The sequence below is a fragment of the Delftia sp. JD2 genome (assembly GCF_001682645.1).
GTDB classification, from domain to species: domain Bacteria; phylum Pseudomonadota; class Gammaproteobacteria; order Burkholderiales; family Burkholderiaceae_C; genus Comamonas; species Comamonas acidovorans.
The window spans coordinates 1-56,863 of the sequence record NZ_LFJT01000027.1; the positions used below are offsets into that span (position 1 = coordinate 1).

Below are 56,863 nucleotides of genomic sequence, written 5' to 3' on the forward strand. Positions count from 1 at the left end.
CCGGCGCCGGGCACCTCGCTGCCGCCGGTCAAGGGCGCCAGCTACGAGGCCGGCCTCAAGGGCGAGCTGATGGACGGGCGGCTGAACGCCACCTTCAGCCTCTTCAATGTGGAGCGCACGGGCACGGCCGTGGTGGACCCGCGCTACGAGACCAGCAACAGCCGCTGGAGCGGCAACTGCTGCTACCTGGCACAGGGCAAGGTCACCAGCCGGGGCTTCGACATGGAACTGGGCGGCGAGCTGCAGCCCGGCTGGCAACTGGCAGCGGGCTACACCTTCAACAACACCCGCGACCGCAGCACCGAAAAGACCTACAGCAGCATCACGCCGCGCCACCTGTTCAAGCTGTCCACGGCCTATACGCTGCCGGGCGAGCTGTCGCGCTGGAAAGTGGGCGGCAGCGCCCAGATCCAGAGCACGCACTACGTCAGCGGCACGGCGCTGTCGGCGGCGGGCACGTCCGTGCCCTTTGACTTCACGCAGGGCGGCTACGCGCTGTGGAATGCCATGGTGCAGTACCGCATCGACCCGCGCTGGACGGTCACGCTGAACATCAACAACCTGCTCGACAAGACCTACTACCAGACCCTGGGCACAACGTTCAGCAACAACCTGTATGGCGCACCGCGCCACGCCATGCTCACGCTGCGCGGCAGCTTCTGAGGACGGCGGCGCAGGCGTTCGGGCCGCCGTTGTGCAGTCAGCGGCCTTGCGGGGGATCACACCACGCGCCGGGCCTCCACCTTCACATGGCCGGCCAGCAGGTCGGCACTGTCGCGGATGGCGCGCAGCGCATGGGCCAGGGCCTGCTGGCTGTGGTGCTCCTGCGGTGCATGCACTGCCGCCAGGGCCAGTTGCGCCAGGGCCGAGATCTCGGAGCAGTTTTCCTGCACGCTGCTGTGGATCTCGGTGATGGCGCTGGTCAACTGGTGCAGGCTGGGTGGCTGTGTCTTGGGGGTGTCTTTGTCCATGGCCATGCCTCAGCCCTGCGGGCGCACCGGCTCATGGGTGCGGCAGTCGAGCAGGTGCGCCATGGCTTTGGCGGCTGCCTCGGCCGCTTCAGCGCGGCGCATCTCGGCCGCGTCTTCGAATCCGCAGCCCATGGCCTGGGCCTCGGTGCCGGCGTAGTCGGCCAGCGTCTCGGCGCTGTCGCGGATGCTTTGCAGGGCGCGGGCCACCACATCCATGTGGCGATGGCCCTTGGGCGTCTCCAGCCATGCCAGGGCCAGCTGGGCGATGGAGGAGATCTCTGCACAGCCTTGCTGCACGAGATGGTCCACCTGGGTGAGGGCATTGGACAGCTGCCGGGTGCTGTGGCTGTCCGTGGCGGGGGTGGGCTGGGCGGGGTTCATGCCTGGGCCCTCCGTGTGGAAAGGGCGGCGCCAAAAGAGGGCGCGCAGGCGAGTGCCAGAGAAACGGCAGTCATGTTTCCGTGCTCCTTACTGAGACTGAAACCACCGACTCCGCGTTTTGAAGCACGAAACAGGTGGACGGGATGTTCAAAACACACAGCAAGATGTGCGGACGCCCTTACGGGTAGCCCCATCCCGCCCGAAACCGCAGGGGCGTGGACGAGCGTCCACAGCCCGGAATCCAGACGTGACAAGGCCTCGCTTTCGGGGAGGCAGCACCGCTTACTAAATGGGTGTTTTGAAGCACCGGCCCCGGAACAGGGGGCTGGTGCGGATGATAGCGCGTGCGGCGTGCGCAAAGTCGCTTCGCGGCCCGTTGCACCTTGCGATCGCGCCCTTTCGGGGATGGCCCAGGGACCGCTGAAAGAGCCCGGCATGCATTGCGTTTATTGAGAATGATTCTTCTTTGCGCGGTTATGATCCAGCCCCATGGATTTGTCCGCCTCCTTCACCCGCGCTCTGCTTTCCGGCTTTGACCGGGCCTATGCCGACCTGGTGCGTGCCGCCACGCGCAGCACGGGCAGCCGCGAGGAGGCGGGCGACCTGGTGCACGACACCTGGCTGCGGCTGGCGGAACACGCGCGCAGCGCCCCGGCCGAGGCCGCAGACCTGGCCGGGGCCGCGAATCCGGCCCAGATGCCGCGCGACGCCACGGCCTATCTGGCCGTGATGGCCCAGCACATGGCGCTGGATGCGCACCGCCGCCGCCAGCGCCATGCCCGCTACCTGGGCGAGGCGGCAGTCCATGAACAACTGGCGCCCAGCCATGCGCCCGATGTGGCCGACTCCGTCATGTACCGCCAGGCGCTGGCCGTGCTGGAGTCCGCCTTGCACAGCCTGCCCGAGCGCTGCCGCGCCGCCTTCATCGCCCACCGCGTGCAGGGCGAGCGCCAGCCCGAGATCGCCGAGCGCCTGGGCGTCAGCCTCAACACCGTGGAGCGCGACCTGATCCAGGCCAGTGCCTGCATAGAGGATGCGCTGCATCGCTGGCGCGGTACGCGGCCCGGCGGCGCCGTTGCACGACATGCAGGTCGGCGGCGCAGCCTGGCCGCGCTGCTGGGCGTGGCCGGTTTCGGCCTGGGCGGCAGCCTGGGCTGGCAGCAATGGCGGCACTACCGCGACACGCATGTGCAGTGGCAGGCCGGCTGGTCCAGCCTGCGCGGCCAGCAGGTGCGCCATGGCCTGCCCGATGGCTCCAGCCTGCTGCTGGACGCGCTCAGCAGCGCGCAGGTGGAGTATTTCGCCACGCGGCGCGTGGTGCAGCTGACGCAGGGCGCAGCCTTCTTCGAGGTGGAGCGGGACGAGGACCGGCCCTTCACCGTGCAGGCCGGCGGCGTGCGCGTCACCGTGCTGGGCACGCGCTTCGGCGTGGAACTGGCCACGGGCGCCCAGGGGCAGGAGCGGGTCACGGTGCAGGTGGAGTCGGGGCGTGTGCGCGTGCAATCCGATGCGGATGGCGGGCGCTTCTATGAATTGTCTGCAGGCCAGGGCCTGCGCATGGAAGGCACGGTGGCCACGCAGACCCGGGGCGATGCCGGGCAGGCGGCCTCCTGGCGGCATGGCGAGCTGGTGTTTGCCGATGCCACGCTGGGCGAGGCCCTGGCGCGGCTGTCACGCTATGCGCCGTTCGACCTGCAGGCCACACCCGAGGCCGCGCGCCTGCCCCTGAGCGGGCGCGTGCGCATCGCCAAGGCCCATGCCTGGGTGCGGGCGCTGCCCCATGCGCTGCCGGTGCAGGTGCGCAGGCAGGCCGATGGCGGCCTGCTGGTGGCCACGGCGGGCTGAGGCGTGACGGTGGCAAGAGCAACTGCATGCGCACGGCAGCGGGGCGCACATTGTTTTTCAGGAGTTTTCCTGGCCAGTCGTCATGGCAGTGATCCCTGTGGGTCCCTTCCATCACTGCCAAGGACGATTTCCATGCATCCGCTTTTCCCTTCTTCGGGCGCCTGCCGCGCCGCCCTCCATCCGCTGGCCCATGCCGTGCTCTGCCTGGGCCTGGCCATGCCGCTGCAGGCGGCGCTGGCCCAGCCGGCCGCACAGACGCTGCGCTTCGACATAGCGGCGCAGCCGCTGGCCAGCGCGCTGGACCAGTTCGCGCGGCAGGCCGGGCTGCAGCTGGTGTTCACGCCCTCGCTGGCCGCGCAGCGGCAGGCGCCGGCCGTACGGGGCGAGCTGCCGCTGCGCCAGGCGCTGGATGATTTGCTGGCCGGCAGCGGCCTGCAGGGCCATGTGCAAGAGGGCACGCTGACCGTGCAGCCCGTCGCCGCCATCGAAAAGACGCTGGCCGAAGTGCGGGTGAGCGCGCGCCGGGCCATCGACGGCACGACCGAGGGCACGGGTTCGTACACCAGCCGCGTGACCAGCATTGCCTCCAAGACGGACCAGTCGTTCCGCGAGATCCCGCAATCGGTGTCGGTGATCACGCGCCAGCAGCTCGACGACCGCCGCATGACCGACATCCGCGACGCGCTGGCCGCCACGCCCGGCATCACCACCAGCCAGATCAATTTCGACTCCACCTATTTCTATTCGCGCGGCTTCCAGATCGACAGCATGCAGATCGACGGCGGCGCGCCGCTGAACATCGCCCAGTACACCTACAGCGTCAACCAGAGCATGGACTTCTACGACCGCGTGGAGGTGATGCGCGGCGCCTCGGGCCTGCTGGGCGGCGTGGGCGATCCGGGCGGCATCATCAACATCGTGCGCAAGAAGCCGCTGGCCGAGCCGCGCTTCGTGGTGCAGCAGTCCATCGGCAGCTGGAACAACTACCAGACCATGGTGGATGCCACGGGGCCGCTGGCCCTCGATGGCCGGGTGCGCGGCCGGGCCGTGCTGTCCTACCAGGACACCGACCAGTTCGTGGACATCAAGCACACGCGCGCTCCCCAGTTCTACGGCGTGGTCGAGGCGGACCTGACGCCAGACACCCTGCTGACCGTGGGCATGAGCCGCAGCAAGATCCGCACGCGCGGCGATGGCGGCGGCGATGTGCCGCGCTACAGCGACGGCAGCGATATCGGCCTGCCGCGCCACACCAGCTTCACCCAGGCCTGGGCCACGGGCCGCAAGGACAACAGCGAGCTGTTCGGCGCGCTGGAACACCGCTTTTCCGCACGCTGGAAGGGCAAGCTCAACCTGACCCGCAGCAAGTCCAGCTATGACGGCTCCACGGTGTTCGGCTACGGCGCGCTGGACCCCGCAACCGGCCTGGGCGTGAACTGGAACGGCGGCGGCCACTACCTGTACGAGAACCGGCAGACCGTGCTGGACGCCAGCCTGGCCGGCAGCTTCGACCTGGGCGGGCGCACGCACGAGATCCTGCTGGGCATGGACCGGCAGAAGGTGGAGAGCTTCTGGAACGTGGGCTATTCCACCGATGCCACGGGCGTGGAGCCCATCGATGTCCACAACCCCGGCGCCTGGCGCCCCGCGCCGGCCGGCGACATCTCTCGCCGCTACAACCCCTGGGGCCAGGACCAGTCGGGCGGCTATGGCGTGCTGCGCCTGCATCCGACGGACCGCCTGCATGTGATCGTGGGCGCGCGCTATGCCAAGTACCGCTTCAACCAGGTCTATGAGTCGCTGAATGCGGCGGGCCAGTGGGAATTGGCATCGGGCAGCCGCTTTTCCGAGCCGGCCAAGTTCACGCCGTATGGCGGGGTGATCTATGACTTGAACAACCAATGGTCGGCGTATCTGAGCTATTCCTCGATTCTCAAGCCGCAGGCGCTGTCCAAGTCGGGGCCTCCTCCGGGCAATTCGCTGGACCCGGTCAAGGGCAAGAGCTATGAGGCCGGTTTCAAGGGCGAATTGGCCGATGGCCGGCTCAATGCCACATTCAGCCTTTTCAACGTGGTGCGCACGGGCACGGCGGTGACGGATACGCGCTATCCGAGCAATCACGAGGAATGGTCGGGCAATTGCTGCTTTCTGCCGCAGGGCAAGGTGACCAGCCGCGGCTTTGACGCCGAGATCGGCGGCGAGCTGCGCCCGGGCTGGCAGATCGCGGCCGGCTACACCTACACCACCACGCGCGACAAGACCGAGGATGCGCCCTACAGCAGCATCACGCCGCGCCATCTGCTCAAGCTGTCCACGGCCTATGTGCTGCCGGGCGAGCTGTCGCGCTGGAAGATTGGCGGCAGCGCCCATATCCAGAGCAAGCACCATGTGCGCGATACGCTGTATGACGCCGACTGGAATGAAGTCGGCCGCTACAACTTCACCCAGGGCGGCTATTCCGTCATCAATGCGATGGTGCAGTACCGGATCGATCCGCGCTGGACGGTTTCCCTGAATCTCAACAATATCTTTGACAAGACGTACTACCAGACCGTGGGCTATGCGAGCGGCGGCAATTTCTATGGAAAGCCGCGCAATGCGGTGCTGACGCTGCGCGGCACCTTCTGAGGGCCGGGGCGGGGTCCAGGAGGGCCCGCCCCAGTCTGACCCAGGCCACTGGCCGCAATGGCGAAAACCATTGCGGCTGGCCTTTTTTTCGATCTCGTTTGTCATGTATGAGGAGGGCCTTGAAGGCCGCCGCATCACGGCATCTGTTTTGGCCCCTTGTTTGCACGCATTCGTGCGTTCCTGTGCTTATCCGAATACCCATTACATGCCCCAATCCCAACCCGCTGATCCTGCAGATACCACCCAGGCCGACAGGCCCGTCCATCCGGGCCTGCTTGTCCTGTCCCGCCTGCTGGCCGCCGTCTTCGGCGGCTATGCGCTGGCCAGCGCGCTGGCGGCATTCCTGGCCGCTGCGCTGCCCGGCGCGCGTGTCGATGCCGTGATCGCCGGCATGCAGTGGAGCTTTGCGCTGCACGCGCTGGCGGTGATCTGGGCGTTCTCGCCGGTTTCGGCGGGCCGGGTCTGGCTGGGGTTGCTGGTGCCTGCGGCCCTGATGGGCGGCGCCGCGCTGCTGCTGGCGCGCAATGGCGCGGGAGGCTGAGATGGCAAAGGCGCAGATCAGCAAGGTCCCCGGCAGCGGCGCTGCCACGGGCGGTTTCCGCCAGGCCCAGGCCTGGCTGCATACCTGGTGCGGGCTGTGGTTTTCGTGGCTGCTGTTCGCGGTGTTCCTCACGGGTTCGCTGGCCGTGTTCCAGGAAGCCATCACGCACTGGATGACGCCCGAGCACCATGCCGAGGAGGCGGCCGAGGCGGCAGCGCGCGCCGCCGCGCCGGCCGGGCAGGGTGCGGACCTGGGCCAGCGCCTGGCCTGGGGCGCGGCCTACATGCAAAAGCACCACCAGGGCGCGCAGATGTGGGAGATCTGGCCATCCGACGACAAGGGCGGCGGCGACCTGCGTGTCTACTGGTTCGACGCCAACCGCCAGTACGCCGATGCCGAGCTGGACACCGCCACGGGCGAGGAAATGGGGGCCGGCCACGGCCACGGCGCCGCGCGCGCCACCATGGGCGGCAACCATTTCGTGGACTTCCACTATGAACTGCATGCAGGGCAGGTGGGGCTGTGGGTGATCGGCATTGCCGCCATGGCCATGCTGGTGGCCCTGGTCAGCGGCGTGATCACGCACAAGCGCATCTTCAAGGACTTCTTCACCTTTCGCGCACGCAAGGGCCAGCGCAGCTGGCTGGACGCGCACAACGCCGTGGCGGTGCTGACGCTGCCCTTCCAGTTCATGATTGCCTATACCGGCATCGCCATCTCCAGCCTGAGCTTCATGCCCGCTGGCGTCTGGACGGTCTATGGCACGGACCAGGCCGCCCGCACGGCCTTCATCGCCGACATGAACGAGGCCGGGCCGCCCGCGCTGTCCGGCAAGCCCCTGGCGGTGCCCGATCTGGAGCCCTTTGTGCGGCGCGGCCAGGAGCTGATGGGCCAGGCGGTGCGCGCGGTGGTCGTCAACCATCCCGGCGATGCATCGGCACGCATCGGCGTCTACGGCTGGAACAGCGATGACCGTGCGCATCAGCGCCTGAGCCCCAATTCGGGCATGGCCATGTTCTCGGCCGCCACGGGCGAGGTGCTGCAGGTACGCCTGCCCGGCGGCGCCGACGGCGGCACCCCCTCGCTGGCCCAGGCGGTCATGGGCGGGCTGCACATGGTCAAGTTCGGCGGGCTGGCCATGAAGTGGCTGTACTTCCTGTGCGGCCTGGCGGGCGCGGCCATGATGGCCACGGGCGCCATCCTCTTCATGGTCAAGCGCCGCAGCCGCCACCAGGGCGAGTTCGGCAGCGCCACGGCGCGCGTGTACCGGCTGATCGAGGGCCTGAACGTGGCGGCCATCGCCGGGCTGGGCCTGGGCTGCATCGGCTACCTGTGGGCCAACCGCCTGGTGCCCGTGGGCCTGGCGCACCGCGATGACTGGGAGCTGGCCGTGTTCTTCGGGCTGTGGGGCCTGGCGCTGGTGCATGCGCTGGCCTGCGCGCCGGCCACGGCCTGGCGCCAGCAGATGGGCCTGCTGGCCATGCTGTGCCTGCTGCTGCCGCTGCTCAACTGGATCACCGTGGGCGAGCCGCTGTCGGCCCACATGCTGGAGGGCGACTGGGAAAGCGCCGGGGTGGAGCTGTTCTGCCTGGCCACGGGGCTGGCGGCCGCCTGGGCCTGGCGCTGGCTGGCGCGGCGCGGCGCGGGTGCCGCCGCCAAGGTAAAGACGGCCAAGGGGCAGGCCGCCGTAGCCGGCCCCTCGGAGGTGCAGGCATGAGCACGTTGCACGCATCCCTGGCCGCACTGGCCCTGGCCTTTGCAGGCATGGCGGCCCTGGCCTTTGCCATGGACCGCCACTACGAACAATTGACCGGCGCGCGCGAGCTGCCGGCCCGTCGCGGCCCGCAGTTGCGCAGCCTGGGCACGGCGCTGCTGGCGCTGGCCCTTGTGCCCGTTCTTTCGGGCTGGGGCGGCACGGTGGGCTCGGTGGCCTGGCTGGGCTTTGTGTCCGCCGGCGCGCTGATGGCCGTGGCCCTGATCAGCGCCCATGCGCGCTGGGCGGCGCGGCTGGCCTGGTTGGCTGGCGTGCTTGCCGTGGCGGATTTGGCGTGGATTGTTTTCAGTTTCGGTACTACGGGGTTTTTCAGATGAGTTTCCTGCTTTCGTTCCAGTTCGGGGTGTGTGTGGTCGGGAGGCAAGCATGACGCGCACGCAGCAACGCTGGAAAGCCATCGCCGTGGCGGTGGTCCTGTTGGCGGCGGCCGGGGGCGCGGCCGCCTGGTGGTCCAGCCGGCCTGCCGTGGCCTACCAGACCGAGACCGTGGCGCGCACCGATATCGAGTCCACCGTCACGGCCATCGGCACGCTGCAGCCGCGCCGCTATGTGGACGTGGGCGCCCAGGTGTCGGGCCAGGTCACCCGGCTGCGCGTGGAGCCCGGCGCCCAGGTGGAGAAGGGCGCACTGCTGGTGGAGATCGACCCCAGCGTGCAGCGCGCCACGGTGGATGCGGGGCGTGCCTCGCTGGCGGGCCTGCGCGCGCAGCTGGCCGAGCAGCAGGCGCTGCGCAAGCTGGCCGAGCAGCAGCTCACGCGCCAGCGCCAGCTGGCCCGCGACGGGGCCACGCGCGAGGAAGACCTGCAGACCGCAGAAGCCAACCTGGCCGCCGCCGGTGCCCGCATGGAGCACCTGAAGGCCCAGATCGACCAGACCCAGGCCACGCTCAAGGCCGACGAGGCGCGCCTGGGCTATACGCGCATCTACGCGCCCATGGCGGGCACCGTGGTGTCAGTGGAGGCACGTGAGGGCCAGACGCTGAACGCCACCTACCAGACGCCCAACATCCTGCGCATTGCCGACCTGTCGGCCATGACGGTGTGGACCGAGGTGTCCGAGGCCGACGTGCGCCGCGTGCGCGACGACATGCCGGTGTACTTCACCACGCTGGGTGGCGCCGACCAGGCCAGGCCCCGGCGCTGGTCCAGCAAGGTGCGCCAGGTGCTGCCTTCGCCCTCTACCAGCCAGGCGCCGGCCGGCGGCAATGCGGGCCAGGCGCCTGCGCCCGCCACCAAGGCCGTGGCCTATACCGTGCTGTTCGATGTGGACAACGAGGACGCCGAGCTGATGCCCCAGATGACGGCCCAGGTGGTCTTCGTCACCGGCCAGGCCGCGCAGGCACTCACCGTGCCGCTGATGGCCGTGGCCGACAAGGCGGGAACGACTGACAAGGCGGAAAAGGCAGAGAACGGCGAGAAGGCCGGCAGCACGCAGACCGTGCGCGTGCTGGACGCCAAGGGCCAGCCCGAGCAGCGCACCGTGCGCCTGGGCGTGCGCAGCCGCCACCAGGCCGAGGTGCTGGAGGGCCTGCAGGAAGGCGAGCGCGTCATCGTCGGCGAGACGCCTCTGGACCGTGGCCCGCGGTGGCTGCAATGGTGATGGGGCAGGGCATGCAGGCCGGCGCGCCGCTGACCGCACCGCTGATAGAGCTGCGCGGCATCACCAAGCACTACGGCGGCGGCGACAGCGGCCAGCCCGCCGTCACCGTGCTGCACGGCATCGACCTGGAGATACGTGCGGGCGAGTTCGTCGCGGTGGTGGGCAGCTCGGGTTCGGGCAAGTCCACGCTGATGAACATCCTGGGCTGCCTGGACCGGCCCAGCGAGGGCAGCTACCACTTCCAGGGCCAGGACGTGGCCACGCTGGACTCGGACGCGCTGGCCTGGCTGCGGCGCGAGGCCTTCGGCTTCGTCTTCCAGGGCTACCACCTGATCGCCAGCGAAAGCGCCAGCGAGAACGTGGAAATGCCTGCCATCTACGCAGGCCTGCCCAAGGAAGAGCGCGTGCGGCGCGCCCGAGCGCTGCTGGAGCGCCTGGGCCTGGGATCGCGCCTGGGCAACCGGCCCAACCAGCTGTCGGGCGGGCAGCAGCAGCGTGTGTCGATTGCGCGTGCGCTGATGAACGGCGGCCAGATCATCCTGGCCGACGAGCCCACGGGCGCGCTGGACTCGCACAGCGGCGCCGAAGTCATGGCCCTGCTGCGCGAGCTGGCCGATGCGGGCCACACCATCATCCTCATCACCCACGACCGCACTGTGGCCGCCCAGGCGCGCCGCGTGATCGAGATCAGCGACGGCCGCATCACCAGCGACAGCCAGCGCGACGATGCCGCAAACGGGGTGAATGCGGGCGCCGCTGCCCTGCCGCTCACGCCGCAGCGCGGCAGCGCCGGCGCGCCCTGGCTGGCCGAGCTGTTCGAGGCCGCGCGCAGCGCCTGGCGCGGCATGCGCATGAACCGCGTGCGCACCAGCCTGACCTTGCTGGGCATCGTCATCGGCGTGGCCTCGGTCATCGTGATGCTGGCCATTGGCGAGGGCGCACGGCGCAAGGTGGTTGAGCAGATGGGGACCATGGGCACGGCCATCCTCTACATGGGCAGCAAGCCGCCGGCCACGGGCGGGCCGGCCGGGCAGATGACCGAGGAAGACCTGGCCGCCGTGCGCGAACTGCCCGAGATACGGCGCGTGATGCCCGTGATCGGCGACCCCATCACCGTGCGCTACGGCAAGGCCGACAAGCAGATCTACGTGTTCGCGGCCAGCGAGGAGATGCCCCTGGTGCACCACTGGAAGCTGGCCCAGGGCCGCTACTACACCGAGGCCGAGGACCGCGACCTGGCGCCCCTGGTGGTCCTGGGCCACAAGGCGCACCAGCACTTCTTCCCCGACACGCCCAACCCGCTGGGCCGCCAGCTGATCATCGGCACGTCGGCCTTCGAGGTCATCGGCGTGATGAGCGAGCGCGGCGCGGACTCGGGCGCGCAGAACTATGACGACATGGTCTTCATTCCCTACCGCTCGGGCCGGGCGCGCGTCTACCAGTCGCAGACCCAGCCCGACTATGTGGTGATCGAGGCCATGTCCTCCGATGTGGTGCACGAGGCGGAAGAGGCCATGCGCAAGCTGCTGCTGGCGCGCCACGGCGGGCGTGAGGACTTCGGCATCGGCAACGCGGCCGCGCGCATCCAGGCCGAGGCGGCCACGCGCCAGAGCATGGCGGTGATGCTGGGCCTGATTGCCGCCGTCTCCCTGGTGGTGGGCGGCATCGGCGTGATGAACGTGATGCTGATGACGGTGCGCGAGCGCACGCGCGAGATCGGCATCCGCATGGCCACGGGCGCGCGCCAGCGCGACATCCTGCGCCAGTTCCTGACCGAGGCCAGCCTGGTCACCTTCGTGGGCGGCACGGTGGGCCTGCTGGCCGGGCTGGCCGTGGGCGTGGTGCTCATCGTGGCGGGCGTGCCCGTGGTGTTTTCGGTGCGCGCCATGCTGGGCGCCTTTGCCTGCGCCGTGGTGACGGGCCTGGTGTTCGGCTACATGCCGGCCAAGACGGCGGCGCGGCTGGACCCGGTGCGCGCGCTGGCGGGAGAGTGAGATGAAAGACATGAACGACAAGACGCTGGGAAATGCGCGCCTGGGCTGCATCGCCCTGGCCCTGGCTGCGCTGGGCGGCTGCGCCGCGCAGCAGACGATGCCGGACAGGACAGCGCCTGCGCTGGCCGCTTCCTGGAAGCAGCAGGGCGAAGTCCTCCCTGCCTCCGTCTCACCGCAGTGGTGGCAGGCCTTTGGCAGCGCGGAGCTGGGCGGCATGGTGCAGGTCGCCCAGGACCAGAGCCTGGACATGGCTGCCGCCATGGCCCGCGTGCGCCAGGCCGAGGCGGCCACGCGCCAGGCAGGCGCGGCGCTGCTGCCCTCGCTCAATGGCGAGCTGCGCGCCCAGCGCATGAACCACGCGCAGGTAGCGGGCGGGCAGGCCAGCGTCTATGGCGCCGCGCTGACGGCCTCGTATGAGGTGGACTTCTGGGGCCGCAACCGCGCCACGCGCGATGCGGCGGCGGCGGCCTGGCAGGCCAGCCGGTTCGACCAGGACACGGTGCGCCTCACGGTCACCGCCCAGGTGGCCCATGGCTGGCTGCAGGCCGTGGCGCTGCGCGAACGCCAGGCCATTGCGGCGCGCAACGTGGCCAATGCCGAGCGGCTGCTGGGCCTGGTGGAGTCCCGCGCGCGCGCAGGTGCCGCCACCCAGCTGGAGCTGGCCCAGCAGCGCGGCCTGGTGGCCAGCCAGCGCCAGGCCCTGGCCACGCTGCGCCGCCAGGGCGAGGATGCCGATGCCACGCTGGCCGTGCTGCTGGGCCAGGCCCGGCGCCCCGCGCTGGCCACGGACTCGCTGCAAGCCCTGCAGCTGCCCGAGATCGGCGCAGGCCTGCCCACGCAGCTGCTGCAGCGCCGCCCTGACATTGCCAGTGCTGAGGCGCAACTGACCGCCGCCAGCGCCAACCTGCAGGCCGCCCGCGCAGCGCTGTGGCCCCGGCTGACCCTCACGGGCAGCGCGGGCACCAGCGCGGGCCGCGCCAGCGACTGGCTGCGCGAGCCGGTCTATTCGCTGCTGGCCGGACTGGCCGGCCCCATCTTCGACGGCGGCCGTCTGGCGGCCGAGCGCGATGGCGCCCAGGCCCGGCGCGAGGAGCTGCTGGCCGGCTATTACAAGTCCATCGTCGCCGCCTATGGCGATGTGGACCTGGCGCTCAACGCCGTCCACGGCCTGAAGGCCCAGGCCGAGGCCCAGGCCGAGGTGCTGGCCCAGGCCCGCCAGGCCGTGTCGCTGGCCGAGCTGCGCTACAAGGCCGGGGCGGAAAGCCTGCTGTCCCTGCTGCAGGCCCAGACCACGCTGTACGCGGCCCAGGACGATGCCGTGCTGCAGCGCCTGCTGCAGCTGCAGGCGCGCGTGGCGCTGTACCGGGCGCTGGGCGGGGGATGGGAGGCGCCTGCCATGGGCATTGAAATGCCGGAAAGACAGGCACAAAAAAGCCAGGAGGCATTGCCACCTGGCTGAGAGGGAAGGGCCAGGGTCGCCACCCGATCCTGCCGGGTGTGCGGCCTCAGGCCTCAGGCTTGAAGCCTGCTCAGCTGCCGCGCGTGATGGGCACGCCGGCATCCTTGCCGTAGGCGCCGTACTTGCCCAGCTCCCACTTGGCGATGGCGTTGCGGTGCACTTCGTCCGGGCCGTCGGCAAAGCGCAGCGTGCGCGCGTGGGCGTAGGCGCTGGCCAGCGGGAAGTCGTCGCTCATGCCGCCGCCGCCGTGAACCTGCATGGCCCAGTCGATGACCTGGCAGGCCATGCTGGGGGCCACGACCTTGATCATGGCGATCTCGCTGCGCGCCACCTTGTTGCCGGCAATGTCCATCAGCCAGGCGGCCTTGAGCGTGAGCAGGCGCGCCATGTCGATGCGGCAGCGTGCCTCGGCGATGCGTTCCTGCGTCACGGTCTGTTGGGCCACGCTCTTGCCGAAGGCGATGCGCGAGCTGGCGCGCTTGCACATCAGCTCCAGCGCGCGCTCGGCCAGGCCGATCAGGCGCATGCAGTGGTGGATGCGGCCGGGGCCAAGGCGGCCCTGGGCGATCTCGAAGCCACGGCCCTCGCCCAGCAGGATGTTGCCCACGGGCACGCGCACGTTCTCGAAGTACATCTCCATATGGCCGTGCGGCGCATCGTCATAGCCCATGACGTTGAGCGGACGCACGATGCGGATGCCGGGCGCGTCGCCGGGCACGATGATCATGCTCTGCTGCGAGTGCTTGGGCGCATCGGGGTCGGTCTTGCCCATGGTGATGAAGACCTGGCAGCGCGGATCGCCGGCACCCGAGATCCACCACTTGTGGCCGTTGATCACGTACTCGTCGCCCTGGCGCTCGATGCGGGTGCAGATGTTGGTGGCGTCGGAGGAGGCCACCTCGGGCTCGGTCATGGCGAAGGCCGAGCGGATCTTGCCCTCCAGCAGCGGCTTGAGCCAGCGCTCCTTGAGTTCGGTGCTGCCGTAGCGCGCAATGGTCTCCATGTTGCCGGTGTCGGGCGCAGAGCAGTTGAACACCTCGCTGGACCATGGCACGCGGCCCATGATCTCGGCCAGCGGCGCGTATTCCTGGTTGGTCAGGCCGCCGCCCTTGTAGCCAGCGGCCTCGGCGCTGTCCACGGGCAGGAAGAGGTTCCACAAGCCTTGCTCCCGGGCCTTGACCTTGAGCTTCTCGATGGTCTGCAGCGGCGTCCAGCGCTTGCCTGCGGCGGTGTTGGCTTCCATCTCGGCGGCATAGTCCTTTTCGCCGGGATAGATGTGCTCGTCCATGAACTTCAGCAGGCGTTCCTGCAGGTCCTTGGTCTTGGGCGAATATTCAAAGTCCATGGATGCGCTCCTTCTCTTGGCTTGTCGCTTGTGGTGGAAACGGGGTGATCGGTGAGTGTTGGGGGCTGGTCTGGATGGCTCAGCTGCGCTGGGCGAAGGACCAGGCCAGCTCGGCCATGGGCCGGGCGGTGTCGCCGGAGGCCTTGGCCTGGGCGCTGGAGGCCGTGCCGGCCTCCACGCGCTTGGCAATGCCTTGCAGGATGGCCGCGATGCGGAACATGTTGTAGGCCATGTAGAAGTTCCAGTCGGCGCGCAGCGTGTCCACGTCCTTGAGGCCCGTGCGCTCGCAGTAGCGGCGGATGTATTCCTCTTCGCCGGGAATGCCCAGGGCAGCCAGGTCCTTGCCTGCGATGCCCCGGCCCAGCGTGGCGGGGATGTGCCAGCTCATGCAGTGGTAGCTGAAATCGGCCAGCGGGTGGCCCAGGGTGGACAGCTCCCAGTCCAGCACGGCGATGACGCGCGGCTCGGTGGGGTGGAACATGAGGTTGTCCAGGCGGAAGTCGCCGTGCACGATGGACACCCGCGAGGCATCCAGCGCGCTGGCCGGCATGTGGGCGGGCAGCCACTGCATGAGCTGGTCCATCTCGGGGATGGGCTGGGTGACCGAGGCCACGTACTGCTTGCTCCAGCGGCCGATCTGGCGCTCGAAGTAGTTGCCGCTCTTGCCGTAGTCGGCCAGGCCCTGGGCCGCGAAGTCCACGGTGTGCAGGGCCGAGATCACGCGGTTCATCTCGTCGTAGATGGCGGCGCGCTGGGCCGGCTCCATGCCGGGCAGGGACTGGTCCCAGAGCACGCGGCCTTCCATGCACTCCATGATGTAGAAGGCGCGGCCGATGATGGACTCGTCCTCGCACAGCGCATACATGTGGGGCACGGGCACGTCGGTGCCGGCCAGGCCCTTCATCACGCGGAACTCGCGCTCGATGGCATGGGCCGAGGGCAGCAGCTTGGCCACGGGGCCGGGCTTGGAGCGCATCACGTAGCTGCGGCCGGGCGTGATCAGCTTGTAGGTGGGGTTGGACTGGCCGCCCTTGAACATCTCCACCTGCAGCGGGCCGGCAAAGCCCTGCACATGGCCCTGCATCCAGGCGGTGAGCGCGGGCACGTCGAATGCGTGCTGGTCGGAGACGGGGCGCGTGCCTACGAAATGGTCGAAAGTGCTCATGGGGCAGTCAGTCCTGTGATCGGTTCGGAAACCGGTTCTAGAAAGGGGAGCAGCCGCGCGGCACGGGCGCGGCAAGGCACCGGCCGGCGCGAACGTCCGGTCGGTGAAGGAAAGGGTTGTGTGTACGCGGCGCGGTGGGAGCCGCGCAGGTTCAGGCGTCGGGCGCGGCGATGCGCAGCAGCGTGTCGCGGTCGCAGACCACCAGGCCGCCCGGCTCGATGCGGATGGCGTTCTCGCGCTCCATGGCCTTGAGTTCCTGGTTCACGCGCTGGCGCGAGGCGCCCAGCAACTGGGCCAGTTCCTCCTGCGCCAGATGCAGGCCGATGCGGATCTCGCTGCCATCCGACAGGCTGGTCACGCCGTAGCTGCGCACCAGGTGCAGCAGCTGCTTGGCCAGGCGCGCGCGCAGCGGCAGGGTGTTGAGGTCCTCGACCAGGCCGTAGAGCTGGCGGATGCGCCGCGCATGCAGGCGCAGCATGGCTTCCGAGAACTCCACATGCATGGACAGGATTTTCTTGAAGTCGGTCTTGGACACGCACAGCAGCGTGGTCTCGCCGTGCGCATAGGCATCGTGCGTGCGCTTGTCCCCGTCCAGGATGGCCACGTCGCCGAACCAGATGCCCGGCTCCACGTAGTCCAGCGTGATCTGCTTGCCCGTGATCGAGGTCGAGCTCACGCGCACCGCACCCCGGGCGCAGGCGATCCATTCCTCGGGCGGTTCTCCGCGTGCGCAGATGAGCGTGCCATCTTTGAACCGTTTGACGTAAGCGCATCGAAGAATGTCGTGCCGAAGCGATGGAGAAAGTGATGAAAACCAGCGACCGGAATTGATCGCTTCACGTTCTTCGATGGTAAGAATCGGGTCGTCCATGGCCTGTCTTTTGCGTGACTGATGACGGTCACATTGTCGCGTGTGGGACCGCCGCGGCGCAGCATGCCGCCGGCGGGCCTGTCACTTCGGTGTCTGAGCCTGCCGAAAACGGGGCAGGGCGGCGAAAAAAAGGCGACCCGTCTTGCATCGGGTCGCCGGCTTTGCAGGGCTTATGGCTCCTCGTGCGTGAGGCTCAGCCCCAGCGCGCCACGGCGGCGCAGCCAGGGGCTGGGGCGGTAGCGCGGGTCGCCATACACGGTCTGCAGGTTGAACAGGACCTCCAGCATGTTGGTGGGGCCCCAGCGGTCGCCCATGGCCAGCGGGCCCATGGGATAGCCCAGGCCCAGGGTCACGGCCTTTTCCAGGTCGGCCGGGCTGCCGATGCCCTGCTGGCAGATGTCGCTGGCGATGTTGACGATGGAGCCCACCACGCGCTGGGTGACAAAGCCGCCGCTGTCTCGGATCACGCTCACGGCCTTGCCGTCGCTCGCAAAAAGCGCATGGGCGGCATCGCGCATGTCGGTGCGCGTGGCCGGCGTGGTGGCCAGCACGCGGCGGCGCGTGTCGGCGTCGGCGATCAGCATGTCGATGCCCATGGTGCGCGTGCAGTCCAGCCGCTCCACGGCAGCCACCGTGGTCACGTCCAGGCCCAGCGGCGCAACCAGGATCAGGGCCTGCTCGGTCGGTGCCTGCGCGGTTTCAATGCGCGCGCCCAGGCTCTTGAGCAACTGGTAGATCTCGTTGCGCCGGGCCGCGCGTGCGGACACCCAGACCGGTGGCAGCGTCTGCACCTGCGGCACGGCAGGCTCGGCAGGCTGCTCGGCGCGGCCTTCTGCATAGCGGTAAAAGCCCTGGCCGGTCTTGCGGCCCAGCAGGCCGGCCGCCACGCGCTGCGCGGCAATGGGGCTGGGGCGGTAGCGCGGCTCCTGGTAGTACTGGTGGTAGATGTGCTCCATCACGGCATGGGTGACATCCAGGCCGGTGAGATCCATCAGCTCGAACGGGCCGAGCTTGAATCCCACCTGCTCGCGCAGGATGCGGTCGATGGTGGCGAAGTCGGCAATGCCTTCCTGCACGATGCGCAGCGCCTCGGTCACATAGCCTCGGCCCAGGTGGTTGACCAGGAAACCCGGCGTGTCCTGCGCGCGCACGGGCGTGTGGCCGAAGCTGCGCGCGAACTGTGCCAGCGTGGCGCAGGTGGCCTCGTCCGTGGCCAGGCCGCGCACGATCTCCACCACCTTCATCAGCGGGGCCGGGTTGAAGAAGTGAAATCCGGCAAAGCGCTGCGGGTGCTTGAGCGCCGTGGCCAGCGTGGTGATGGACAGCGCCGAGGTATTGCTGGCGATGAGGGTCCCGGGCGCAACGATGGCCTCCAGCTCGCGCAGCAGCGCCTGCTTGGCGTCCATGCGCTCGACGATGGCCTCTATCACCAGGTCGCAGTTCCTGAAGGCATCGAGACCGTCCACCACCGTCAGCCGGGCCTTGCAATCTGCGGCTTGCTCACTTGTTATTTTTTGTTTCTTCTGCAGCGTGTCCCACAGCGCAAGCAGCTGTTGTTGCGCTTGTGCGGCAGCACCGGGACGGGCATCCTGCAACAGCACCCTGGCGCCTGCCTGGGCGGCCAACTGGGCAATGCCTTGCCCCATGATGCCTGCGCCTATCAGTCCGACGTTTCTGATAGGAGAAATGTTGTTTTGGATCATATACATAGAGGAGGTGTCCTACAGGTGTCTATGCAAAAATGCAAGCGTTCAAAGAAAGGCTGATGTGAGAATTTGTAGCACCATTCTCGGCGTCGCCCTGTCCTCCATGGCCTGGAACGCGTCCGCATTGTCGTTGGGCAGTCCTCGGGGCAACGTGGTGCTGGGCGCTCCGTTCGACCTGGTGGTGGGCTTGCAGCCCGATAGCGGAAACGACGCCGGCAGCTCCTGTGTGCGCGCCGAGCTGCTGGCCGGTGACAGGCCCATCGAATCCTCGCGCGTCAGTGTCAGCCCGACCTCGTCGGGCAAGGCCGTGCGGGTGCAGGCCCGCTATACGGTGGACGAGCCCATCGTGACGCTCAAGCTGTGGGCGGGCTGCGAAGGTGGCGGCATCAGCCGTAGCTATACGCTGCTGGCGCAGCTGCCAGATTCGGTGGACGCCTCAGGCAACCAGCCCATCAATGTGCGTGAACTGGCAGCAGCGCAGCCTGCGCTGCCGACCGTGGGCGCCGCAGCAGCAGCCGGTGCTGGCGCTGGCGCTGGCGCTGGCGCTGGTGCAGCCGGTGTGGCTGGCACCGCTTCTGAATCTTCTTCGACACCCTCCCGCGCGGCCGCTGCCCGCAGTGCCCGGTCGGATGCCCGGCCTGCCACGGCTTCCGCTCCCAAGGAGGCGCAGCCCCAGCCCAAACCAAAGCCCAGGCCGAAACCCAAGGCCGCGGCCGAAAAGTCCAGGCCTCCCGTGGGTGTGACCGCCCAGGCCCAGGCCGGGCAGCTGCAGGCGGGTCTGCGCATCGAACCGCGCCTGCGCATGGAGCCGGTGGAGGAATGGCTGGGCACGGGCGGAACCCCGGGCGCCGCTGGAACACCCGGAACACCCGAAGGCGGCGCCGCATCTGCGGCTCCCATGTTCGATGCCGGCAGCGAGCAGTTGGCCGAGGCCAACAAGCGCGTGCAGGCGCTGGAGGCCGAGATGTCGGCCTTCAAGAAGCGCGACGGCGTGGACCGTGGACAACTGGCCCAGTTGCGGGCCGAGCTGGACGCAATGCGCCAGGAGTCCGGGGGCTCGTCCTGGCTGTTCAATGCGCTGCTGCTGGCCCTGATTGCCGCCGTGGCCGTGATCGGCTGGATGGCCTGGCGCATGCGCTCGGGTGCTTCGCTGTTCTCGCGCGAGCAAAACGCCTGGCGGGAATCGGTGGAGCGTTCGTCGCAGGACCCCGTGCCGTCGACCCCGCCCCATGTGCGCGATGACGAGATCCACACCCTGCCGCATTCCCTGGATCCCCATAGGCCCACGCGGCCCATGGCCCCCAGCCTGCGTGAGCACCGGCCTGCGGCACCGCAGCAGGACGACCGCCGGGGACCGGATACCCTGGCTTCGCCCTATGTGCAGCGCGGCGCCCAGATGCGCCCCGGCGTGACCTATGAGCTGCACGAGGATGTGGACCCTGGCGACTTCGGCCCGGCCACCATTCCCGTGCCTGTGTCCGTGCATGCCGAGCTGGAAACCGAGCCTGCGCCGCAGGCCCCGGCACCTGTGCGCACATCCGGGCCCGAGGCCATCAAGGCCAGGCGCATGGTGCAGCCCGGCGAACTGTTCGACGTGCAGCAGCAGGCGGAATTCTTCATCTCGGTGGGCGAGCACCAGCAGGCCATCGAGCTGCTGCGCTCGCATATCGACACGCATGAGGATTCCTCTCCGCTGGCCTATCTGGAGCTGCTGCACCTGTACTACACGCTGAGCCGCCGCGACGATTTCGACCAGCTGCGCGCGCGTTTTGCCAGGCATTTCAACGCCCGTGTGCCGGCCATGCCGGGCTTCACCGACAAGGGCAGCAGCCTGCTGCAGGGCTATCCCGAGCAACTGGCACGCATTGAGGCCCTGTGGCCCGTGGACGAAGTCGAAACTTGCCTGGCGCACTACCTGTTCAAGCAGGACGGTGCACCCGACCCCGATGCGCCGGCCCCCTTCGACCTGGCGGCCTTCGACGACCTGCTGCTGCTGCTGTCCATTGCGCGCACCTCACCTGCCGGAACCCGCGGCGAACCCGGCCCGCGCGAGCGCACCACGCCGCGCATGGTCACGGGCACGGCCGCAGCCGGCGCAGCCACGGCCGGCGCGGCTGCCTTCACAGCGGCTGCAGAAGCCACGCCGGCGCAGGCTCCTGCATCCGCGGCCACGGGCGTGGACTGGATGGCAGAGCTGCAGCCGCCGATAGAACCTGCACAGCCGCAGCCGGGCTCAGTGACGCCGCTGGAACCGGGCCTGGAGTTCACCCCCATGGACACGCTGCCCCTGTCCACGGGTGCAGTCGGTGGCGGCGACAGGCCTGCGAGCAGCGCACCGGACTCGTTGTCCGCACCGCTGCACTTCGAGCTGCAGCCCCTGAACTTCGATCTGGATCAGGCCGGCCAACTGCCCGCAGGCCAGGTGCGCGCCGTTCCCCTGGGCGAGGCGCCTTCCTTCATCCACGATGAGTCGGCACCGCTGCTGGACATAGACCTCACGGACCTGGGCGAGAACGAGCTGCCGCATGTCGATGTGCCCTCGCGCTTTCCGCCCGTGACGCTGTCGGTGCCCGGTTCGGGTGCCGTGGGTTTCAGCAGCCACAATCTCAAGGCGCCGCTGGACATGGACCTGGCGCTGGACAAGTGGGAGCTGGAGCCGCCCGACACCGTGCGTGAGCACCGTGGCCTGGACGAGCCGCTGAGCCGCTCGGTGGACATGCTGCTGTCGCGCGAGACCGACCCGGCCTTTCGTAGCTCACCACAGGCTCCGTCGCCGCAGGCAGACGACAAGGATCCGCCCAAGGGTTGAGCGGTGTGCACCGAAAAAAGGGAGCATGTCAGGCTGTGTAAATAGTCTGCCTGCTCAGGCTAGAAAGTGAATCGCCCCGGCATTCGTGGAGGCTAGCTGGTGTGAGTCAGGCAGGTATGGCCTGACTGGCGCGCTACCGCAACGCGTTTGCCGCCAGGCCTTGCGAGATAGCCGTAGACCTGAAAATTGCTGGTTTAGACGCGCCCGATCTGCTGTGCCAGGCTGGCATCGCGCTGCGTTCTGGTTGGCAACAGCGCCTGATTGCGCAGACGCGCCGCACGGCGGCAGTAGCCCGACGGGGCAATCTGCGAGGCCTTGCAGATCGGCTTGAGCCCGAAGCGCTTGCACTGCTCGTCGATGAAGGTCCTCACTTTCAAGGACCATGCGCACGGGGCGCTCAACAACCTCGGTGGAGCATTTAAAGGAGCCTCTTCGATTCCTGGGGCGATTCAAGCCGGTTCACTTACGGATGCTCCTATGCGTAGCGCTGGAAGATACCTTTTTGCGCCGCCATTGCGTAAGCGCTATCCCATCGCGCATGCTCAGGCCCAGTAGGGTGATATTCAACGCGCCAGCAGCCAGTTCTAGTGCCTGCACCGCATAGAACGCAATATCGAACTCGCCAGCCTTTGCCTTGGACGCAAGGAAAAATGCCGCCGGTATCAGTAACAGCAGACCATTTGCAGCGATGAAGGGCATGCGTTTGAGTTTGGTATTGACCAACCCTTGTCGTCGCCCTTTCGATAGGATGAAGCCGGAGCAGCCCGTGGCGGCAAGGGCTGGCACCAGCAGGATGAAGCCCCAGGGAATAGCCGTCTTGATGAAAATCATCGTGGCCTGGGAGGCGAATAATTCGGAAATGGCTGTTGAGAGCCAGAACGTTGCTATTGTGAGGATGGCGACCAGACCGGCAATAGGGTGAATAATTCTGAGCATCGTGTTTCTCTTTAGTGATTGATAGCCAAGATTCCCAGCACCGATGCAGCCAATGCGAGGGCAATGCGGATATTGTGGAGTAAAAGCCAGGATTCGAGCATCGCGGCTACCTGATCAATCGCAACCACCTTGCTGGCGAAGGCAGTATTGATCGGCATGAAATAGGCAAGTGTGAAGCCCAGGACAACGACGATGCAGGCGAGGGACGCAAGCCAAAGCCAGCGCGTGGCAGGTTTTTTCGAGTCGTACCAGAATGCACCGACCAAGCCAATCAAGGTCGGGATGACGACCAATGGGATTGCGCGCATGACGAGGCCGCTGTGCTGCGCAAACCAATCTAAGAACTCAGCGGGCGGCAAGTGTTTCCAGTAGCCACCGAGGATCACGCCGATAGCGAGCATGACGCCCGCGAACATAGCCGATCCAATAATCGCCAGAATTCTGAATAAGAGCTGCATTACTATCTCCTGCCGTGATCCGGTATCGGGGGGTCAAAATGCCAGCCACGCCAGACATTCTGAAGCAGATGCGGGGTGGCGCGAAGGCGGACAATGGATAGGCCGAGAGCTTGCCGATCTGGTGCAGGGTGTCGCCCTAGCTTCAGCGAGCTTTCCTCATCGCATTCCGTGTTTCGGTGATGTAAATCCGTGATCGTTGCTTCCTGCCAGCACTACTTGCACCAGGTGTAGTCATTGCGTTGTATTGACCGGTTGAGTTCACAATTGATGACGGATGCTGCCGTGAACCGGCCGGCATCCAATAGTGATGGTTTCTAGTGTTGCGGCGTCAGATAATGACATAGCAAAACGAGCCGCTCGGACAATATCCTCCGATTCAATCATCTGTTCTGGCGTCATGCCGCTGCCGGAGGCCATTTCGGTGTTCACCACGTCAGGGCAGATTACGGTCGTTCGAATGCCGTTCAATATCTCTTGTCTGGCAATTGAACGGGTGTAGCCAACCAGTGCATGTTTACTCGCCGCATATCCGCCTACCGGTGCGAATGGCTCTATGCCTGCGATTGAGGCGACTGCGAAAATATGGGCCTTCTTTGCCTGCCGAAGATAATGAAGGCTGATTTTTGTGATATTATGGGCTGCCATTGCGTTAGTTCTAAACATGAGCTCAAAATCGGCGACGCCCAGATCTCCAGTGCCAAAGCGGAAGATCCCAGCACAATGGATCAGTACATCCAATCGCTTTTCTTTTGAGAGCACCGCTTCAATCTGAGTTGCGGTGGCTATATTGTCAGTTAGATCGACTGTGATCGGAATGACTTTGGTTCCGTGTTCACGCTTCAACTTTTCCGCAAGCTGCTCAAGCTTCTCCCCATTCCGAGCAACCGCGACAATGTTGAAGCCATCTTCAGAAAATGCGCATGCTAGCGAATTTCCAATGCCACGGCTGGCCCCTGTTATTAGAGCTAAGGGTTTCGTCATTTTCATTTCCTGTGTGGATGTGTGCTGGTTGAATGGTGGCCAAAATCCCCCGCTAAGTGGGGAATCTGGCTTCAAATTTGCAGAGCGACGGATGCAACTTGTAGTTCAGGGATCGTTCACGATGGCTGTCATATGCCTGATCGTTGAGCGCATCCTTAAACAACTTTGACGACTGCCAATGTGCCACGTTGACGAGACCGTATTTGGCCGATGGATCACTAGATCGGAACAGCCTGGCATTTATAAAGCCCTCATGGGCAATCATGTGTCCCTTTGCTTTGTGCCACATGTCGAGCACAGCGGGGATGTCTTCCTGCTGGATCTCGAATGGATTGATCAAGAAAACGTGTCCGCTGGCCGCGTCACTAAGTAATCCGATCTCGATATCGAGATCGCACTCGACTCTGTCAGTCTCGAATTTCTGTTCCAACAGACGTGTCGGATGAAATAGAAAATCTGCTCGCTGCTCTGGTGAATCGAACTTCAATATCGACAAATGGCTATAGTCCGCGTTTCGGATATCCTCGTTGAACGAGTAAAGCTCCATAACAATGCCGGCGCTCATGGCATTAAGCTCGTCAGCTCGTGCGAGCCAGTAGTCCTTAAATTGCGCATTGCTTCGCACAATTTCAATAAGATAATTCATGCGCCGCTCTCCCCGAGCTTAGGTCCGATGCTCAAACGATGAGAAAAATAGAGGGCGAAATCTTCTTTGAAGTCAGCGACAATTTCGCTGAATCGATTTGTGTGCGTTGCGTCGATAAGGTCGTTGGTTCGATTCCACTCCGCAATATTGATGAATTTCACTTCATCAGCGTCGGATTGATTTTGGTAGAGCGATGCGTTGATGTAGCCGGGCTGTGTCCGCATGTACGCGTTGCACTGGTTCCACATTTCTTCATAGTTATTGACGCGCGCGTTCGGAATATAAATGACATCGAGCAATATGCATCGTTTTGTATCCGAGGAGAAAATATAGTCGTCCCCATCGACGAGCCTCATGGTATGGCCAAAGAACCTGACCTTTCCAGAGCGTAGGGCCTCGATGATGGCGAGCTCCTGTCGCGCTCGGTCACGCGCTGCGATCCATGCCGACGCGGATGACCATTTGCAAAGGCTGGCAAACGCATACCGCGAACGTGTTTGATACTCCTGATCGACCTTGACCAGCTGAGCCCTGTCGAAACCATCACATCCCGAAAAATACGTCGCAATAAGGTTCCAAATGGAAGCAGCTTCGGCAGGGTGGTCACTTTGGATGAAGTCAAGTGCCATGATCATGAAGATTTTCCTGTCATCACCGCATGCGGAGAATAAGTGTCGTCCTCGCTGCCATAGGCCGTGCGAGCGAAGCAAATTTGAAATTTTTCTTGATAGGGGGCGACGATGGCGTGGTAGTCTTCGCCGCCAAATATCGAGAGAAAAGCATCCTCCGATGCCCATTCGGCCATGCTGACAAAGTGATAATCGCCCTGACCAGGCGTAATAGTCTGGAAGAGGGTTGCCGACATAAAGCCAAGCTTATCTTTCATCATCGTGGCCGTCTCAAGCCACATTTCGGCATTGGCGGGCGCTTCCTCGACGGAAATGCGATACGGGTTCACAATTATCATTCGCTCACGGACGTCGCCGACAAAGCAAGGTCCGTGGCAGCGGTCGACGGGCCTGAACAGATTTGCAGCTCCTAGCCCCTGGTCAACAGAATTGAATGCCATGTCGTCAGGCGGTTCATTAATAATTGCGATGCTGACTGCTGCGTACCCCGGAAGATTGACGCGTCTAAATACTTTCAGAAGGCAAGCGGCATCTATGCTTCTGGTTTTTAGAGCCTCATTGGTCTGCTCAAGCCAACGCGAGGAGCATTCCTCGATCTGAGCTGATGTCAGTATATCTATACGTGCAAGCATCATTGGAGTTTGTGTTTCGAAGTCGATGGAATTTCCGCCAACATCAATTCGCTGGTCGGGCGAAAGGTCGTACTCACGATCTTGTGGAACGCAGGATTGCGGAAAACGCATTGAAAGCTATTCAGGTCGGACCAATGAGCTATGTTGACGAACCTGATCAGGTCGATGGCGTCGCATTCGCGGAAAAGGCGTGATGTGAAAAATCCTGGTTTTCCCTTAATGAATGACAAAGCGCGGTCGAACTGGTTCAGGAATTGGCTCTGATCGGCCGCTCGCATCAAGCACAAAGTCACCAGCAAGATGCTGGGCGCATCGGCCATGGGCCGCCCGCCATATCCACGCCTGATGATCTGGGTCCGAAAGTTGAGCGCTGCAGGCTGAGCAATGCTATTTCGACGGCTGCTGATCACCATCGCCTCATAGCTAGGCTGGGCGTAGCCCTGCAGCTCCAATTTCGCACTTGAGGAGATAGCGATCAGTTGTCCTGCCCGATATGTGGATTCAGTCAGGCCAACCTCTGAGACGGACGTATAGAAGTTAAACGTACAAGGCACTGGTCAGAGCTCCCTTCTGCAACAGCTGTAATCGAGAAGCCGCAGGGCCTAGCTAGGTTGCTGGTCAAACCTATACACCGGCAGCCTCTTGGGCTGCATCAATCAGATCGCCAACGGTGCTAATCCGGCCGTAGTCAATGTCTTTCAACGCTTGAGCTGTTTGCTTTTCGATTTCGAGGAGGATGAAAACCAACTCTGTGGAGTCAACCCCAAGGTCATCTGCCATAATACTTGTCCGCGTGATCTCGACTTTCAACCCCTCGCTTTCGACAAGGGCCTTCAAGGAATTAATCACGATTGCTTCAATGGATACATGATCTTTCATGATGTGCTCCCATGCTCAATGATTAGGCTTGCGACTCCGCCACCCATGGCAGCGGCATTTATGACAATACGTTCAATCGAGACTGGTTGACCGATGATATGCGGAGATTGCTGCTGCTTTTCAAGCATAAGGCAGCCAAACGCGATGTCGACTGCGCTTTCCGCACCGAAGGTGTGGCCGATACGTTCTTTGGGGCGAGCAATAATCGACTTCGAGGCGATGTTGGCGATGGCCTCATGTTCAGCGTTCTCGACGCAATCGAGACCGCTTGCGTCCGAGATCACGATCTCCGGCTGACGATTACCGATCACGGAACGCATCGTGCGGCGGAATGCATCGGCATCCGTAGGGTATCGGTCCGCCTTGCTCGGGCTGTTGGCCTGTGAGAAAGCGCCTATGCGGGCATAGATTCGGGCACCGCGCCGTCGCGCTGCCTCCTCCTCTTCGAGCACGAGGAATGTCGAGCCCTCAGAAATTCGAAACCCGTGTTTGCTGCCATCCACCGCGTGCGCTGACGGAACGAAGTCGAGGCCGGCATAGATAAAACCGGTGTTGGTGCTTTCAGTCCCACCAGCGATTGCCACATCCAGGATACCTGAGCGGATCTTTGCTGCTGCTGCCGCTACAGATAAGAGGCTACTCATTCGATCAGCCATATAGGTCTTACTGATGCCCTTTAGACCGTGAAGGATGGTGATTTGTCCCTGAGGTGCAGTGGGAAACCAGCTGGTGGCTTGGAATGGGCTGACAGCTCGTGGCCCCTGGAGATATAGTTTCCGCAACTCGCGTTCCGTGAATTGCCAGCCGCCAAAACAGTTTCCGACAAACACGCCAGTTCTTTGCCTGTCGATTATCTCTATATCTATCCCAGCATCTGCAATTGCTGACTGAGTTGCGATTAGAGCATAGCTTGTGAAAACGTCGATCTTTATGGCCGTTCGGCCTGAAATCTCTCCCTTGAATTCGGATGGGTCGATGCTGGCTCCGCTGATATTTTTTGAGACCTGCCTGAAAAAGATGCTGGAATTTGATTGGGATGTCCAGAGATCTTCCTTGGTTCGTATGCCAGGTAAGATGACTCCAATGCCCGTGATGACAGCATTACGCTCCATGGTTATGCAATCCTCTGCGTTAGGGGACGATTTGCGAGATGATCAAGGCGCTATGAATTCCGGAGAAGCCACTTGCGTCCTTGAGAATATGTCCCAGCACCGCCGGCCGCCCCTTGCCGGGTACATAGTCGAGGTCGCAGGCTGGGTCGGGCTGGTGCAGATTGAGCGTCGGTGGAACCTCTTGGTGGACAATCGACTGTATAGATGCGACCAGCTCAATTGCATTGGCCGCCGCCAGAGCATGCCCTACGATCGACTTTATGGAGGTAACAGGTATGCGATATGCATAGTCTCCGAAGGTTCGCTTGATCGCATTGGTTTCGTTGATGTCATTCTGTGGCGTCGAACTTCCGTGAGCATTGACATGCGAAATCTCTGAGAAAGCAACCCCCGCATCGGCAAGACTCAAAATCATGGCCCGATGTAAATCCTCGCCATCAGGTTTGAGGTCTGTCATATGATGGGCGTTGCATGTCGACCCAAAACCAGAAATTTCCGCGAAAATATGTGCATCGCGAGCAATCGCGTGTTCCATGTCTTCCAGAATGAATATTCCAGCGCCCTCGGCGAGTACAAAGCCGCTGCGCGATGCATCATATGGCCGGGAGGCGGATTCGGGCTTGTCGTTCCGATCATTGGTGACGGCGCCGATGATATCGAAAGCACCGAGCGCGATAGGAGTTATCGGTGCATCTGACGCTCCCGCGATGACAATGTCCGCATTGCCGGACCGGATCATATCCAACGCCTCGCCGACAGCGTCAATACCGCCCGTGCAGCCCGTTGCCAATGTCGAGACCGGTCCGGATGCGCCGTAGCGACGGGCGATCTCCGTCGATGCGACGTGAAAGCCGAGGCCTGACAGCAGTACTGGTGACGCCTTTTCCGCATCGACGTCACCATGCCCGCCATCCGTGAGGTGCAGAAATTCTTCTTCCAGATACTTCGTCGCACCGATAGCGGTTGCAACGCAAACTCCGATACGATGAGGATCAAGTTTGTCGAAATCGAGCTTGGCCATATTGACTGCTTCCGAGGCAGCGGCCAGAGCGAACAGGACATAACGATCATATCCAGCCTGAGAAGCGGCAGAGACCTCGCAGTCTTCCTCGTCGAAGTACTCGACGATCCCGGCCACCTTGGCCTTGAACGGTGAAGCATCGAAAGTCGTGATTGGCCGCACACCACTTCTGCCATTGCACGTTGCGGTCCAGAAATCTTCAACATTGCATCCGTTGGGTGCAATGACACCCAGGCCCGTGACGGCCACACGCTTCTTTTTCATAAACCCTCTTGAATTAGTAATTTCCAAGACCGCCGCAGACATTCATTGCCTGGGCCGTGATCCCGCGCGCCTGGTCGGATGCCAAGTAGATAACCATGCTGGCGACCTCGCCGGGTTCGATGTACCGTCCGAGCGGCACACGTTCCTCAATCCGTCGCTTGGCTTCCTCGGGGGTGACGCTCCAGAGCTTCGCGTAGTTTTGACGGACCGTCGCGGCCATCTCGGTTTCGACAAAGCCCGGGCACACTGCATTGACGGTGATGTCTGCCCTTTTGCGCGCGAGCTCCAATCCAAGTGCTTTGGTGAACCCAATAACACCATGCTTCGAAGCACTATAGGGGGCACCATGCACAACTCCTTGCTTGCCCCCTGTTGAAGCAATATTGATAATGGCACCGCCAGCGCCCATTGCCTTGGACCTGAGAACCTCTTTCGTTACGAAGAAAACAGAATTCAGGTTTGTATTGATAACAGATAGCCATAACTCATTATCGATATTCTCCGTCACACCGCCGCCGCTGCGACCCGCGCAGTTCACGAGAACCTTGATAGGACCAAGTTTTTCGACAGCGGACGATGTCATTTGGGTAATTTCATCGGAATCTGTTACATCGCATCGTATTCCGATTACCTCCCGACCCGTCCCAGAGAGCTGTTTCACGGCGGCATCGAGATTGGACTGACTACGCCCGACTATTGCAACGTTGTAGCCTGCGTTTAAGAGGCTCTGCGCTATCGATAAGCCAATGCCGCGGCTTCCGCCAGTCACTATTGCATTACGCATTTGATCTGTCTTCCAACCTTGATTTGATGGCCTTCATAGTGCCGAAACTATTAAGATTGATCGCGGTTTCGACCTTTTGCTTGGCGTCGTTCCGCGATCCTTTCGCGGCCCAGAGTGAAGGATTGAGTAGTACCTCATGGTACGAGGTGACCGCTATCCCAGAGCCTTCGTTCACAGACGAAAATGTCCACGAACCACGATGTTCCAGGAGAACCTCTGGGGGAGAGGGCTGGAAGTATGAAATCGCGTCGGCATCTTTCCTGCGAATGCTCCGAATCTCTTCAGTCCCATTGGTAACATTTACGGTCATAACAAACTCTTGGTTCACGCTATCGGAATAAATCATTCTTATATTCGAACAGTGCGGCAGCAAGTTCGGCCATTCTTCTGCGTCCCAGATCAGGTCTAGAATGAGGTTTTTGGGGGCATGGAAAATCATGGTCTCCGAGAAACTGTGATACCAGGCTTTCTGATCCAAGTGCTTTGCAATTGCAGATAGCTCGCGGTTGCTGTTTGCCTCGATACTCCGTTCCATGAATTGCATCGCTTGTTCTTTGGTCTCGACTTCAGGAACGAATCCTTTCACCTGATCTGCGATCTCGAATTCATGCATCAGGCTAATCTTGCAGCCTTTGGGGAGCGGGTCGAAGGTCCAGGAGCCCACCATCGACTTGACCAAGGGTGAAGGTTTGCTTTGGCGAAATTTGATTAAGCGACGCTTGCGATCAATCTGCCGGACCGACTGCCAGGATAGGATTTGACCGTTGGCCAGGGCTGTTAGCGCGATAGCCTGCTCCGTCTCCGTTTCCGAAAGGACGTTGGCTTCCAGGCAGGGAGGGAAAATTTCGGGCCATTTAGCAACGTTGAGGCTTACCTGAAACGCTTCCTCAGGCGAATGGCAGATGAGAATACTATGTTCCGTTTTCATTAAACTTGACCTCTCCCTGCAGGTAGTATGCGGTTTGGAGTTGCTTGTTACTCCGAGGCTTCTGAAGAATCGAGCATCCGCTGACGGCGCTTAAGCGAAAAGGAGACGCCGTCTTTGGCGCCCAAAATGATGAGGGGCAGATTTGTTGCGTCGGTAAGAATCTCTATTCTCGGGATGACAGTGAGCGTCGGACCAAAATCCTGGATCCCTGGAGATTTGCAACTGAGATTTATTTTTTTCCACATGCCTATCGCTTGGCAAGTCCTTTTTAGAAAATCAGAGTTCTCCTAGGAATTGCAGGCGCGCGCTCAGATGCTGTCATTTCAGGATTATTGGGCATCGTCCTGGTTTCTCGAATGCGAGGGAGTGCGCACGCTAAAGAGGGTCTGCAAGAATCCATGCGAGACGTGCTTGCGTTGAGCGACGGCGACCATACTCATCACCCATGAAGCAAATCAGCCTAGCCCAGCCGCAGTCCAACAAGTGGACACACAAGAGTGAGTGCTTGGAATCGATGGATCAAGTGGTGCCATGAGCAGGCCTGATAGCTCTCATCGATCCGTACTCCAAGGAGGCAGGCCGCTGCGGCGCCCTCCAGTTTGGTTGTTGATCGTGCGCTTGGCCGGCACATAACACCGTATGCCCTGGGCTTGCAGTGCGGTGATCTGCGCTGCATTGGCATAACCCGCATCAGCGGTGCAGGGTGCTAGCAGTACATCGCTTGCGGCTTGGGCCATTGGCTGGATCTGCCTCTGATCGTTGGCATCGGCACAGCCCTCGTGGGCCACTATCAGGTGGCTCTCGGCCTCCACAGCGGTCGGCAGGTTGTAGCCCGGCACACTGTTGAGGCTTTGCATGACCTGGGCATCGGACTCGATGGTGATGTACATGGTCTTGCCACTGGCGGCCAGGGCCTTTGCCTAGCCTGCAGTTGCCTCGCTGTTGGCCTGCAGTTGTGCCAAAGCCTTGCACACACGAATGCCCTGCCCGGGCGTTGACGTCTCCTGCCGGGCCGATTCTTCGAGTAAGGCGAGGTATCTCTCTATCTGCTGGGCATTGCACTGGGCTTTTTGTACCAGGCCCGGCGCGGGCCGACGATGGCTTTGCTTGAGGCGACGGCCTGCACCGAGCAGCCACATGCACTCGGCGTTGTGGTGGCACTCGCGCCTCAAAGAGCGAAAGGGACGTGTCGCGTTGAGATAGCCCTGGAGATAGAGCCGCAGCAGATCGGCAGTGTCATATGGCGGCGCGCCCATGCGTTGGAGGATGGACTTGGCAAAGCCCAGATAAGCCATGGGTAAAGCGGCAATCCAGCCGTCGATGACGCGGACAAGGGCATCTGGCGCGACAAACTCATCGAGCATTACTGGTAACACGGCGGCTTGTGCCGGCTCTCTCCACTGCGGCGGGCCGTAGAGCTGCTCCACAAACAACGATGCCCTCCAGGCTAACTCCTGGAGGGCATCGCGACTAGGACAGCTGAAGACTTTTTACACAGCCTGACATGCTCCCTTTTTGCCTTGGCACTTGGCCAGTACCTCAGTCGGCAGCGTGCATGCTTGCGAGCAACTGCTGCGCCGCCGCTTCAGGATCCTCGGCATTGACCAGTGCCCGCACCACGGCCACCGAGCCCACGCCCGTGGCGCGCACGGCCGGGAACTGGTCGGCCGAGATTCCGCCGATGGCCACCAGCGGATAGCGCTGCATCAGGCGCACATAGGCGCCCAGGCGCGCCAGGCCCTGCGGAGCCGTGGCCATTTTCTTGAGCGTGGTGGGAAAGACGGCGCCCAGCGCGATGTAGCTGGGCTGCACCGCATGGGCGCGCACCATTTCGGCATAGCCATGCGTGCTCACGCCCAGGCGCAGGCCCGAGGCGTGGATGGCCTGCAGGTCGGCACCGGCCAGCGCATCCAGGTCTTCCTGGCCCACATGCACGCCATAGGCGCCGGCATCGATGGCCTCGCGCCAGTGGTCGTTGATGAAGAGCAGGGCGCCCGTGCCTTCCACGGCGGCCACGGCGGCGCGCACTTCGCGGGCGATGGCGTCGCGGTCCTCGGACTTGAAGCGCAATTGCACGGTGGGCACACCGGCGCGGGCCATGCGGCCCACCCATTGCGCATCGGGCAGCACGCCGTACAGGCCCAGGGACCTTGGGCACTCCGGGAAGGCCAGTGCGGGATCGGCGCCCTCCAGGCCGAAGTCGCGCGGATCGTCGGGCCATAGCGTGGCCTCGAAGCGGCCCCTGCGCAGCGTCTGCGCCTGCCAAGCGCAGGCCAGCGTCTCGGCGTCGATGGCGATGAAGCCCAGCGCGCTGCAGGCCTGCAGCGCCGCAAGATAGGCCGGCTCCTGGCGCTGTGCCTGCGGCACGGGCTGGGAGGGCAGGGCGGAGCCTTCAGGGGCGAAGGTGGCGCCGTGCAGGCGCACGATGGCATCTGCCCAGGATTGGATCGAGTCGTTGCTCATGGCCGGTCTCCTCAGCCGTGGTGCCAGAACGGCGTGCCCAGCACGGGCGTGCTGGGCTGGGCGGCCGATTGCTCGGCCATGGCGCCGGCGCGGTGGGCGGCGTGGCCGGCGTTCACGGCGTCGGCAAAGGCGCCGGCCATGGCCACCGGGTCTTCGGACAAGGCCACGGCCGTGTTCAGCAGCACGGCGTCATAGCCCCACTCCATGACCTGGCAGGCATGCGAGGGCCGACCCAGGCCCGCATCCACGATCAGCGGCACCTTCAGGCGTTCGCGCAGCGTCTGCATGGCATAGGGGTTGACGGGGCCGCGGCCCGTGCCGATGGGCGCCGCCCAGGGCATGACGGCCTGGCAGCCCACATCCACCAGGCGCTGGCACAGCACCAGGTCCTCGGTGGTGTAGGGCAGGACCTGGAAGCCGTCCTTGATGAGGATGGAGGCGGCCTCGACCAGGTTCAGCGTGTCGGGCTGCAGGGTGTAGTCGTCGCCGATCAGCTCCAGCTTGATCCAGGGCGTCTCGAAGACTTCGCGCGCCATCTGGGCCGTGGTCACGGCTTCCTGCACGGTCATGCAGCCGGCGGTGTTGGGCAGCACGGGCACGTTGAGCTTTCTGAGCAGTTCCCAGAAGCTGGCACCGGTCTCGGCGGCATTGCTGCCCTGGCGGCGCAGCGAGGCCGTGACCATGGCAGGGCGCGCGCGCTGCACGGCGGCTTCGAGCACGGCGGGCGAGGGGTAGCGGGAGGTGCCCAGCAGCAGGCGGCTGTCAAAGCGCTGGCCGTACAGGACCAGGCTGTCGTCGGAGGAAGGGGCGGAAGTCGTCATGGCGTGAGGCAATGGGAGAGTCGGATGGGGCATCAGCCGCCGGTCACCGGCGAGATCACTTCGAGGCGGTCGCCGTCGTTCAGCGCCTGCTCGGCATAGCGGGCCTTGGGTACGAAGACGGTGTTGATGGCCACGGCAAAGGGCGGGCGCGGCGCAAGCTGGGCCAGCGCGTCGGCCACGGTGGCTCCGTCGCTCAGTTCGGTCGCTTGCTGGTTGATGGTGATGTTCATGGCGGCTGAGGGGAAACGAAAGGCGGGTACGGGGGGCTTATTCGATCTTAGGCAGGGCCGGTCTTGTCGGCCCTGCATGCATGTCCGGTCTGTTGTGCGTGAAAGTGCCGTGCGTGCCGTTCAGGCGGCTGCCTTGTGCTGCGATGGCGCATGCTCGACGGCGACATCGAAGCGGCGGGCCAGTTCGGAATCGCCGCTGTCGAGCAGCTCCAGCACCACGTCCAGCATGGCCGGCGCGATCATGAAGCCATGGCGGTACAGGCCGTTGACCTCCATCACGCGCGGCGCGCTCCAGCGCACGGCCGGCAGATTGTCGGGCAGGGTGGGGCGGCACTGGGTGGCGATCTCGACGATGCGGCCCTCGGCAAAACCCGGATGCACGGTGTAGGCGGCGCTCAGCAGCTCCAGCGTGGAGCGCACGCTGGCCGGCGACATGTCGTCGGACTCGATCTCGGTGGCGCCGATGACGAAGAGGTGGTCCTCCTTGGGCGCAATGTAGATCGGATAGCGCGGATGGATCAGGCGCGTGGGCCGCTGCAGCGTGACCTCGGGCGCGTGGATGCGCACCACCTCGCCGCGCACGCCGCGCAGCGCAGGCCACTGGCCGCGTGCGCCCAGGCCCCGGCAGTCCAGCACCCAGTCAGGCTGGCCCGGCGTGCCGGGTTGGAAGTCGGCCAGCTCGCGCGGCTGGTTCCAGTGCTGCTCCACGCCCAGGCGGGTCAGCGTGGCGTGGAGTGAGGCCAGCAGCTGGCGGTTGTCCAATTGGCCCTCGCCCTGCAGGTACATGGCCTGGGCAAAGCGCCGTTCAAGCGCAGGCTCGCAGTCGTGCAGGGCCTGGTCGGCCAGCGGCTGCAGCGCGGGAAGGCTGGGGTTGATGCGGCGGTTTTTCTCCAGCAGGCCGAAGAAGCGCTGGGCATCGCCCGCGTCCTGGCGGTGCCAGAGGATAAGGGTGCCGTTTTGCTGGAAGAACACGGGCGCATCGAGCTGGGCCAGCAGTTCGGGCCAGCGCGTCAGGCCGTGCTGGCCCATGCGCACCACGCCGGGCTCGGTGATGGCCGATTCGGCCAGGGGCGCGAGCATGGCGGCTGCCACGCGGGCCGCGGCGCCATCGCCTTCGGGGCCGTGGGCGTCATATACGGCAATGCCGTGGCCGCGACGGGCCAGCGCCAATGCCAGCAGCCGGCCCATGAGGCCGCCGCCCAGAATGGCGATGCGGGAAGAAGCTTGTAGAACGGACATGTGCATCTGGTGGTCAAGTGCGCCCATGCCCGTGGGACTGCCGGCCGGCTGTCCGCGCACAGGGCATGTGCTGGACAAAACGCGGCGTACCACCCCGATTGATTGAAACTCCCCACGCCAGCATGACCTGGATCGGGTGCAGGGGCGCTGCGCGGCAAGGTGCCTGTGGTGCAGGCTTGTGCGGCAGGGGGCTGGTCGCCCCGGGGCCCCAGGGTGTTTCTCAGTCACGCATCGGCGAGGCGGGCCAGGCCCTGTTTCACCGACGGGACACCCCTGTTTCGTCCGTCAGCAGGCATTACAGCACATCCCGCAGCTGCCGGTATTGACCATGCGCATGGGTGATAATTTTCGCCCATGACTGCCGACCACTCCCCTTCGACCGCCGCATCCCCCGAACCGGCTCCCGCCGCGCGCAAGCGCTATGCCCGCGTGCTCATCATCGCGGGCTCCGACAGCGGCGGCGGCGCCGGCATACAGGCCGACCTCAAGACCTGCAGCGCCCTGGGCTGCTACGGCATGACGGCCATCACGGCCATCACCGTGCAGAACACGCTGGGCGTCAGCGGCATCCACGGCATTCCCGTGGACATACTGCGCGGGCAGATCGACGCCGTGGTCGAGGACATCGGCGCCGACGCAGTCAAGATCGGCATGCTGGCCACGCCCGAGGTGGTGCAGGTGGTGGCCGATGCCATCCGCCGCCACCAGCTGCGCAACGTGGTGCTGGACCCCGTGATGGTGGCCACCAGCGGCGACCGGCTGATCGCGCCGGAAACCGCCTCCGTGCTGGTGCACGAACTGTTCCCCCTGGCCACCGTGGTCACGCCCAATCTGGACGAGGCGGCGCTGCTGCTGGGCCACTCCATTGATGGCATAGATGCACTGGACGGCGCCGTGCAGGAACTCCTGGCGCTGGGCGCGCCGGCCGCCTTGCTCAAGGGCGGGCACTTGTCGGGCGATCTGGTGGTGGACCTGCTGGGCCATGGCAACGGCCAGCGGCTGCGCCTGCAGTCGCAGCGCATTGCCACGCACAACGGGCACGGCACGGGCTGCACGCTGTCTTCGGCGATTGCCTCTCACCTGGCGCTGGGCCTTCCGCTGGAGGCGGCCGTGGCCCAGGCGCGCGATTACATCCTGGGCGCGATTGCGGCCGGTGCCGATGTGTTCACGGGCGCCGGCCATGGCCCGCTGAACCACGGCTATGCGCCGCGCGCGCAGGTTGTGGTCAACGGCTGAACGTCCAGCCAGACGTCCAGGTAATCAGCCCAGGTCACCAGCCCCAGGTCAGGCTGCGCGCCACCCAGCCCTTTTGGCCGTTGTCGCGCTGGACATGGGCCCAGGAGCCCTGCTTCTTGAGCGTGCGCACCACCTCCAGCTCAGCCAGCTTGCCCACCACGCGGTGTTTCTGGCCCGGGCCTGCGCGCAGATTGGCGGTGCGCCCGGTCACCACCATGTGCGGGGTCTTGCCGGTCAGCGGCGCATGCACCCAGCCCAGCGTGCTCTCGTTGTCCCTGACGCGCAGCCACTGGCCTTTGCGCTGCACCACCTGCAGCGGATAGCCCTTGCCCAGTTCCCACAGCGTGGCCGAGCGCGTGGTGGGCTGCTGCCGCACATTGACGCTGGCGCCCTTGACGCTGACGAACTCGCGCGCATGGGCGACGGCCGGAGCCAGGGTGGTGGTGAGGACGGCGAGGGCGGTGGCGGCTGCGGCCAGCCAGCGGGCGGCACGGCGTTGATTGCAAGGCACGGGAACGGGTCTCCTTTCGTTCGAGGTCGGCTGGCGCGCGGAGACTTTCCAGCGCGGGCCGAGCCCAGGGAAAGCGCGTGGGATCAGGCGATGCCGCTATAGTTCCTGAATGAAACTGACGGGCGGCACCCCGGGTCCGCGTGCAACGGCCCGGGCTTGCCGTACGCTTGCCGCACCACAGTGTTTTCCAGGAGGGCTTGTATGCACCATGCTGTTTCCCGATCCGGCGCGCAGGGCCGGCACGCGGCGATTCTGACGGCCTGCCTTGCGGCAGGACTGGCGGATGTCCAGGCGCAGGAGGCCCAGGCCGTTGCCGCAGCCGCCGAGGGCCGCGACGCGGCCAAGGCGCAGGAGGGTGTGGTGAACCGCCCCGAATTCGGCCCCGCGCTGCTGGCGGCCGCCCAGGCGGGCGAAGCGCTGCAGGTGCGCGACTGGCTCAAGCGCGGCGCGCCGGTGGATGTGCGTGATCCGCAGGGCAACACTCCGCTGCTGCTGGCCGTGCGCGGCAACCATGTCGAGGTCGCGCGCTCCTTGCTGGTCCACGGGGCCAATCCCAATCTCAAGAACGACCTGCAGGACAGCGCCTATCTGCTGGCCGGTGCCCTGGGCCGGCTGGAAATCCTGCGCATGACACTGTCCTATGGTGCGGACCTGCAAAGCGTCAACCGCTATGGCGGCACGGCGCTGATCCCCGCCTGCGAGCGCGGCCACGTCGATACCGTGCAGGCCTTGCTGGCTGCCGGTGTGCGGGCCGACCATGTGAACCGGCTGGGCTGGACCTGCCTGCTCGAAGCCGTTTTGCTGGGCGATGGTGGCCCGCGCTACCAGGACATCGTGCGCCAGCTGATCACGGCGAAGGCGGACCTCAGCCTGCCCGACAAGGACGGCGTCACGGCCCTGGCCCACGCCCGCCAGCGCAGCCAGCATGAGGTGGAGCGGCTGCTGCAGGAGGCGGGAGCGCGCTGATCGGCGCAAGCGAAAACGACTGAAATCGAGGTCTGAACACCAGAATCAGACGGATCTGATTGCTTGGGAAAGGTCTTGTTGCAAATGATTTCCATTTTCAACAAAGGCCCTTGCCATGCGCACTTCAGATTGCCGTTCCCGACCTTTCGTCTCCGGCCCCCAGTCATGCCTTTATTCGGTCTTCGCTGCGGCGCTGGTCACGCCCGCATACGCGCAGGAGGTGCCCCCTGAGGATCGCCAGGTCCAGCTGGCGCCGGTCACCGTTTCGGGACCGCGCACCACCGGCTCGCGCACCGAGGCATCCGAATCGGTCAAGTACGCCAAGCCGCTGCTGGACGTGCCCCAGACCATTACGGTGGTGCCGGGGCAGGTGCTCCAGGAACAGAACGCCCTGAGCCTGCAGCAGGCGCTGTCCAATGTGTCGGGCATCACCTTCAATGCGGGCGAGGGCGGTGCGGGCTCGGGCGACAGCATCAACATCCGCGGCTTCAGCGCCAACGCCAACCTGCAGATCGACGGGCTGCGCGACAGTGGGCAGAACAACCGCAGCGACCTCTTCAACACGGGGTCTGTCGAAGTCATCAAGGGCCCGAACTCGGTCTTTGGCGGGGCAGGCACCTCGGGCGGCAGCATCAACATGATCAGCAAGCAGCCCAAGGCCCATGACTTCACCGAGGCCGACGCAGGCCTGGGCACGGCCAGCTACCGGCGCCTCACGCTCGACACCAACCGGGTGCTGGCTGGCGGCAAGGCCGCCATGCGCCTGAACCTCATGGGCCATGACAGCGACGTGGCCGGGCGCGACACCATCTTCAAGCGGCGCTGGGGTGTGGCGCCCTCGCTGGCTCTGGGATTGAATTCGCCCACGCGCGTGACTCTCAGCTTCTTCCACCAGAACGATGACAATCTTCCCGACTTTGGCGTGCCGGCCTTTCGCGGCAAGATGCTCGATGGCGTCTCGCGCAATGCCTATTTCGGCTGGCGCAACCTTGACCGCGAAAAGATCAGCCAGGATGCCCTGACCGCGAAGATCGAGCATGACTTCGCCTCGGGCGCCAAGCTGCAGAACCTCTCGCGCTACTCGCGGCTGAGCCGCGATACCGTGATCTCTGCCTCGCATGTCGATCTCCGGGGCATGCAGCCTGGCTACTACCGGCCCGCAGGGCCCCAGGCCTATGGCCGCGATGCGGCCACCACCCTGTGGATCAACCAGACCAACCTGACACAGCGCTTCGACACAGGCGTGCTGGGGCATACGCTGATCACGGGCTTTGAGATCGCGCGCGAGACCTATGACCGCACCACCTCTTCCTACAACATCAACCGGCAGTTCCCGGCCGGCGGCTATCCGCTGGCCCGTCCGCCCGGATACTGGACGGGCACGACGGACTTGCAAAACAGCGGAAGGAACGAGACCAGCCTGAACACCCGCGCGCTGTATGCCACCGACTCCATTGCGCTGGGTCCACGCTGGGATCTGAACCTGGGCCTGCGCTATGACTGGATCGATGGGCGCTCCAACGCCACAACGGCCGCTGGCGTGCGCACCTCGGTGGACAGCTCCGACGGCCGGCTCAGCGGCCGCACGGCCCTGAGCTTCAAGCCCGCCGACAACGGCCGCATCTACCTGGCCTACGGCACGGCCTTCAACCCTTCCGCCGAATTCCTGGTCTCCACGGGCTCGGGCCTGGATGCGGCCACGGCCTCGCTGGCACCCGAGAAGAACACCAGCCTGGAACTGGGAACCAAGTGGGATGTGCTGGACCGCCAGCTGGCGCTGACCGGCGCCCTGTTCCAGGTGGACAAGACCAATGCCCGAGAGCAGATGGCCGATGGCAGCTATCTGCTGGCCGGAGAGCAGCGCGTGCGCGGGCTGGAGCTTGGTGCCGCAGGCAAGGTGACGCCGCAATGGGATGTCTTCGCCAACTACACCTTCATGGCCAGCAAGACCCTCAAGTCATTGAGCGAGCCTGCGCGTGTGGGCCAGGCGCTGGGCAATACGCCGCGCCATTCGCTGAACCTGTGGACCACCTATGCATTGCCCCAAGGCTGGACGGTGGGCTATGGGGTGCGCTTCGTGGGCACGCGCAATGTCACCTCGGCAGGCGATGGGAAACTCTCTGCCTATTGGGTGCACAGCGCCATGGTCGGCTATGAACTCAACCGGCAATGGAAGCTCAGGCTCAATCTCGAAAACATCGGCAACAAGGCCTATGTGGCCGGCGTGCGCCAGCGCCTGGGCGAGCAGTCGCGCTCCTCGGCCGTTGAATACGGCGAAGGCCGTACGGCCAGGGTAACGGCAACCTATCAGTTCTGAAGTGCCGGATTGCCGGGGCCCGACGCTCAGCGTGTCGGCCGCAGGTAACAATGCGTGCAAGCTGCCCCCAGAGGGCAGCTTTTGTTTTTAATGGAGTCGTCGGACAAAAAAAGAGCCCGCACAAGGCGGGCTGGTGATGGTCAGGCCGGCGGCAAAAACCGCCGACTCGTACGCATCTTACTGGATCTTGGCCTTTTCGCGCAGCGATTCCTGGAATTGCGCCAGCTTTTGCTGTTGCAGCTGCTGCACGATCTGGGGCTTGACTTCCTCGAACTTGGGCAGTTCGGCCTGACGTGCGTCGTCCAGGCGGATGATGTGGTAGCCGAACTGGGTCTTGACCGGCTCCTGGGTCATGCCACCCTTTTCGAGCTTGATCAGGGCTTCGGAGAACTCGGGCACGTAGTTGCCGGGGTTGGCCCAGTCGAGGTCACCGCCACGGGCGCCGGATCCGGGGTCCTTGGACTCCTTCTTGGCGATGTCTTCAAACTTCTTGCCGGCCTTGATCTCGGCAATGATGGCCTTGGCGCGGTCTTCCGACTCGACCAGGATGTGGCTGGCCTTGTATTCCTTGCCGCTGTTGGCAGCGACGGCCTTGTCGTACTCGGCCTTGGCTTCGGCGTCGGTCACGGGGTTCTTCTTCTGGAAGTCCTCGAACAGCGCGCGGATCAGGATGGTCTGGCGGGCCAGTTCCATCTGCTGCTTGTAGGCTTCGCTGTTGGCCAGGCTGCGCTTGTTGGCTTCCTGCATGAAGATCTCGCGGGCGATGACTTCTTCCTTGATCTGCCCTTCCAGCTCGGGCGTCACGGGGCGGCCGCTTTGCTCGATCTGTTGCTTGAGCGCTTCGGCGCGTGCCTTGGGCACAGCCTTGCCGTTGACGACGGCGATGTTCTGGGCCGAGGCGGACAGGGCCGCGGTGCTCAGCACGGCGGCAGTCACCAGGCTGGTCAGAAGCTGTTTTTTCATGCGAATTCCAGATATGAAGGAAAAATTGATTCTATAGCGCGGATACGCAACAGGCTCCGAATCGTCGGAGCCTGTAAAAGTTCAAAGAACCTCGATGGCGATGGCGTGTGCGCCCTGGTCAATGAATTCTTGCAGCGCATCATACACAAGGCGATGGCGTGCCACGCGTGGCTTGCCTTGAAACAAAGGTGACGCAATGCGCACGCGGAAATGCGTGCCGAAGCCGGTGCCGTTGGCGCCCACATGGCCGGCGTGCTGGTGGCTCTCGTCGATCACTTCCAGGTGATCGGGGGCGAGGCGCTCGCGCAGCACGGCCTGCATGGCTTCGGCGGTGATGGGCAGCGGATGGGCGGGCGCGCTCATGGCTGCTTGTCCTGCTGCACGCCAGACGGGGGCAGGGCGTCGGGCGTGGCGGCTGCTGCCTCGCCCTTGTCTTCCTGCATGAAGCGGCTCATGTAGATGGCCTGGCCGATCACGAAGACCAGCATCAGCCCCATGCCGCCGAACAGCTTGAAGTTGACCCAGGTGTCGGTGTCGAAGCGGTAGGCGATGACCAGGTTGAGCGCGCCCATGACCGCGAAGAACGCCGCCCAGCTCCAGTTCAGGGTGCGCCATGCGTTGTCGGGCAGTTGCAGCTGCGCGCCCATGACCGAGCGCAGCAGGTTCTTGCGGAACACCAGCTGGCCTATCAACAGGGCGCTGCCCATGAGCCAGTACAGCACGGTGGGCTTCCACTTGATGAAGGTGTCGTTGTGGGCCAGCAAGGTGGCGCCGCCGAACAGCACGATCACGCCCAGGCTCACCCATTGCATGGGCTCGACCTTGCCGTGGCGCACGCGCAGATAGGCGATCTGGGCAATGGTGGCGACGATGGCCACGGCCGTTGCCGTGTAGATGCCCCAGACCTTGAAGGCGACGAAGAACAGGATGATGGGGAAAAAGTCGATCAGTAACTTCATTGGAAGGTTTCGATGGGCTTGGAGTCAGGCATGGGACCTGAGCTTGGCAGGCGCATTGTGGCGCAGCCGGCGCGGCCCGGCATCGGTGCAGGGCCGCGTGGCCTGGGGTTTTTGCGGGCCTGGAGCCTAGGCCTTGGGCGGCTCGAATTCCAACGATGCGGAATTCATGCAGTAGCGCAGCCCTGTGTCGGACGGGCCATCGGGGAACACATGCCCCAGGTGGGCGCCGCACTGGCTGCAGACGGTTTCGGTGCGCACCATGCCGTGGCTGCGGTCCACGATTTCGGTGATGGCGCCCGGGATGGCGCGGTCGAAGCTGGGCCAGCCGCAGCCGGCGTCGAACTTGGTGTCGGAGTCGAACAGCTTGCTGCCGCAGCAGATGCAGTGGTAGCTGCCATCGGCCCAGAACTGCTCATAGCGGCCGGTGAACGGGCGCTCGGTGGCTGCATGGCGTGTCACCTGGAAGGCGGCAGGTTCGGCGCCCTTGGCCTGCAGCTCGGCCTGCCATTCCTGTTCGGTCTTGTGGATGGGAAAGCTCATGATGAACAGCTGATCTCGATGGAGGAAGCCCAGTCGGGCGGGAAGCCTGCCCATTCGGCATGCTCGGCGTGGGGGTCGAACGGAGTCTGCAGCACGGCCAGCAATTGGCGCACGGGAGCGAAGTCACCGGCCTTTGCGGCGCGGATGGTCATCTCTCCCAGGTGGTTGCGCAGCACGAAGCGCGGATTCGATTCTTGCATCAAAGCGGCGGCTGCCGCGGCGTCCGTGCCTGCCAGGTGCCGCGCGTACAGGGCTGCCCAGCGGTCGAAGGCCTCGCGGTCCAGCACCAGGTCGCGCACGGGCTCGAGGTCGAGGTCCGTGCCGGCACCGGCACCGGCACCGGCACCCCCAGCCACCGCATCGGTCAGGCGGCTGAAGAAGATGGTGTAGTCCACCGCGTTGTCGGCCATGAGCTGCAGCAGCGGGTTCACCAGGGCGGCAAAGCGCCCCTCGGCGGGCGGCGTGCCTGGAGCATCTTCGGGCAGGCCCAGCTTGCGCAGCATGAGGGCGCCATAGGCCTGCGGAAACACCTGCTTGTACGACTCCAGCGCTGCAATGGTCAGTTCCTCTTCGCCGATCAGCGGCAGCAGGGCCTGGCCCAGGCAGTACAGGTTCCAGTAGGCCACCTGGGGCTGGCGGTTGAAGGCGTAGCGGCCCTGGGTGTCACTGTGGTTGCAGATGTGGCCGGGGTTGAAGGCATCGAGGAACTGGAAGGGACCGTAGTCGATGGTCAGGCCCAGGATGCTCATGTTGTCGGTGTTCATCACGCCATGACAAAAGCCCACGGCCTGCCAGTGCGCCAGCAGCCGCGCCGTGCGCTCGCTCACGGCCTGCAGGAAGTTGGCGTAGGCGTTGCCGGCCAGTGCCTCGGCTGTGCGGCATTCGGGGTAGTAGCGGTCGATCACGTAGTCGGCCAGCTGGCGCAGAGGCGCTATCTGGTCACGCGCCGCAAAGTGCTCGAAATGGCCGAAGCGTATGAAGCTGGGCGCCACGCGCGCCACCACGGCGGCGGTCTCGATCTCTTCGCGGCGAATGGGGGCGGGCGATCCGGTGAGGCTCAGCGCGCGCGTGGTGGGAATGCTCAGGGCGTGCATGGCCTCGCTGCACAGGAACTCGCGGATGGACGAGCGCAGAACGGCGCGCCCGTCGCCCATGCGCGAGTAGGGCGTGCGGCCCGCGCCCTTGAGCTGGATTTCCTGGCCCGAGGCGGTCTCACCCAGCAAGATGGCACGGCCGTCGCCAAGCTGGCCGGCCCAGACGCCGAACTGGTGGCCGCTGTAGACGCTGGCCAGCGGATGGCTGCCGGGCAGCACGGCATTGCCGGTGAGCGCCTGCAGGGCCTCATCGGAGGCCAGCCACTGCGGGTCCAGGCCCATCAGCTCGGCGGTGCCGGTGCTGGTGGCAATCCAGTGCGGCTCGGGCAGCGGCGTGGGGCGCAGATGGGTGAAGAAGTCCGGGCCCAGGGCGGCGAAGCCGTCTTGCCAGGAGATGGGAGGGCGTGGGGAGGTCGCCGGAGCCTGGCCTTCGGCGGCAGCATGCAGGTTCATGCGGGAATTGTCCCCCAGCGCCTATGCCCCGTGGGGCGCAAGGTTCATGCGCGCATTCACCCCATTCATTCACGCACGCAGTTGCTGCCGGTACTGGCCCGGCGGCATGCCGAACCAGCGGCGGCAGGCGCGAAAGAGGTTGCTCTGGTCCACAAAGCCCAGCAGGTCGGCCACCTCGGCCAGGCTGCGGCGCGGCTCGCCCAGGTACTGCAGGGCCAGCTCGCGCCGGGTTTCGTCCAGCAGTTGCTGGTAGCTGGTGTCTTCGGCCTGCAGGCGGCGCTGCAAGGTGCGGTCGGTCAGGCCCAGCAGGCTGGCCACGTCTTCGCGGCGCGGCTCGCCCTGGGGCAGCAGGCGCGCGATCTCGTGGCGCACGCGCGCGCCCACGCCGGCCTGGCCCAGGTGGTCGAGTTCGGTTTCGACCAGCTTTTCGTGCAGTGCCAGCAGTTCGGGGTTGTGTGTGGGAATGGGGGCGAGCAGGTCGGCCTCGGACAGCAGGAAGCGGTTCGCGTCCTCGCCGAAGCGCGGCAGCAGGCCGAAGGCCGCGCGGTAGGCGGCCTCGTGCGAGGGGGCGGGCGCCTCGGCCATGAATTCCACGGCCAGCGGCCAGACATCGCGCCGCGTCAGCCAGTTGCACAGCACCAGCAGCGTGAGCACGGCGAACTCCACGCGCTGGCGCGGCACGGGCCGTGTGGCGCCGATGTGATGTATGGACAACCAGTAGCCGCGCGCATCGCGCTCCAGCGTGAAAGACGTTGCGTCCGAGATCACGGCCATGTGGCGTTCCAGGTCGCGGAAGCCGGCCAGCAGGTGCGGGCCCGAAGCTAGCGAGTAGCCGACCAGATCGATGTTGCCGTGGCGCGCGGCCAGTTGCCGGTCCAGCCCCAGCGTGGGATTGGCGGACTGGGCCACCGCCAGCTCCCAGAGCCGGCTCACTCGGTCCACATCGGTACGGGTCTGCGAATGCTGCAGTGCGGCAAGGTCGATATCGGCTGCGGCGCACAGGCTTTGCGGGGCCAGCCCTTCGGTGGCCATCATGTCCAGGATGCCGCGCACCCAGGCGGCGGAGCTGCTGCGCTGCGTTGTCATGACCGGGTTTTCCTGGGCCATTCGGGGCGCTGTTTGCGTTCTGAAGTCACTGTTTTGGCGTGGTTGCGATAGCGGCGTTTTGCCGCGCTGTTCCTAGAATTTTTGCAGCGCGGCGAACGACTGCGCAGTGTGACCCATGGGCCCGGCGCGGCCCATACGGGAAACCCCAAAAACCATTCAGGAGACAAGCATGCGCACAGGACAGCGGTGGATGGCTGGCGGCATACGCCTGGCCGTGGCTTCAATGGCTTTGTGGCTCGCGGCCTGCGGCGGCTCGGGCGGCGGAGGTCCCGAACTGCGCGAGACGGCCTACGGCCCCTTGCGCGGCGTGGACGATGGCGCCGCCACGGGCACCTATTACTGGAAGGGCGTGCCCTTTGCCCAGGCGCCCGTGGGCGCGCTGCGCTGGCAGCCGCCGGCCGAACCCAAGGCCTGGGAGGGCGTGCGCGAGGCGCGCCAGTTCGGCAATGCCTGCCTGCAGATCGGGCGCATGTACGGCCCGGGAGCCAACAACCGCTTCGACGACACCATTGCCTCCACCCTGGGCCAGCCCGTGGGCAGCGAGGACTGCCTGACGCTCAACATCTGGCGCCCGGCCAGCGGTGCCGAGAAGCTGCCGGTGCTGGTGTTCATCCACGGCGGCAGCGCCATCTCGGGCTATACGGCCGATCCGCTGTATGACGGCGCGGCCCTGGCACGCGCCGCCAATGCCGTGGTGGTGACGGCCAACTACCGGCTGGACATCCTGGGCTACATGCACATGCCGCAGATGCAGGCCGGCGCGCCGGCCACGGGCAACTTCGCGCTGCTGGACAACCTGCAGGCGCTGCGCTTTGTGCAGCGCAATATCGCGGGCTTTGGCGGCGATCCGGGCAATGTCACGCTCATGGGCCAGTCGGCAGGTGCCACCAATGTGCTGGCGCTGCTGGCGGCCGAGTCGGCGCGTGGCCTGTTCCACAAGCTGGTGCCCATCAGCGGCGGGCTGTCGCTTCCATCCAACCTGCCGGCCGGCGTGCTGGCCACGCTCAAGCCGGCTTCGGCCTACGCCACCCAGTCCGCGCTGCTGCTGGCCCATCTGATGGTGGCCGATGGGCTGGCTGCCGATGTGGCGGCTGCGGCCACGGTGGCTGCCGGCTGGACACCGGCGCAGATTGCGGCCTACCTGCGCGGGAAGGATGCGCGCGTGCTGCTGCAGACCCTGGTGGCCAAGGGCCTGACGGGCGCGGGACCGATTCCCGACGGCCTGCTGCTGCCCACCGATCCCATGGCTGCGCTGGCTGCGGGCCAATACAACCGCATGCCCGTGATGGCCGGCTACACGGCCGAGGAGGGCAAGCTGTTCGCGCCCCTGCTGGCTGCGCTGGGCGGCAAGCCGGGCTTCAGGATCGATGATGTGGCGCGCTTTCGCATGATGCAGTCCTTCGATGCGCAGTCGCCCAACGCGCCGGGCCTGGCCGACATCATCGATGCCGCCTACCTGCCCGTCGATACGCCGGTCACCGGCTACAACGCCCGCATGGCGCAGCTGACCCATCTGTTCGCCGATCCCAGCCGCGACCAGTTGCTCAATACGCTGCGCACCCGGCAGGCCGAGGTCTGGAGCTACCGCTTCGACTGGGCGCGCCAGCCCGCGCCCTGGAACACGGTCTACGGCGCGGCCCATGCCTTCGATCTGCCCTTTCTCTTCGGTAACTTCGGGCCGTCCGTGTTCTCCCGCGTGACCAACAGCACGGCGAATGCCCCGGGCCGGCTGGCGCTGTCGAACGCCATGATGGCCAGCCTCAAGGCCTTCATGCAGACGGGCAATCCGCAGAACGCGGCCCTGGGCCAGACATGGAAGCCCTGGCCGTCCAGCCTGATCTTCGACGCCGAGCCGGGCGCGACCAGTATCCGGCTGCAGTGAGAGAGCCGTTGAGCGGGCAGGTGAGCGAGTAGATGAGCGAGCAGGGGCTTGCTGAGGCAAGCCCCGAGAGACAGCCAACAACAACGAAGGAGACAAGTACCCATGACAGTCAAGACCGTTTTCACACATGCCTGGCGCTGGCCGCTGGCGGGGGCCATTGCGGCCGCCGCCGTGGGCCTGGCCGCCTGCGGAGGGGGATCGTCGGGCATGCCCGCGCCCATGGGGCCGGGCCAGCAATCGGGCTACATCACCCTGCCGGACGGCAGCAGGATGCGCTACTCGCTGCTGCTGCCCGAGGGGCAGGGCCCGTTCCCGCTGCTGGTCGAGTACGACGGCTATATCTCGGGCTCGTACCCCAACATCAGCAGTCCCTGGACCAAGGAAGGCTATGCGGTCATGGGGCTGAACGTGCCGGGCACGGGCTGCTCCACGGGGGATGACAAGGTGTTTGACGCCAGCGTAGGTGCGGCCGGTGCCTTTGCCATCGAATGGGCCGGGCGGCAGGCGTGGTCCAATGGCCGCATCGGCATGATCGGCTACTCGTACTCGGGCTACAACCAGCTGTGGGTGGCTGCGCACCGGCCCAAGGGACTGCTGGCGATCACGCCCAGCAAGAATGTGGGCGATCCCTACCGAGACGTGGGCTATCCGGGCGGCATTGCCAACATCGGCTTTCCGGCGCAGTGGTGGAACGGCTTCCCGCGCATCTGGCGCACGGCTGCCGACCTGGCGGTGAAGAACGGTGGCGACACGGAATGCGCCAAGACCGTGGCCGACAACATCGAGAAGATCAAGCGGCCCGAGCTGGACCTGATCAAGTGGCTGGACAACCCCTATGCCGATGGCCTGTACCTGGAGCGCAGCGCCATGCTGCAAAGCGGCAAGATCAATATCCCCACGCTGGGCACGCAGTCCTGGCAGGACGAGCAGATCGGCCCGCGCTCGGGCTACTACGAGGACACCATTGCGCCCGACAGGATGTGGTTGGTCAGCTCCAACGGCGACCACCACACGAACATCACCTCGGACCATATCGACCAGACGCTGAAGCGCTTCCTGGCGCGCTTCGTCAAGGGCGAGGACAACGGCTTCGACAAGGAGCCGCGCGTGCGCCTGCTGCAGGAGATGCAGACCACGGACGCCAAGGCCCCCAATGGCGGCGCCAAGCTCATGCCCACGGGCGAGGCACGGTTTGACCGGCTGCCTGTCCAGGTCAAGCCCCTGCGCCTGTGGATGCAGCCCGGCCAGGCGCTGGGCGACAGCGCACCCGCCTCAGGCACGGCTTCGTCCAGCTACCGCTATCCGGCCCTGAGTCCGCAGGTGAACAACCCGGCGGCCGAAGGCTGGCCCGCCGTGCCCGCTTCGGAAAAGGATGGCCAGCTGGTCTTCACCACGGCGGCCCTGCCGCAGGACCTGAGCTTCTATGGCGAAGGCTCGGCCGACCTGTGGCTCAGCGCCACGGCCGCCAATACCGACATCCAGGTCACCGTGTCCGAGGTGCGGCCGGACGGGCAGGAGATGTTCGTGCAGCGCGGCTGGCTGCGTGCCTCCAAGCGTGCGCTCGATGAGAGCCGCTCCACGGCGCTGCGTCCCTGGGGGGCCTACACACGGGACAAGGATGTGCCACTGGTCGCCGGCCAGCCCCAGTTGATGCGGGTGGAGATCCAGAAATTCGCGCATGTGTTCCGCGCCGGTTCAAGCATTCGCGTGACAGTGGATTCGCCATCGCAGACCGGATACTGGATCTTCGGCAACGACAAGACGCCGTCCACGAACACGTTGTGGCATGACGCGGCGCATGCCTCCAGCATCGTCCTAGGGTATATCCCATACGAGCATGCGAAGACGCTGCCGAGTTGCGACAAGACAATGCGTCAACCATGCCGGAAAAACGATGCGCCTGTCCCTGCCGGGATCGGACCCAGGGCGCCGGCCTGAGCCACCCTCCATGCGGGCAGCGGCATCGCGCACCAGGGCCTTGGCCTTGCGCGAATCCGCGGTCCGCAGTTCACGACGTTCACGAAGTTCAATCACCTTAGGAGCCTATAGATGCTGGGTCTGATGCAAAGCCAACCACTGTTGATCTCGTCGCTGATCGACTTCGCCGACCGCCACCATGGCGATGCGGAGATCGTCTCGCGCAGGGTGGAGGGCGATATCCATCGCTATACGTACCGCGACCTGGCACGGCGTTCGCGCCAGCTGGCGAACACGCTGGACGGCCTGGGCCTGCAGCCTGGCGACCGCGTGGCCTCGCTGGCCTGGAACGGCTACCGCCACATGGAGATGTACTTCGGCGTCAGCGGCTCGGGCCGCGTGCTGCACACGGTCAATCCGCGCCTGCATCCCGACCAGGTGGCGTGGATCATCAACCACGCGGAAGACCGCGTCATGTGCTTTGACCTGACCTTCCTGCCCATCATCCAGGCCGTGCATGCCAAGTGCCCCACGGTGCGCCAGTGGGTGGCGCTGTGCGATGCGGACCGCCTGCCCGCCGACAGCGGCATTCCGGGCCTGGTCAGCTACGAGGACTGGATTGGCGGCCAGTCCGACCAGTACCAGTGGCCCGAATTCGACGAGAACACGGCCTCCAGCATGTGCTACACCAGCGGCACCACGGGCAACCCGAAGGCCGTGCTGTACAGCCACCGTTCCACCACGCTGCACGCCTACGCGGCCGCGCTGCCCGATGTGATGTGCATATCGGCGCGCGACTCGGTGCTGCCCGTCGTGCCCATGTTCCACGTCAACGCCTGGGGCATTCCCTACTCGGCCGCGCTCACGGGCTGCAAGCTGGTGTTCCCCGGCCCGGCGCTGGACGGCAAGTCGCTGTACGAGCTGATCGAGGCCGAAGGCGTCACCTACGCGGCCGGCGTGCCCACGGTCTGGCAGATGCTGCTGGGCCACATCAGGCCGGGCGGCCTGCGGTTTTCCACGCTCAAGCGCACGGTGATCGGCGGCTCCGCCTGCCCGCCGGCCATGATCACGGCCTTCCAGGACGAGTTCGGCGTGGAGGTGCTGCATGCCTGGGGCATGACCGAGATGAGTCCGCTGGGCACGCTGTGCACGCTCAAGAACAAGCAGCTGCAGCTGCCCAAGGACGAGCAGATGAAGATCCTGCAAAAGCAGGGCCGCGCCATCTACGGCGTGGACATGCGCATCGTCGACAGCGACGGCACCGACCAGCCCTGGGACGGCAAGAGCTATGGCGACCTGCTGGTGCGCGGCCCCTGGATCGTGGACAGCTACTTCAAGGGCGAGAGCCCGCTGGTCAAGGACGCGCAGGGCCGCGGCTGGTTCCCCACGGGCGACGTGGCCACCATCGACCCGGACGGCTTCATGCAGATCACCGACCGCAGCAAGGACGTTATCAAGTCCGGCGGCGAGTGGATCAGCTCCATCGACATCGAGAACATCGCCATGGCCCATCCGGCTGTGGCCATGGCCGCCTGCATCGGCATGCCGCATCCCAAGTGGGACGAGCGCCCCATCGTCGCCGTGGCGAAGAAGCCCGGCGCCGAGGTCACGCGCGAGGAACTGCTCAAGTTCTACGAGGGCAAGACCGCCAAGTGGCAGATCCCCGACGACGTGGTCTTCGTCGATGCCATTCCGCTGGGCGCCACCGGAAAAATGCTCAAGACCCGGCTGCGCGAGCAGCTGGCCGACTACCGGCTGCCGGGGCTTTGAGCCGTTGCGGGCGGCCACCGGGCCAGGGCATGCGGGGGCATGTCCTGGCCGGGGCGGCCGGTCCGAGTCTCGTCGGCGATAGCCGCTAGGGGCAATCACCGATCAGGGCAGGGCACAGGGGCCATTACCCTGGGCCTCGCCCAGAAACCACCACAAGAGGAGACGCTTCATGAAGTTTGCGATCAAGGCATTGACGGCATCCCTGGCCCTGGCTTGCGCCACGGGCGCCATGGCCCAGAAGGGCGAGACGGTGAAGGTTGCGTGGATCGACCCGCTGTCGGGCCTCATGGCCGCGCTGGGGTCCAACCAGCTCAAGAGCCTGCAGTACATCGCCGAGGAGCTCAACAAGGGCACGGCCTCGGGCGTGAAGTTCGAGATCATCGGCATCGACAACAAACTCAGCCCGCAGGAAACCACGGCAGCCCTGCGCTCGGCCATGGACCAGGGCGTGCGCTACGTCTTCCAGGGCAACGGCTCGGGCCCGGCCCTGGCCATCATGGATGCGCTGGAAAAGCACAACGCGCGCAACAAGGGCAAGGAAGTCGTCTACCTGAACTATGCGGCCGTGGACCCGGACCTCACCAACAGCAAGTGCAGCTACTGGCACTTCCGCCTGGATGCCGACACCTCCATGAAGATGGAGGCCTTGACCACGTACATGAAGGACGTGCCCGAGGTCAAGAAGGTCTACCTGATCAACCAGAACTACTCGCACGGCCAGCAGGTCTCCAAGTACGCCAAGGAGATGCTCAAGCGCAAGCGCCCCGATGTGGAGATCGTGGGCGACGACTTCTCGCCGCTGGCCCAGGTGCGCGACTTCGCACCCTACATCGCCAAGATCAAGCAGTCGGGTGCCGACTCGGTGATCACGGGCAACTGGGGCTCGGACCTGGCGCTGCTGATCAAGGCCGCCAGCGACGCGGGCCTGAACAACGTCAAGTTCTACACCTACTACGCCATCGCCACCGGCGCGCCCACGGCCATGGGCGCGGCTGCGGCCGACAAGGTCTACATGGTGGGCTACGGCCACATGAACCTGCCCGGCCCGCTGGACCGCATCACCAAGGGCTACAAGGCCAAATTCAACGACGACATGTACACGGGCTCGCTGTACTCGGGCCTGACCATGCTGGACCAGGCCTTCCTGCGCGCCAAGACCACGGACCCGGCCAAGGTGGCGGCCACCATGGAAGGCATGAAGTTCAACAGCCTCAACGGCGAAGTGGAGATGCGCAAGAGCGATCACCAGCTGCAGCAGGGCCTGTTCATCGCGCGCTGGGAAAAGGCCGGCGGCAAGTATCCGATGGATTCGGAGAACACCGGCTACACCTTCGTTCCCGTGAAGTACTACGAGCCCTATGTGGCCAGCACGCCGACATCTTGTGAGATGAAGCGACCCTCATGACGGCATAACTGGCCATTGAACTTCGCAAAGGGGCGTGAGGCGCCCCTTTTTTTGCCCGAAATCAGGCAAAACACGGTTTTCTGGCCTGATCGATGGCGATCTGTCGCCAATGTGTCCAGGGCCGCAGCCAAGTCGCATGCGCGATAGTTTCTAAGGCATTCCCCAGAGGGAAATTGTCATTCAGGCGTTAGTCTGGCGCCAATACAGATATCCGAATCAACCGGAAAAAGGAGACAGAAAAATGAAGTGGATCGTGCATTCGGTGGCCGCCTCGGCCATGCTGGCCTGTGCATCGGGCGCCTGGGCGCAAAAGGGCGAGACGGTGAAGATCGGCTGGATCGATCCTCTGTCGGGTCTGATGGCCGCCGTGGGCACGAATCAGCTCAAGACCTTCCAGCTGATGGCCGAGGAGTTCAACAGGAAAAATGCCTCGGGCGTGAAGTTCGAGATCATCCCGCTGGACAACAAGCTCAGCCCGCAGGAGACCACGGCCGTGCTGCGCTCGGCCATGGACCAGGGCGCACGCTACGTGGTGCAGGGCAACGGCTCGGGCCCGGCCCTGGCCATCATGGATGCGCTGGAAAAGCACAACGCGCGCAACAAGGGCAAGGAAGTCGTCTACCTGAACTATGCGGCCGTGGACCCGGACCTCACCAACAGCAAGTGCAGCTACTGGCACTTCCGCCTGGATGCCGACACCTCCATGAAGATGGAGGCCTTGACCACGTACATGAAGGACGTGCCCGAGGTCAAGAAGGTCTACCTGATCAACCAGAACTACTCGCACGGCCAGCAGGTCTCCAAGTACGCCAAGGAAATGCTCAAGGCCAAGCGGCCTGATGTGCAGGTGGTGGGCGACGACTTCGCGCCCCTGGCCCAGGTGCGCGACTTCGCTCCCTACATCGCCAAGATCAAGCAATCGGGCGCCGACACGGTGATCACGGGCAACTGGGGATCGGACCTGTCGCTGCTGCTCAAGGCGGCCAACGACGCGGGCCTGAACAACGTCAAGTTCTACACCTACTACGCCTTCGGCTCGGGCTCGCCCACGGCCATGGGCGCAGCGTCCGACGGCAAGGTCTACACCGTGGGCTATGGCCACTACAACATGGGCGGCCCCATCCAGCCGCTGATGGCCGAGTTCAAGAAGAAGATGAACGACGACCTCACGCAAAGCTCGATCTACCACGTGTTCGCGCTGCTGGATGCGGCCTTCGTCAAGACCGGCGGCACCGACCCCGTGAAGGTGGCGGCCGCGCTGGAGGGCATGAAGCTCAAGAGCTTCAACGGCGAAGTGGAGATGCGAAAGAGCGACCACCAGCTGCAGCAGGGCCTGTACATCACGCGCTGGGAAAAGGCCGGCGGCAAGAACCCGTATGACGCAGAGAACACGGGCTACACCTTCGCCCCGGTGAAGTACTACGAGCCCTACGTGGCCAGCACGCCCACCTCCTGCCAGATGAAGCGCCCGTCCTGAGAGCGGCCCGCACCGCTTCCTGTCCCCAACGCACCGAGACCAAGGCCTTTCGATGACGCTTGAGTTCTTCACCATATCGCTGCTCAACGGCGTGAGCTATGGACTGCTGCTGTTCATGCTCAGCTCGGGGCTGACGCTGATCTTCAGCATGATGGGCGTGCTCAACTTCGCCCACACCAGCTTCTACATGCTGGGCGCGTACTTCGGCTACACGCTCAGCGGCATCATCGGCTTCTGGGGCGCGCTGTTCGTCGCGCCCCTGCTGGTGGGCGCACTGGGCGCCATGTTCGAGCGCTACAGCCTGCGCCGCGTGCACAAGTACGGCCATGTGCCCGAACTGCTCGTGACCTTCGGCCTGTCCTATCTCATCCTCGAGGTGGTGCAGCTGGTCTGGGGCCGGGGCACCGTGCCCTACGGCCTGCCGCCCGCGCTGCAGGGCCCGCTGTTCACGCTGTACGGCACGCAGTTCCCGCGCTCGCGCTCCTTCGTGATGCTGCTGGCGCTGCTGATGCTGGTGGCCGTCTGGCTGCTGCTGACGCGCACGCGCATCGGCCTGGTCATCCAGGCCGCGCTCAAGAACCCCGAGATGGTGGAGGCGCTGGGCCACAACGTGCCGCGCGTGTTCATGATGGTGTTCGGCGGCGGCTGCGCGCTGGCGGGGCTGGCCGGCGTCATCGGCGGCAACACCTATGTGACCGAGCCGGCCATGGCCATGTCGGTCGGCTCCATCATCTTCGTGGTGGTGGTGGTCGGCGGCATGGGCTCGCTGGCGGGGGCCTTCGTGGCCTCGCTGCTGATCGGCGTCGTGCAGACCTTTGCCGTGGCCATCGACTGGTCGCTGGCCAGCCTGCTGACCTCGCTGGGCAGCCCGGTCGGCGAGCAGACCTTTGGCTGGCCGCTGCTCAAGCTCACCATCTCCCAGGTCGCGCCCATCCTGCCCTACCTGTTCCTGGTGCTGATCCTCATCTTCCGGCCCAAGGGCCTCCTGGGCACGCGGGGAGATTGACACCATGTCCTCGATCACCAAAACGACCATGACATCCACTGCCGCAAAAGGCGTTCCGGGCGCTTCGGGGGCTGCGGGCGCAGGGCGCCACTACAGCTTCCAGCCGCTCAACATCGGCCGCATCCTGATCTGGGGCGCCTTCGCCCTGGCGCTGATCGTCGCGCCGCTGGTGTTCACCAGCAGCCTGGCGCTGACCATGCTCAGCCAGATCGGCTATCTCATCATCATCTGCCTGTCCTACAACATCCTGCTGGGGCAGGGCGGCATGCTGAGCTTCGGCCATGCGGTCTACACGGGGCTGGGCTCGTTCATCGCCATCCATGCGATGAACCGGGCCAGCTCCGGCGACTGGGGCATTCCGCTGGTGCTGATTCCCATCATCGGCGGCCTGGGCGGCATGTTCTTCGCGGCCCTGCTGGGTTATGTGACCACCAAGAAGTCGGGCACCACCTTCGCCATGATCACCATGGGCATCGGCGAGCTGGTGGCGTCCATGGCGCTGATGTTCCCCGAGTTCTTCGGGGGCGAGGGCGGCATCACCACCGACCGCGTCTATGGCAAGCCCTTCTTCGGGCTGACCTTCGGCTCGGGCATGGAGGTGTACTACCTGATCGCCGCCTACTGCTTCATCTGCACGGCCGCCATGTTCGCCTTCACGGGCACGCCGCTGGGCCGCATGCTCAACGCTGTGCGCGACAACCCCGAGCGCGTGGAGTTCGTGGGCTACAACACGCAGCGCGTGCGCTACTTCTCCTTCATCATCGCGGGCTTCTTCGCGGGCGTGGGCGGGGGGCTTGCAGCCATCAACTTCGAGATCATCACGGCCATGGACAGCGTGAGCGTCATGCGCTCGGGCTCGTACCTGCTGTTCACTTTCCTGGGCGGCGCCACCTTCTTCTTCGGGCCCATCATCGGCGCCGTGCTGCTGGTGCTGGCCTCGGTGCTGCTGTCGGAGCTGACCAAGGCCTGGCTGCTGTACCTGGGCCTGGTGTTCCTGCTGATGGTGATGTACGCACCGGGCGGCGTTGCCAGCCTGATCATGATGAACCTGCGCGTGGCGCGCTTCGGCAAGTGGCGCCGGCTGGCCCAGCCCTACCTGGCCATCGCGGCCAGCGCACTGGTCATGATCGTGGGCGGTGCGGCCATCGTCGAGATGATCTACCACCTGCAGCTCAATGCGGCCCTGGGTCCCCAGGTCTCGTTCATGGGCGTGCAGCTCGATACCAGCTCGGCATCGACCTGGACCGTGGCCGTTGCCATCTTCGTGGTGGGCCTGGGCCTGCTGGAAGTGGCCAGGCGCTGGTGCCTGCGCCGCTGGGAGCGCATCCAGGAAGAAATCGAAGAAGCCATCAAGCGCGGGGAGGGCTGAACCATGTCCAGCATTGCAATCGAACGTCCGGGCACCGCGGCCGCCGCCGCGGCTGGCGAGGCCACCTATGCGCTGGAGCTGCGCGACCTGTACAAGCGCTTCGGCAAGGCCGAGATCATCCGTGGCGCCCAGCTGGCCGTGAAGCCGGGCGAGCGCGTGGCCATCATCGGCCCCAACGGCGCGGGCAAGAGCACGCTGTTCAACCTGATCAGTGGCCGCTTCGAGCCCACCAGCGGGCAGGTGCTGCTCAACGGCCAGCGCATCGACGGCAAGAAGCCCTATGAAATCAACCGCATGGGGCTGTCGCGCAGCTTTCAGATCACCAACATCTTTCCCAAGCTCAGCGTGTTCGAGAACCTGCGCTGCAGCGTGCTGTGGAGCCTGGGCTACCGCTACAGCTGCTGGCGCTTCCTGTCGAAGCTGCGCGACGCCAACGCCCGCGCCGATGAGCTGATGGAGATGATCGGCCTGCACAGAAAGCGCGACACGCTGGCGGTGAACCTGACCTATGCCGAACAGCGCGCGCTGGAGATCGGCATCACCATCGGCGGCGGCGCCGGCGTCATCCTGCTGGACGAACCCACGGCCGGCATGAGCAACAGCGAAACGGCCCATTTCATCCAGCTGATCAAGAAGGTCACCGAAGGCAAGACCCTGCTGACCGTGGAGCACGACATGGGCGTGGTCTTCGGCCTGGCCGACAAGATCGCCGTCGTGGTCTATGGCGAAGTCATCGCCTACGACACGCCAGAGGCCGTGCGTGCCAATCCGCGCGTGCAG

Annotated in this window: 52 protein-coding genes (1 of these 52 cut by a window edge); 21 read left to right on the forward strand and 31 right to left on the reverse strand. The window is 65.0% G+C overall.

Annotated elements, in window-relative coordinates:
* Window positions 1-663, forward strand: a 663-nt coding sequence (locus tag ACM14_RS15880) for a TonB-dependent siderophore receptor (RefSeq protein ID WP_139093444.1), incomplete at its 5' end; no start/stop codon positions are given.
* Window positions 664-719: 56 nt separating this feature from the next.
* Here ACM14_RS15880 and ACM14_RS15885 read toward each other — a convergent pair.
* Together ACM14_RS15885 and ACM14_RS15890 are read right to left on the reverse strand one after the other, a co-directional pair.
* Entirely contained in the window at window positions 720-977 is a 258-nt protein-coding gene (locus ACM14_RS15885) for a hypothetical protein (protein WP_065346681.1), read from the reverse strand.
* A 3-nt stretch (window positions 978-980) separates the two neighbouring features.
* A complete protein-coding gene (locus ACM14_RS15890) occupies window positions 981-1,352 on the reverse strand; it encodes a hypothetical protein (protein WP_065346682.1) in 372 nt (123 codons plus the stop codon).
* A 489-nt stretch (window positions 1,353-1,841) separates the two neighbouring features.
* Between ACM14_RS15890 and ACM14_RS15895 the strand changes: the two genes are divergently transcribed.
* The 8 genes from ACM14_RS15895 to ACM14_RS15930 all read left to right on the forward strand — a co-directional run bounded on the left by ACM14_RS15895 (window position 1,842) and on the right by ACM14_RS15930 (window position 13,192).
* Window positions 1,842-3,197: a sigma-70 family RNA polymerase sigma factor gene (locus tag ACM14_RS15895; RefSeq protein ID WP_063326384.1), complete on the forward strand. Its 1,356-nt coding sequence runs from the start codon at window positions 1,842-1,844 to the stop codon at window positions 3,195-3,197.
* A 132-nt stretch (window positions 3,198-3,329) separates the two neighbouring features.
* Window positions 3,330-5,825 (forward strand): TonB-dependent receptor, encoded by a 2,496-nt coding sequence (locus tag ACM14_RS15900; RefSeq protein WP_065346683.1) that lies wholly within the window; start codon window positions 3,330-3,332, stop codon window positions 5,823-5,825.
* 205 nt (window positions 5,826-6,030) lie between these two features.
* The gene (locus tag ACM14_RS15905) at window positions 6,031-6,366 is read left to right on the forward strand and encodes a DUF3649 domain-containing protein (RefSeq protein WP_065346684.1); all 336 of its coding nucleotides are present in this window, start codon (window positions 6,031-6,033) and stop codon (window positions 6,364-6,366) included.
* A gap of 1 nt (window position 6,367) precedes the next feature.
* Window positions 6,368-8,083 carry a PepSY domain-containing protein gene (locus ACM14_RS15910; RefSeq protein ID WP_065346685.1) on the forward strand — a complete coding sequence of 572 codons (1,716 nt, stop codon included), beginning with the start codon at window positions 6,368-6,370 and terminating at the stop codon, window positions 8,081-8,083.
* The gene (locus tag ACM14_RS15915; protein ID WP_065346686.1) at window positions 8,080-8,457 is read left to right on the forward strand and encodes a DUF3325 domain-containing protein; all 378 of its coding nucleotides are present in this window, start codon (window positions 8,080-8,082) and stop codon (window positions 8,455-8,457) included. The genes ACM14_RS15910 and ACM14_RS15915 overlap by 4 nt, the downstream gene beginning before the upstream one ends.
* A 49-nt stretch (window positions 8,458-8,506) precedes the next feature.
* The gene (locus ACM14_RS15920; protein WP_065346687.1) at window positions 8,507-9,739 is read left to right on the forward strand and encodes an efflux RND transporter periplasmic adaptor subunit; all 1,233 of its coding nucleotides are present in this window, start codon (window positions 8,507-8,509) and stop codon (window positions 9,737-9,739) included.
* Entirely contained in the window at window positions 9,739-11,733 is a 1,995-nt protein-coding gene (locus ACM14_RS15925; RefSeq protein ID WP_052155350.1) for an ABC transporter permease, read from the forward strand. The genes ACM14_RS15920 and ACM14_RS15925 overlap by 1 nt, the downstream gene beginning before the upstream one ends.
* A gap of 1 nt (window position 11,734) precedes the next feature.
* The gene (locus ACM14_RS15930; protein ID WP_065346688.1) at window positions 11,735-13,192 is read left to right on the forward strand and encodes an efflux transporter outer membrane subunit; all 1,458 of its coding nucleotides are present in this window, start codon (window positions 11,735-11,737) and stop codon (window positions 13,190-13,192) included.
* 70 nt (window positions 13,193-13,262) lie between these two features.
* On the opposite strand, the gene ACM14_RS15935 is transcribed toward ACM14_RS15930, so the two are convergent.
* The 4 genes from ACM14_RS15935 to ACM14_RS15950 all read right to left on the reverse strand — a co-directional run bounded on the left by ACM14_RS15935 (window position 13,263) and on the right by ACM14_RS15950 (window position 18,282).
* Window positions 13,263-14,537, reverse strand: a complete 1,275-nt coding sequence (locus ACM14_RS15935; protein ID WP_012205123.1) for an acyl-CoA dehydrogenase family protein — start codon at window positions 14,535-14,537, stop codon at window positions 13,263-13,265.
* Between the two features lie 79 nt (window positions 14,538-14,616).
* Complete coding sequence (locus tag ACM14_RS15940; RefSeq protein ID WP_013802790.1) at window positions 14,617-15,702, reverse strand: phosphotransferase; 1,086 nt, start codon at window positions 15,700-15,702, stop codon at window positions 14,617-14,619.
* A 151-nt stretch (window positions 15,703-15,853) separates the two neighbouring features.
* On the reverse strand, window positions 15,854-16,573 hold the full coding sequence (locus ACM14_RS15945; protein ID WP_012205125.1) for a Crp/Fnr family transcriptional regulator: 720 nt from the start codon (window positions 16,571-16,573) through the stop codon (window positions 15,854-15,856).
* A 170-nt stretch (window positions 16,574-16,743) separates the two neighbouring features.
* Window positions 16,744-18,282 carry a 3-hydroxyacyl-CoA dehydrogenase gene (locus ACM14_RS15950; RefSeq protein WP_065346689.1) on the reverse strand — a complete coding sequence of 513 codons (1,539 nt, stop codon included), beginning with the start codon at window positions 18,280-18,282 and terminating at the stop codon, window positions 16,744-16,746.
* A 58-nt stretch (window positions 18,283-18,340) separates the two neighbouring features.
* Here ACM14_RS15950 and ACM14_RS15955 point away from each other — a divergent pair, with 58 nt between their 5' ends.
* Window positions 18,341-21,088, forward strand: coding sequence for a FimV family protein (locus ACM14_RS15955; RefSeq protein ID WP_254662067.1), 2,748 nt, complete (start codon window positions 18,341-18,343; stop codon window positions 21,086-21,088).
* A gap of 194 nt (window positions 21,089-21,282) precedes the next feature.
* Here the strand turns inward: ACM14_RS15955 and ACM14_RS31640 are convergent, their stop codons facing one another.
* From ACM14_RS31640 to ACM14_RS16040, 18 genes are all read right to left on the reverse strand, one after another.
* Window positions 21,283-21,459 (reverse strand): hypothetical protein, encoded by a 177-nt coding sequence (locus tag ACM14_RS31640; RefSeq protein ID WP_175403279.1) that lies wholly within the window; start codon window positions 21,457-21,459, stop codon window positions 21,283-21,285.
* 88 nt (window positions 21,460-21,547) lie between these two features.
* Complete coding sequence (locus ACM14_RS15960; RefSeq protein WP_065346691.1) at window positions 21,548-22,024, reverse strand: hypothetical protein; 477 nt, start codon at window positions 22,022-22,024, stop codon at window positions 21,548-21,550.
* An 11-nt stretch (window positions 22,025-22,035) separates the two neighbouring features.
* Entirely contained in the window at window positions 22,036-22,482 is a 447-nt protein-coding gene (locus ACM14_RS15965) for a DUF1772 domain-containing protein (RefSeq protein ID WP_065346692.1), read from the reverse strand.
* Window positions 22,483-22,740: 258 nt separating this feature from the next.
* Complete coding sequence (locus ACM14_RS30750) at window positions 22,741-23,463, reverse strand: SDR family oxidoreductase (RefSeq protein ID WP_084027392.1); 723 nt, start codon at window positions 23,461-23,463, stop codon at window positions 22,741-22,743.
* 52 nt (window positions 23,464-23,515) lie between these two features.
* On the reverse strand, window positions 23,516-24,109 hold the full coding sequence (locus ACM14_RS15970) for an antibiotic biosynthesis monooxygenase (protein ID WP_065346693.1): 594 nt from the start codon (window positions 24,107-24,109) through the stop codon (window positions 23,516-23,518).
* Window positions 24,106-24,744 carry an antibiotic biosynthesis monooxygenase gene (locus tag ACM14_RS15975; protein WP_065346694.1) on the reverse strand — a complete coding sequence of 213 codons (639 nt, stop codon included), beginning with the start codon at window positions 24,742-24,744 and terminating at the stop codon, window positions 24,106-24,108. The genes ACM14_RS15970 and ACM14_RS15975 overlap by 4 nt, the downstream gene beginning before the upstream one ends.
* A complete protein-coding gene (locus tag ACM14_RS15980) occupies window positions 24,741-25,481 on the reverse strand; it encodes an antibiotic biosynthesis monooxygenase (protein ID WP_254662068.1) in 741 nt (246 codons plus the stop codon). The genes ACM14_RS15975 and ACM14_RS15980 overlap by 4 nt, the downstream gene beginning before the upstream one ends.
* Window positions 25,482-25,994: 513 nt before the next feature.
* Window positions 25,995-26,249, reverse strand: a complete 255-nt coding sequence (locus ACM14_RS15990) for a hypothetical protein (protein ID WP_047219559.1) — start codon at window positions 26,247-26,249, stop codon at window positions 25,995-25,997.
* Complete coding sequence (locus tag ACM14_RS15995) at window positions 26,246-27,361, reverse strand: beta-ketoacyl synthase N-terminal-like domain-containing protein (protein WP_065346697.1); 1,116 nt, start codon at window positions 27,359-27,361, stop codon at window positions 26,246-26,248. The genes ACM14_RS15990 and ACM14_RS15995 overlap by 4 nt, the downstream gene beginning before the upstream one ends.
* 19 nt (window positions 27,362-27,380) lie before the next feature.
* Entirely contained in the window at window positions 27,381-28,646 is a 1,266-nt protein-coding gene (locus ACM14_RS16000; protein ID WP_047219561.1) for a beta-ketoacyl synthase, read from the reverse strand.
* 13 nt (window positions 28,647-28,659) lie between these two features.
* Window positions 28,660-29,430: an SDR family NAD(P)-dependent oxidoreductase gene (locus ACM14_RS16005; protein ID WP_047219562.1), complete on the reverse strand. Its 771-nt coding sequence runs from the start codon at window positions 29,428-29,430 to the stop codon at window positions 28,660-28,662.
* Window positions 29,423-30,358 carry an SRPBCC family protein gene (locus ACM14_RS16010; protein WP_065346698.1) on the reverse strand — a complete coding sequence of 312 codons (936 nt, stop codon included), beginning with the start codon at window positions 30,356-30,358 and terminating at the stop codon, window positions 29,423-29,425. The genes ACM14_RS16005 and ACM14_RS16010 overlap by 8 nt, the downstream gene beginning before the upstream one ends.
* A gap of 551 nt (window positions 30,359-30,909) precedes the next feature.
* Window positions 30,910-31,248 (reverse strand): transposase, encoded by a 339-nt coding sequence (locus ACM14_RS16015; RefSeq protein ID WP_047219564.1) that lies wholly within the window; start codon window positions 31,246-31,248, stop codon window positions 30,910-30,912.
* Between the two features lie 30 nt (window positions 31,249-31,278).
* Entirely contained in the window at window positions 31,279-31,785 is a 507-nt protein-coding gene (locus tag ACM14_RS16020; RefSeq protein ID WP_254662073.1) for a transposase, read from the reverse strand.
* A gap of 112 nt (window positions 31,786-31,897) precedes the next feature.
* Complete coding sequence (gene thiE / locus ACM14_RS16025; protein ID WP_013802787.1) at window positions 31,898-32,821, reverse strand: thiamine phosphate synthase; 924 nt, start codon at window positions 32,819-32,821, stop codon at window positions 31,898-31,900.
* Window positions 32,822-32,832: 11 nt separating this feature from the next.
* On the reverse strand, window positions 32,833-33,642 hold the full coding sequence (locus tag ACM14_RS16030) for a thiazole synthase (RefSeq protein WP_013802786.1): 810 nt from the start codon (window positions 33,640-33,642) through the stop codon (window positions 32,833-32,835).
* A 32-nt stretch (window positions 33,643-33,674) separates the two neighbouring features.
* Complete coding sequence (gene thiS, locus ACM14_RS16035; protein ID WP_012205130.1) at window positions 33,675-33,872, reverse strand: sulfur carrier protein ThiS; 198 nt, start codon at window positions 33,870-33,872, stop codon at window positions 33,675-33,677.
* Between the two features lie 120 nt (window positions 33,873-33,992).
* Window positions 33,993-35,111: an FAD-dependent oxidoreductase gene (locus ACM14_RS16040; protein WP_084027393.1), complete on the reverse strand. Its 1,119-nt coding sequence runs from the start codon at window positions 35,109-35,111 to the stop codon at window positions 33,993-33,995.
* Between the two features lie 354 nt (window positions 35,112-35,465).
* On the opposite strand from ACM14_RS16040, the gene thiD reads away from it, so the two are divergent.
* Window positions 35,466-36,347 carry a bifunctional hydroxymethylpyrimidine kinase/phosphomethylpyrimidine kinase gene (gene thiD / locus ACM14_RS16045; RefSeq protein WP_065346700.1) on the forward strand — a complete coding sequence of 294 codons (882 nt, stop codon included), beginning with the start codon at window positions 35,466-35,468 and terminating at the stop codon, window positions 36,345-36,347.
* Between the two features lie 34 nt (window positions 36,348-36,381).
* Here thiD and ACM14_RS16050 read toward each other — a convergent pair whose 3' ends face one another.
* Window positions 36,382-36,858 (reverse strand): SH3 domain-containing protein, encoded by a 477-nt coding sequence (locus tag ACM14_RS16050; protein WP_065346701.1) that lies wholly within the window; start codon window positions 36,856-36,858, stop codon window positions 36,382-36,384.
* Between the two features lie 201 nt (window positions 36,859-37,059).
* Here ACM14_RS16050 and ACM14_RS16055 point away from each other — a divergent pair, with 201 nt between their 5' ends.
* Together ACM14_RS16055 and ACM14_RS16060 are read left to right on the forward strand one after the other, a co-directional pair.
* The gene (locus ACM14_RS16055; RefSeq protein WP_012205134.1) at window positions 37,060-37,824 is read left to right on the forward strand and encodes an ankyrin repeat domain-containing protein; all 765 of its coding nucleotides are present in this window, start codon (window positions 37,060-37,062) and stop codon (window positions 37,822-37,824) included.
* A gap of 115 nt (window positions 37,825-37,939) precedes the next feature.
* Entirely contained in the window at window positions 37,940-40,141 is a 2,202-nt protein-coding gene (locus ACM14_RS16060) for a TonB-dependent siderophore receptor (RefSeq protein WP_065346702.1), read from the forward strand.
* A 177-nt stretch (window positions 40,142-40,318) separates the two neighbouring features.
* Here ACM14_RS16060 and ACM14_RS16065 read toward each other — a convergent pair whose 3' ends face one another.
* From ACM14_RS16065 to ACM14_RS16090, 6 genes are all read right to left on the reverse strand, one after another.
* A complete protein-coding gene (locus ACM14_RS16065; RefSeq protein ID WP_012205136.1) occupies window positions 40,319-41,104 on the reverse strand; it encodes a peptidylprolyl isomerase in 786 nt (261 codons plus the stop codon).
* An 81-nt stretch (window positions 41,105-41,185) separates the two neighbouring features.
* Window positions 41,186-41,467, reverse strand: coding sequence for a BolA family transcriptional regulator (locus ACM14_RS16070; RefSeq protein WP_013802780.1), 282 nt, complete (start codon window positions 41,465-41,467; stop codon window positions 41,186-41,188).
* Window positions 41,464-42,063 carry a septation protein A gene (locus tag ACM14_RS16075; protein WP_034392671.1) on the reverse strand — a complete coding sequence of 200 codons (600 nt, stop codon included), beginning with the start codon at window positions 42,061-42,063 and terminating at the stop codon, window positions 41,464-41,466. Before ACM14_RS16075 ends, ACM14_RS16070 begins: the two co-directional genes overlap by 4 nt.
* Window positions 42,064-42,189: 126 nt before the next feature.
* On the reverse strand, window positions 42,190-42,603 hold the full coding sequence (gene msrB / locus ACM14_RS16080) for a peptide-methionine (R)-S-oxide reductase MsrB (RefSeq protein WP_012205139.1): 414 nt from the start codon (window positions 42,601-42,603) through the stop codon (window positions 42,190-42,192).
* Window positions 42,600-44,150: a YdiU family protein gene (locus tag ACM14_RS16085; protein ID WP_065346703.1), complete on the reverse strand. Its 1,551-nt coding sequence runs from the start codon at window positions 44,148-44,150 to the stop codon at window positions 42,600-42,602. The genes msrB and ACM14_RS16085 overlap by 4 nt, the downstream gene beginning before the upstream one ends.
* 69 nt (window positions 44,151-44,219) lie before the next feature.
* Window positions 44,220-45,236, reverse strand: coding sequence for an AraC family transcriptional regulator (locus ACM14_RS16090; RefSeq protein WP_065346724.1), 1,017 nt, complete (start codon window positions 45,234-45,236; stop codon window positions 44,220-44,222).
* 190 nt (window positions 45,237-45,426) lie between these two features.
* Here ACM14_RS16090 and ACM14_RS16095 point away from each other — a divergent pair, with 190 nt between their 5' ends.
* The 8 genes from ACM14_RS16095 to ACM14_RS16130 form a co-directional block, all read left to right on the forward strand.
* Complete coding sequence (locus ACM14_RS16095; RefSeq protein WP_065346704.1) at window positions 45,427-47,139, forward strand: carboxylesterase/lipase family protein; 1,713 nt, start codon at window positions 45,427-45,429, stop codon at window positions 47,137-47,139.
* Window positions 47,140-47,241: 102 nt separating this feature from the next.
* Entirely contained in the window at window positions 47,242-49,077 is a 1,836-nt protein-coding gene (locus ACM14_RS16100) for a CocE/NonD family hydrolase (RefSeq protein WP_065346705.1), read from the forward strand.
* A 111-nt stretch (window positions 49,078-49,188) separates the two neighbouring features.
* Window positions 49,189-50,826 carry a 3-(methylthio)propionyl-CoA ligase gene (locus tag ACM14_RS16105; RefSeq protein ID WP_065346706.1) on the forward strand — a complete coding sequence of 546 codons (1,638 nt, stop codon included), beginning with the start codon at window positions 49,189-49,191 and terminating at the stop codon, window positions 50,824-50,826.
* Between the two features lie 169 nt (window positions 50,827-50,995).
* On the forward strand, window positions 50,996-52,231 hold the full coding sequence (locus ACM14_RS16110) for a branched-chain amino acid ABC transporter substrate-binding protein (RefSeq protein WP_013802774.1): 1,236 nt from the start codon (window positions 50,996-50,998) through the stop codon (window positions 52,229-52,231).
* A gap of 241 nt (window positions 52,232-52,472) precedes the next feature.
* Window positions 52,473-53,708, forward strand: coding sequence for a branched-chain amino acid ABC transporter substrate-binding protein (locus ACM14_RS16115; RefSeq protein WP_065346707.1), 1,236 nt, complete (start codon window positions 52,473-52,475; stop codon window positions 53,706-53,708).
* 52 nt (window positions 53,709-53,760) lie between these two features.
* A complete protein-coding gene (locus ACM14_RS16120; protein WP_013802772.1) occupies window positions 53,761-54,714 on the forward strand; it encodes a branched-chain amino acid ABC transporter permease in 954 nt (317 codons plus the stop codon).
* A gap of 4 nt (window positions 54,715-54,718) precedes the next feature.
* A complete protein-coding gene (locus ACM14_RS16125) occupies window positions 54,719-56,083 on the forward strand; it encodes a branched-chain amino acid ABC transporter permease (RefSeq protein WP_013802771.1) in 1,365 nt (454 codons plus the stop codon).
* Between the two features lie 3 nt (window positions 56,084-56,086).
* On the forward strand, window positions 56,087-56,863 hold the 5' portion of the coding sequence (locus ACM14_RS16130) for an ABC transporter ATP-binding protein (protein ID WP_012205149.1). It continues 51 nt past the right edge of the window; only the first 777 of its 828 coding nucleotides appear in the window; its start codon is at window positions 56,087-56,089; its stop codon lies off the right edge, out of view.

Coding starts and splice junctions, on each gene's coding strand:
- ACM14_RS15970 (WP_065346693.1), bottom strand. CDS start 24,109: ATGAATTATCTTATTGAAATTGTGCGAAGCAATGCGCAATTTAAGGAC.
- ACM14_RS16015 (WP_047219564.1), bottom strand. CDS start 31,248: ATGTACATCACCATCGAGTCCGATGCCCAGGTCATGCAAAGCCTCAAC.
- ACM14_RS16110 (WP_013802774.1), top strand. CDS start 50,996: ATGAAGTTTGCGATCAAGGCATTGACGGCATCCCTGGCCCTGGCTTGC.
- ACM14_RS16070 (WP_013802780.1), bottom strand. CDS start 41,467: ATGAGCGCGCCCGCCCATCCGCTGCCCATCACCGCCGAAGCCATGCAG.
- ACM14_RS15925 (WP_052155350.1), top strand. CDS start 9,739: ATGGGGCAGGGCATGCAGGCCGGCGCGCCGCTGACCGCACCGCTGATA.
- ACM14_RS16075 (WP_034392671.1), bottom strand. CDS start 42,063: ATGAAGTTACTGATCGACTTTTTCCCCATCATCCTGTTCTTCGTCGCC.
- ACM14_RS15960 (WP_065346691.1), bottom strand. CDS start 22,024: ATGCTCAGAATTATTCACCCTATTGCCGGTCTGGTCGCCATCCTCACA.
- ACM14_RS15910 (WP_065346685.1), top strand. CDS start 6,368: ATGGCAAAGGCGCAGATCAGCAAGGTCCCCGGCAGCGGCGCTGCCACG.
- ACM14_RS16030 (WP_013802786.1), bottom strand. CDS start 33,642: ATGACGACTTCCGCCCCTTCCTCCGACGACAGCCTGGTCCTGTACGGC.
- ACM14_RS15980 (WP_254662068.1), bottom strand. CDS start 25,481: ATGCGTTTTCCGCAATCCTGCGTTCCACAAGATCGTGAGTACGACCTT.
- ACM14_RS16000 (WP_047219561.1), bottom strand. CDS start 28,646: ATGAAAAAGAAGCGTGTGGCCGTCACGGGCCTGGGTGTCATTGCACCC.
- ACM14_RS15995 (WP_065346697.1), bottom strand. CDS start 27,361: ATGGAGCGTAATGCTGTCATCACGGGCATTGGAGTCATCTTACCTGGC.
- ACM14_RS16105 (WP_065346706.1), top strand. CDS start 49,189: ATGCTGGGTCTGATGCAAAGCCAACCACTGTTGATCTCGTCGCTGATC.
- ACM14_RS15915 (WP_065346686.1), top strand. CDS start 8,080: ATGAGCACGTTGCACGCATCCCTGGCCGCACTGGCCCTGGCCTTTGCA.
- ACM14_RS16125 (WP_013802771.1), top strand. CDS start 54,719: ATGTCCTCGATCACCAAAACGACCATGACATCCACTGCCGCAAAAGGC.
- ACM14_RS30750 (WP_084027392.1), bottom strand. CDS start 23,463: ATGACGAAACCCTTAGCTCTAATAACAGGGGCCAGCCGTGGCATTGGA.
- ACM14_RS15920 (WP_065346687.1), top strand. CDS start 8,507: ATGACGCGCACGCAGCAACGCTGGAAAGCCATCGCCGTGGCGGTGGTC.
- ACM14_RS15950 (WP_065346689.1), bottom strand. CDS start 18,282: ATGTATATGATCCAAAACAACATTTCTCCTATCAGAAACGTCGGACTG.
- ACM14_RS16055 (WP_012205134.1), top strand. CDS start 37,060: ATGCACCATGCTGTTTCCCGATCCGGCGCGCAGGGCCGGCACGCGGCG.
- ACM14_RS15905 (WP_065346684.1), top strand. CDS start 6,031: ATGCCCCAATCCCAACCCGCTGATCCTGCAGATACCACCCAGGCCGAC.
- ACM14_RS16010 (WP_065346698.1), bottom strand. CDS start 30,358: ATGAAAACGGAACATAGTATTCTCATCTGCCATTCGCCTGAGGAAGCG.
- ACM14_RS16100 (WP_065346705.1), top strand. CDS start 47,242: ATGACAGTCAAGACCGTTTTCACACATGCCTGGCGCTGGCCGCTGGCG.
- ACM14_RS15895 (WP_063326384.1), top strand. CDS start 1,842: ATGGATTTGTCCGCCTCCTTCACCCGCGCTCTGCTTTCCGGCTTTGAC.
- ACM14_RS16005 (WP_047219562.1), bottom strand. CDS start 29,430: ATGCGTAATGCAATAGTGACTGGCGGAAGCCGCGGCATTGGCTTATCG.
- ACM14_RS15900 (WP_065346683.1), top strand. CDS start 3,330: ATGCATCCGCTTTTCCCTTCTTCGGGCGCCTGCCGCGCCGCCCTCCAT.
- ACM14_RS15975 (WP_065346694.1), bottom strand. CDS start 24,744: ATGATCATGGCACTTGACTTCATCCAAAGTGACCACCCTGCCGAAGCT.
- ACM14_RS16085 (WP_065346703.1), bottom strand. CDS start 44,150: ATGAACCTGCATGCTGCCGCCGAAGGCCAGGCTCCGGCGACCTCCCCA.
- ACM14_RS15885 (WP_065346681.1), bottom strand. CDS start 977: ATGGCCATGGACAAAGACACCCCCAAGACACAGCCACCCAGCCTGCAC.
- ACM14_RS16095 (WP_065346704.1), top strand. CDS start 45,427: ATGCGCACAGGACAGCGGTGGATGGCTGGCGGCATACGCCTGGCCGTG.
- ACM14_RS16120 (WP_013802772.1), top strand. CDS start 53,761: ATGACGCTTGAGTTCTTCACCATATCGCTGCTCAACGGCGTGAGCTAT.
- msrB (WP_012205139.1), bottom strand. CDS start 42,603: ATGAGCTTTCCCATCCACAAGACCGAACAGGAATGGCAGGCCGAGCTG.
- ACM14_RS16115 (WP_065346707.1), top strand. CDS start 52,473: ATGAAGTGGATCGTGCATTCGGTGGCCGCCTCGGCCATGCTGGCCTGT.
- ACM14_RS16040 (WP_084027393.1), bottom strand. CDS start 35,111: ATGTCCGTTCTACAAGCTTCTTCCCGCATCGCCATTCTGGGCGGCGGC.
- ACM14_RS15930 (WP_065346688.1), top strand. CDS start 11,735: ATGAAAGACATGAACGACAAGACGCTGGGAAATGCGCGCCTGGGCTGC.
- thiD (WP_065346700.1), top strand. CDS start 35,466: ATGACTGCCGACCACTCCCCTTCGACCGCCGCATCCCCCGAACCGGCT.
- ACM14_RS15965 (WP_065346692.1), bottom strand. CDS start 22,482: ATGCAGCTCTTATTCAGAATTCTGGCGATTATTGGATCGGCTATGTTC.
- thiE (WP_013802787.1), bottom strand. CDS start 32,821: ATGAGCAACGACTCGATCCAATCCTGGGCAGATGCCATCGTGCGCCTG.
- ACM14_RS16060 (WP_065346702.1), top strand. CDS start 37,940: ATGCGCACTTCAGATTGCCGTTCCCGACCTTTCGTCTCCGGCCCCCAG.
- ACM14_RS15990 (WP_047219559.1), bottom strand. CDS start 26,249: ATGAAAGATCATGTATCCATTGAAGCAATCGTGATTAATTCCTTGAAG.
- thiS (WP_012205130.1), bottom strand. CDS start 33,872: ATGAACATCACCATCAACCAGCAAGCGACCGAACTGAGCGACGGAGCC.
- ACM14_RS16090 (WP_065346724.1), bottom strand. CDS start 45,236: ATGACAACGCAGCGCAGCAGCTCCGCCGCCTGGGTGCGCGGCATCCTG.
- ACM14_RS15890 (WP_065346682.1), bottom strand. CDS start 1,352: ATGAACCCCGCCCAGCCCACCCCCGCCACGGACAGCCACAGCACCCGG.
- ACM14_RS15935 (WP_012205123.1), bottom strand. CDS start 14,537: ATGGACTTTGAATATTCGCCCAAGACCAAGGACCTGCAGGAACGCCTG.
- ACM14_RS15945 (WP_012205125.1), bottom strand. CDS start 16,573: ATGGACGACCCGATTCTTACCATCGAAGAACGTGAAGCGATCAATTCC.
- ACM14_RS15940 (WP_013802790.1), bottom strand. CDS start 15,702: ATGAGCACTTTCGACCATTTCGTAGGCACGCGCCCCGTCTCCGACCAG.
- ACM14_RS16065 (WP_012205136.1), bottom strand. CDS start 41,104: ATGAAAAAACAGCTTCTGACCAGCCTGGTGACTGCCGCCGTGCTGAGC.